This is a genomic window from Gilliamella sp. N-G2 (assembly GCF_002142215.1).
In the GTDB taxonomy this organism is placed as follows: Bacteria; Pseudomonadota; Gammaproteobacteria; order Enterobacterales; family Orbaceae; genus Gilliamella.
The window spans coordinates 1-57,671 of sequence record NZ_NAST01000006.1; the positions used below are offsets into that span (position 1 = coordinate 1).

Annotated in this window: 55 protein-coding genes and 1 riboswitch (1 of these 56 running past the window's edge); of the genes, 16 read left to right on the plus strand and 39 right to left on the minus strand. The window is 33.8% G+C overall.

Features of this window, described 5'->3' with window-relative positions:
• Nucleotides 1-139 precede the first annotated feature (139 nt).
• Both rpsI and rplM read right to left on the minus strand, forming a co-directional pair.
• The gene (gene rpsI / locus B6C99_RS04200) at nt 140-532 is read right to left on the minus strand and encodes a 30S ribosomal protein S9 (protein ID WP_034901366.1); all 393 of its coding nucleotides are present in this window, start codon (nt 530-532) and stop codon (nt 140-142) included.
• Nucleotides 533-543: 11 nt separating this feature from the next.
• Complete coding sequence (rplM, locus tag B6C99_RS04205) at nt 544-972, minus strand: 50S ribosomal protein L13 (RefSeq protein ID WP_034901369.1); 429 nt, start codon at nt 970-972, stop codon at nt 544-546.
• 275 nt (nt 973-1,247) lie between these two features.
• Between rplM and B6C99_RS04210 the strand changes: the two genes are divergently transcribed.
• Entirely contained in the window at nt 1,248-1,868 is a 621-nt protein-coding gene (locus B6C99_RS04210; protein ID WP_086358688.1) for a YrbL family protein, read from the plus strand.
• Here B6C99_RS04210 and pmrB read toward each other — a convergent pair.
• The 10 genes from pmrB to B6C99_RS04260 all read right to left on the minus strand — a co-directional run bounded on the left by pmrB (nt 1,840) and on the right by B6C99_RS04260 (nt 11,196).
• Nucleotides 1,840-2,937 (minus strand): two-component system sensor histidine kinase PmrB, encoded by a 1,098-nt coding sequence (gene pmrB, locus B6C99_RS04215; protein WP_086358689.1) that lies wholly within the window; start codon nt 2,935-2,937, stop codon nt 1,840-1,842. The two genes, B6C99_RS04210 and pmrB, sit on opposite strands and share 29 nt — an antisense overlap.
• Before the next feature lie 32 nt (nt 2,938-2,969).
• Nucleotides 2,970-3,632 carry a two-component system response regulator PmrA gene (gene pmrA / locus B6C99_RS04220; RefSeq protein ID WP_034901372.1) on the minus strand — a complete coding sequence of 221 codons (663 nt, stop codon included), beginning with the start codon at nt 3,630-3,632 and terminating at the stop codon, nt 2,970-2,972.
• A gap of 89 nt (nt 3,633-3,721) precedes the next feature.
• Nucleotides 3,722-4,258, minus strand: coding sequence for a phosphatase PAP2 family protein (locus B6C99_RS13645; RefSeq protein WP_065614289.1), 537 nt, complete (start codon nt 4,256-4,258; stop codon nt 3,722-3,724).
• A 122-nt stretch (nt 4,259-4,380) separates the two neighbouring features.
• Nucleotides 4,381-5,067: an amino acid ABC transporter permease gene (locus tag B6C99_RS04230; RefSeq protein WP_086358690.1), complete on the minus strand. Its 687-nt coding sequence runs from the start codon at nt 5,065-5,067 to the stop codon at nt 4,381-4,383.
• Between the two features lie 6 nt (nt 5,068-5,073).
• Entirely contained in the window at nt 5,074-5,799 is a 726-nt protein-coding gene (locus tag B6C99_RS04235) for an amino acid ABC transporter permease (protein WP_086358691.1), read from the minus strand.
• A 5-nt stretch (nt 5,800-5,804) separates the two neighbouring features.
• Nucleotides 5,805-6,632 (minus strand): ABC transporter substrate-binding protein, encoded by an 828-nt coding sequence (locus tag B6C99_RS04240; protein ID WP_086358692.1) that lies wholly within the window; start codon nt 6,630-6,632, stop codon nt 5,805-5,807.
• Between the two features lie 176 nt (nt 6,633-6,808).
• Entirely contained in the window at nt 6,809-8,089 is a 1,281-nt protein-coding gene (locus B6C99_RS04245; RefSeq protein WP_143413911.1) for an MFS transporter, read from the minus strand.
• A gap of 32 nt (nt 8,090-8,121) precedes the next feature.
• The gene (locus tag B6C99_RS04250) at nt 8,122-9,072 is read right to left on the minus strand and encodes a phosphoglycerate dehydrogenase (protein ID WP_086358693.1); all 951 of its coding nucleotides are present in this window, start codon (nt 9,070-9,072) and stop codon (nt 8,122-8,124) included.
• A gap of 82 nt (nt 9,073-9,154) precedes the next feature.
• Nucleotides 9,155-10,033, minus strand: coding sequence for a dihydrodipicolinate synthase family protein (locus B6C99_RS04255; RefSeq protein WP_086358694.1), 879 nt, complete (start codon nt 10,031-10,033; stop codon nt 9,155-9,157).
• A gap of 26 nt (nt 10,034-10,059) precedes the next feature.
• Entirely contained in the window at nt 10,060-11,196 is a 1,137-nt protein-coding gene (locus tag B6C99_RS04260; RefSeq protein ID WP_086358695.1) for an iron-containing alcohol dehydrogenase, read from the minus strand.
• 227 nt (nt 11,197-11,423) lie between these two features.
• Between B6C99_RS04260 and B6C99_RS04265 the strand changes: the two genes are divergently transcribed.
• From B6C99_RS04265 to B6C99_RS04275, 3 genes are read left to right on the plus strand one after another with little or no spacing between them, the layout of a single operon-like run.
• Nucleotides 11,424-12,686 (plus strand): four-carbon acid sugar kinase family protein, encoded by a 1,263-nt coding sequence (locus B6C99_RS04265; protein WP_086358696.1) that lies wholly within the window; start codon nt 11,424-11,426, stop codon nt 12,684-12,686.
• Between the two features lie 12 nt (nt 12,687-12,698).
• Nucleotides 12,699-13,679 (plus strand): 4-hydroxythreonine-4-phosphate dehydrogenase PdxA, encoded by a 981-nt coding sequence (gene pdxA, locus B6C99_RS04270; protein ID WP_065577998.1) that lies wholly within the window; start codon nt 12,699-12,701, stop codon nt 13,677-13,679.
• A gap of 45 nt (nt 13,680-13,724) precedes the next feature.
• Nucleotides 13,725-14,486 (plus strand): DeoR/GlpR family DNA-binding transcription regulator, encoded by a 762-nt coding sequence (locus B6C99_RS04275; RefSeq protein WP_086357046.1) that lies wholly within the window; start codon nt 13,725-13,727, stop codon nt 14,484-14,486.
• Between the two features lie 67 nt (nt 14,487-14,553).
• Here B6C99_RS04275 and ndk read toward each other — a convergent pair whose 3' ends face one another.
• The 8 genes from ndk to coaA all read right to left on the minus strand — a co-directional run bounded on the left by ndk (nt 14,554) and on the right by coaA (nt 26,281).
• On the minus strand, nt 14,554-14,976 hold the full coding sequence (gene ndk / locus B6C99_RS04280; protein WP_086358697.1) for a nucleoside-diphosphate kinase: 423 nt from the start codon (nt 14,974-14,976) through the stop codon (nt 14,554-14,556).
• 15 nt (nt 14,977-14,991) lie between these two features.
• On the minus strand, nt 14,992-17,289 hold the full coding sequence (gene pbpC / locus B6C99_RS04285; protein ID WP_086358698.1) for a penicillin-binding protein 1C: 2,298 nt from the start codon (nt 17,287-17,289) through the stop codon (nt 14,992-14,994).
• A gap of 97 nt (nt 17,290-17,386) precedes the next feature.
• Nucleotides 17,387-22,525 (minus strand): alpha-2-macroglobulin, encoded by a 5,139-nt coding sequence (locus tag B6C99_RS04290; protein WP_086358699.1) that lies wholly within the window; start codon nt 22,523-22,525, stop codon nt 17,387-17,389.
• Nucleotides 22,526-22,773: 248 nt separating this feature from the next.
• A complete protein-coding gene (locus B6C99_RS04295) occupies nt 22,774-23,445 on the minus strand; it encodes a 7-cyano-7-deazaguanine/7-aminomethyl-7-deazaguanine transporter (RefSeq protein WP_086358700.1) in 672 nt (223 codons plus the stop codon).
• Between the two features lie 44 nt (nt 23,446-23,489).
• A complete protein-coding gene (gene queC / locus B6C99_RS04300) occupies nt 23,490-24,146 on the minus strand; it encodes a 7-cyano-7-deazaguanine synthase QueC (protein WP_086358701.1) in 657 nt (218 codons plus the stop codon).
• Between the two features lie 50 nt (nt 24,147-24,196).
• A complete protein-coding gene (queF, locus tag B6C99_RS04305; RefSeq protein ID WP_086358702.1) occupies nt 24,197-24,670 on the minus strand; it encodes a preQ(1) synthase in 474 nt (157 codons plus the stop codon).
• 2 nt (nt 24,671-24,672) lie between these two features.
• Nucleotides 24,673-24,717, minus strand: a riboswitch (PreQ1 riboswitch).
• A gap of 155 nt (nt 24,718-24,872) precedes the next feature.
• Nucleotides 24,873-25,328: a DUF1090 domain-containing protein gene (locus B6C99_RS04310; protein ID WP_086358703.1), complete on the minus strand. Its 456-nt coding sequence runs from the start codon at nt 25,326-25,328 to the stop codon at nt 24,873-24,875.
• Between the two features lie 17 nt (nt 25,329-25,345).
• Entirely contained in the window at nt 25,346-26,281 is a 936-nt protein-coding gene (gene coaA, locus B6C99_RS04315) for a type I pantothenate kinase (RefSeq protein ID WP_086358704.1), read from the minus strand.
• 168 nt (nt 26,282-26,449) lie between these two features.
• Between coaA and yihI the strand changes: the two genes are divergently transcribed.
• Nucleotides 26,450-26,944: a Der GTPase-activating protein YihI gene (gene yihI, locus B6C99_RS04320; protein ID WP_086358705.1), complete on the plus strand. Its 495-nt coding sequence runs from the start codon at nt 26,450-26,452 to the stop codon at nt 26,942-26,944.
• Nucleotides 26,945-27,184: 240 nt separating this feature from the next.
• On the plus strand, nt 27,185-28,555 hold the full coding sequence (gene hemN, locus B6C99_RS04325; RefSeq protein WP_086358776.1) for an oxygen-independent coproporphyrinogen III oxidase: 1,371 nt from the start codon (nt 27,185-27,187) through the stop codon (nt 28,553-28,555).
• Between the two features lie 41 nt (nt 28,556-28,596).
• Here hemN and rsmC read toward each other — a convergent pair whose 3' ends face one another.
• Nucleotides 28,597-29,637 (minus strand): 16S rRNA (guanine(1207)-N(2))-methyltransferase RsmC, encoded by a 1,041-nt coding sequence (gene rsmC / locus B6C99_RS04330; RefSeq protein WP_086358706.1) that lies wholly within the window; start codon nt 29,635-29,637, stop codon nt 28,597-28,599.
• A gap of 86 nt (nt 29,638-29,723) precedes the next feature.
• Between rsmC and B6C99_RS04335 the strand changes: the two genes are divergently transcribed.
• The 6 genes from B6C99_RS04335 (at nt 29,724) to cyaY (ending at nt 33,007) form a co-directional block, all read left to right on the plus strand.
• Nucleotides 29,724-30,125 (plus strand): DNA polymerase III subunit psi, encoded by a 402-nt coding sequence (locus B6C99_RS04335; RefSeq protein ID WP_086358707.1) that lies wholly within the window; start codon nt 29,724-29,726, stop codon nt 30,123-30,125.
• Nucleotides 30,100-30,561: a ribosomal protein S18-alanine N-acetyltransferase gene (gene rimI / locus B6C99_RS04340; RefSeq protein WP_086358708.1), complete on the plus strand. Its 462-nt coding sequence runs from the start codon at nt 30,100-30,102 to the stop codon at nt 30,559-30,561. The genes B6C99_RS04335 and rimI overlap by 26 nt, the downstream gene beginning before the upstream one ends.
• A 21-nt stretch (nt 30,562-30,582) precedes the next feature.
• A complete protein-coding gene (locus B6C99_RS04345) occupies nt 30,583-31,209 on the plus strand; it encodes a thiamine diphosphokinase (RefSeq protein ID WP_158092438.1) in 627 nt (208 codons plus the stop codon).
• Nucleotides 31,210-31,285: 76 nt separating this feature from the next.
• A complete protein-coding gene (locus B6C99_RS04350; RefSeq protein ID WP_086358710.1) occupies nt 31,286-32,083 on the plus strand; it encodes a hypothetical protein in 798 nt (265 codons plus the stop codon).
• Nucleotides 32,084-32,599 carry a surface-adhesin E family protein gene (locus tag B6C99_RS04355; protein WP_086358711.1) on the plus strand — a complete coding sequence of 172 codons (516 nt, stop codon included), beginning with the start codon at nt 32,084-32,086 and terminating at the stop codon, nt 32,597-32,599. It begins immediately after the preceding gene.
• 102 nt (nt 32,600-32,701) lie between these two features.
• Nucleotides 32,702-33,007, plus strand: coding sequence for an iron donor protein CyaY (cyaY, locus tag B6C99_RS04360; RefSeq protein WP_086358712.1), 306 nt, complete (start codon nt 32,702-32,704; stop codon nt 33,005-33,007).
• Nucleotides 33,008-33,080: 73 nt separating this feature from the next.
• On the opposite strand, the gene uvrD is transcribed toward cyaY, so the two are convergent.
• The 12 genes from uvrD to B6C99_RS04420 form a co-directional block, all read right to left on the minus strand.
• Entirely contained in the window at nt 33,081-35,309 is a 2,229-nt protein-coding gene (uvrD, locus tag B6C99_RS04365) for a DNA helicase II (RefSeq protein ID WP_086358713.1), read from the minus strand.
• Nucleotides 35,310-35,485: 176 nt separating this feature from the next.
• A complete protein-coding gene (gene yigB, locus B6C99_RS04370) occupies nt 35,486-36,199 on the minus strand; it encodes a 5-amino-6-(5-phospho-D-ribitylamino)uracil phosphatase YigB (RefSeq protein ID WP_086358714.1) in 714 nt (237 codons plus the stop codon).
• Complete coding sequence (gene xerC, locus B6C99_RS04375) at nt 36,199-37,122, minus strand: tyrosine recombinase XerC (protein WP_086358715.1); 924 nt, start codon at nt 37,120-37,122, stop codon at nt 36,199-36,201. Before xerC ends, yigB begins: the two co-directional genes overlap by 1 nt.
• A gap of 9 nt (nt 37,123-37,131) precedes the next feature.
• Nucleotides 37,132-37,866, minus strand: coding sequence for a DUF484 family protein (locus tag B6C99_RS04380; protein ID WP_086357034.1), 735 nt, complete (start codon nt 37,864-37,866; stop codon nt 37,132-37,134).
• Nucleotides 37,867-37,923: 57 nt separating this feature from the next.
• Nucleotides 37,924-38,748: a diaminopimelate epimerase gene (gene dapF, locus B6C99_RS04385; RefSeq protein ID WP_086358716.1), complete on the minus strand. Its 825-nt coding sequence runs from the start codon at nt 38,746-38,748 to the stop codon at nt 37,924-37,926.
• A gap of 112 nt (nt 38,749-38,860) precedes the next feature.
• The gene (lysA, locus tag B6C99_RS04390; RefSeq protein WP_086358717.1) at nt 38,861-40,114 is read right to left on the minus strand and encodes a diaminopimelate decarboxylase; all 1,254 of its coding nucleotides are present in this window, start codon (nt 40,112-40,114) and stop codon (nt 38,861-38,863) included.
• A 12-nt stretch (nt 40,115-40,126) separates the two neighbouring features.
• Nucleotides 40,127-40,267 carry a lipoprotein gene (locus B6C99_RS04395; RefSeq protein ID WP_086358718.1) on the minus strand — a complete coding sequence of 47 codons (141 nt, stop codon included), beginning with the start codon at nt 40,265-40,267 and terminating at the stop codon, nt 40,127-40,129.
• Between the two features lie 390 nt (nt 40,268-40,657).
• Complete coding sequence (locus B6C99_RS04400; RefSeq protein ID WP_086358719.1) at nt 40,658-41,548, minus strand: L-ribulose-5-phosphate 3-epimerase; 891 nt, start codon at nt 41,546-41,548, stop codon at nt 40,658-40,660.
• 67 nt (nt 41,549-41,615) lie between these two features.
• A complete protein-coding gene (locus B6C99_RS04405; RefSeq protein ID WP_034901424.1) occupies nt 41,616-42,260 on the minus strand; it encodes a 3-keto-L-gulonate-6-phosphate decarboxylase UlaD in 645 nt (214 codons plus the stop codon).
• A 14-nt stretch (nt 42,261-42,274) separates the two neighbouring features.
• On the minus strand, nt 42,275-42,973 hold the full coding sequence (locus B6C99_RS04410) for an L-ribulose-5-phosphate 4-epimerase (protein ID WP_086358777.1): 699 nt from the start codon (nt 42,971-42,973) through the stop codon (nt 42,275-42,277).
• Between the two features lie 3 nt (nt 42,974-42,976).
• On the minus strand, nt 42,977-43,450 hold the full coding sequence (locus B6C99_RS04415; RefSeq protein ID WP_086358720.1) for a PTS sugar transporter subunit IIA: 474 nt from the start codon (nt 43,448-43,450) through the stop codon (nt 42,977-42,979).
• A gap of 25 nt (nt 43,451-43,475) precedes the next feature.
• Complete coding sequence (locus B6C99_RS04420) at nt 43,476-45,239, minus strand: PTS ascorbate-specific subunit IIBC (protein WP_086358721.1); 1,764 nt, start codon at nt 45,237-45,239, stop codon at nt 43,476-43,478.
• A gap of 436 nt (nt 45,240-45,675) precedes the next feature.
• On the opposite strand from B6C99_RS04420, the gene ulaR reads away from it, so the two are divergent.
• Both ulaR and ulaG read left to right on the plus strand, forming a co-directional pair.
• Nucleotides 45,676-46,437: an HTH-type transcriptional regulator UlaR gene (ulaR, locus tag B6C99_RS04425; protein WP_086358722.1), complete on the plus strand. Its 762-nt coding sequence runs from the start codon at nt 45,676-45,678 to the stop codon at nt 46,435-46,437.
• A gap of 26 nt (nt 46,438-46,463) precedes the next feature.
• A complete protein-coding gene (gene ulaG / locus B6C99_RS04430) occupies nt 46,464-47,531 on the plus strand; it encodes an L-ascorbate 6-phosphate lactonase (RefSeq protein ID WP_086358723.1) in 1,068 nt (355 codons plus the stop codon).
• Nucleotides 47,532-47,639: 108 nt separating this feature from the next.
• Here the strand turns inward: ulaG and recG are convergent, their stop codons facing one another.
• From recG to pmbA, 6 genes are all read right to left on the minus strand, one after another.
• Nucleotides 47,640-49,733, minus strand: coding sequence for an ATP-dependent DNA helicase RecG (gene recG, locus B6C99_RS04435; RefSeq protein ID WP_086358724.1), 2,094 nt, complete (start codon nt 49,731-49,733; stop codon nt 47,640-47,642).
• Nucleotides 49,734-49,738: 5 nt separating this feature from the next.
• Complete coding sequence (spoT, locus tag B6C99_RS04440; RefSeq protein ID WP_086358725.1) at nt 49,739-51,847, minus strand: bifunctional GTP diphosphokinase/guanosine-3',5'-bis pyrophosphate 3'-pyrophosphohydrolase; 2,109 nt, start codon at nt 51,845-51,847, stop codon at nt 49,739-49,741.
• 19 nt (nt 51,848-51,866) lie between these two features.
• The gene (gene rpoZ, locus B6C99_RS04445; RefSeq protein ID WP_086358726.1) at nt 51,867-52,157 is read right to left on the minus strand and encodes a DNA-directed RNA polymerase subunit omega; all 291 of its coding nucleotides are present in this window, start codon (nt 52,155-52,157) and stop codon (nt 51,867-51,869) included.
• A gap of 134 nt (nt 52,158-52,291) precedes the next feature.
• The gene (locus tag B6C99_RS04450; RefSeq protein WP_086358727.1) at nt 52,292-53,512 is read right to left on the minus strand and encodes a CinA family nicotinamide mononucleotide deamidase-related protein; all 1,221 of its coding nucleotides are present in this window, start codon (nt 53,510-53,512) and stop codon (nt 52,292-52,294) included.
• A 37-nt stretch (nt 53,513-53,549) separates the two neighbouring features.
• Nucleotides 53,550-55,286 (minus strand): SulP family inorganic anion transporter, encoded by a 1,737-nt coding sequence (locus B6C99_RS04455; RefSeq protein ID WP_086358728.1) that lies wholly within the window; start codon nt 55,284-55,286, stop codon nt 53,550-53,552.
• Nucleotides 55,287-55,292: 6 nt separating this feature from the next.
• On the minus strand, nt 55,293-56,645 hold the full coding sequence (pmbA, locus tag B6C99_RS04460; protein WP_086358729.1) for a metalloprotease PmbA: 1,353 nt from the start codon (nt 56,643-56,645) through the stop codon (nt 55,293-55,295).
• Between the two features lie 77 nt (nt 56,646-56,722).
• On the opposite strand from pmbA, the gene yjgA reads away from it, so the two are divergent.
• The gene (gene yjgA / locus B6C99_RS04465; protein ID WP_086358730.1) at nt 56,723-57,259 is read left to right on the plus strand and encodes a ribosome biogenesis factor YjgA; all 537 of its coding nucleotides are present in this window, start codon (nt 56,723-56,725) and stop codon (nt 57,257-57,259) included.
• A 69-nt stretch (nt 57,260-57,328) separates the two neighbouring features.
• Nucleotides 57,329-57,671, plus strand: partial view of an inorganic diphosphatase gene (gene ppa, locus B6C99_RS04470; protein ID WP_086358731.1) — the 5' portion only. The gene runs 188 nt beyond the window's last position; 343 of the gene's 531 nt are visible here — the first part of the coding sequence; it begins with the start codon at nt 57,329-57,331; the stop codon falls past the right edge of the window.

Here is a 57,671-nt window from a genome sequence, read left to right on the forward strand (position 1 = left end):
GATTTATAATATATTATATTGAATAATAATAAATTATTTTTAATTTAGGTGATTATTATCTAAATTTATATCGTAATAAATAAAACTGAAAAAAAACCCAGCTTGTGCTGGGTTTTGAAACAAATTTGTAACGTAGCAATTAACGTTTGCTGAATTGTGGACGACGACGAGCTTTGCGTAGCCCCACTTTTTTACGTTCAACTTGACGTGCATCACGAGTAACAAAGCCCGCTTGACGTAATGAAGAGCGTAAAGTTTCATCATATTCCATTAATGCACGAGTAATACCGTGACGAATCGCACCAGCTTGACCTGAAATACCACCACCTTTAACAGTGATGTAAAGATCAAGTTTGTCAGTCATTTCAACTAACTCAAGTGGTTGCATAACAACCATACGAGCTGTATCACGACCAAAATATTGCTCTAATGAACGTTTATTAATAACGATATTTCCACTACCTGGTTTGATAAACACTCGAGCAGCGGAACTTTTGCGGCGACCTGTACCGTAATATTGATTATCAGCCATCTTCTATCCCCTTAAATATCTAATACTTGCGGTTGTTGTGCCGCATGATTGTGCTCACTACCTGCATAAACTTTTAGTTTACGGTACATTGCACGACCAAGAGGACCTTTCGGTAACATGCCTTTTACAGCAATTTCGATGACTTGTTCAGGATGACGTTCAATCATTTCTTTAAAAGTCGCTTCTTTAAGTCCACCGATGTAACCAGTATGACGATAATAGATCTTATCAGTGCGTTTTTTGCCTGTTACAGCAACTTTTTCTGCATTGATAACGATAATATAGTCACCTGTATCAACATGTGGTGTATATTCTGCTTTGTGTTTACCACGCAAACGGCTTGCGATTTCAGTAGCTAAACGACCTAACGTTTTACCTGCTGCATCAACAACATACCAGTCGCGTTTAACTGTTTCTGGTTTAGCTGAAAAAGTACTCATTCGTATTTATCCAAATTTTAATTAATCTCACGTTAATAAATCATTTGATTTATTTACACTTTTTGATTGCTACTATTAACTAACTAACCCCTTCGAGTTGCTATACTAATTTTGACAATCGAAAACAGCGTTGGGAAGAACACTGTTGTAACGTGGGTGGCAATATTATACAGAAATATTATAAAAGCGCTAGAACTTATAATAAAAAAACCATAGCGATAAAAAAAACTAACTGCTACACTTTCAGTTAACCTTTAATTACACAATATCAATTGATGAAAAATTTAATTCAACTTACCGAAAAAGATTATATAAGCAAAGGATTACATAGAAAATGCTATCATCATCCAGATGATCCAAATAAATGTATCAAAGTGAATTATAATGATGGTGCCGAAGAGGAAACAAACCGTGAAATTGCTTATTATAAACATCTTATAAAACGCAAAATATCGTGGGATGTTTTGGCAAAATATTATGGCCCAGTAACAACTAATTTTGGACAAGGACATGTTTTTGAATTAATTCGGGACTATGATGGGAAAATTGCTAAACCGTTAGAAAAATATCTCTACGACGAACAATTAACTGAGCAATATTATAGTGCGTTAGTTGTATCACTTAAAGCACTAAAAACAGCGTTATTAAAAGATCGCATTATTACCATGACAATCAAAAGTAAAAATATTTTATTTCAGCATTTGTCATCTGAAAAAAATCGCTTAATCATTATTGATAATATAGGTAATTCGACCTTTATTCCAATTGCTAATTATGTCGGATTTTTTGCTAAAGCAAAAATAGAACGCACTTGGCAACGTTTTTTATCATCGCTCATTAAAGAAAATCAACATAACAGTTTAATAACTAAGTTAATTGATGAAGTGAATCATTAAGTCTAACTTCGGCGATGGTACCGGTTTGGTGGCACTGCCGATTTCTTAATGTAAATTGCCCATGATGTAATTTAGTAATGCGATTAACTATACTTAAGCCAAGTCCTATTCCATTATGTTTACGATCCATTCGGAAAAAGGCTTGGGTTAAATTTTCAGTCTTTGATTCATCAATACCACAACCTTCATCTTGAACAGCAATAATAATATCTTGAATGTCTTTATAAAAACATATCGTAATTTTACTTTTAGTCGGACTATATCGATAACTGTTTTCAACCAGATTGCGAATCAGTAAACGAATCAGAGTAGCATCGCCACTAAAAGTAATCTTATTAGTAATTTGCCATTCAATCGTTTGTTGTTTCTGTTCTGTTAATTCAGTTAACTCATCAAAAAGCGGTATTTGAATATCATCATAAAAATTAATTTTTTGATACTGACCTAACGTAAATTTTTGACTAGCCCTAGCAAGCATTAAAAGTTGTTCTACGGTATTGACTAAACGATCTATACGTTCAATTAATTCACGACAATCAATTTTATTTTTTGCTTCAAGTAATTCTAAATGCAGACGAATACCAGCCAATGGTGTTCGCATTTCATGAGCAACATCGGCAGTGAATAGACGTTCTTGCGAAAGAGTATTATTGAGTCTTTCAAATAAATTATTTAATACCAATGTAATCGATTTGATTTCACGCATATTACTAATTGGCTTTATCGGCTTAAGATTATCCGCGGTTCTTTGATTTAGATCCTTTTCCAGAATCTCTAAAGGTTTAGTAATCCATTTAATAGCTTTATAAGCTAAAAATAATGTCACAGCCATCATAGAAAAAGCTGAACAAAACAGAGCAAAAATAGCCTCTAACTCCTCGTGCTCAACTACTTCGTCGATTTTATTTTTACTTAATGTTAGATTAACTAGAACATCAATTTGCTCTTTACTTTCATGCCATAACCAAAATACCGTAATAATTTGGCAAATTAACATAATAGCGCCTAAAGTAAAAAAAAGATTCCAACGAATACTATGACGTATCTTGGTCAAGGATTTTTCAATCATAAATTTATCATTCACTAAATTTAGAATAATAGCTAATTATCAATATTGAGTTGATAACCATATCCACGTACAGTTTTGATTAAATGTTTACCTAATTTATTTCGTAACGCATGAATATAAACCTCAAGCACATTTGAACTAGGATCACTTTGCCAATCATATAAATCATTTTGCAATAAATTACGATGTACTTTTTCTCCAGCTTTTAACATCAATCTAGACAATAAAATAAACTCTTTAGGTGTTAATATAACTTCTTGTCCATTTAATGTCGCTGTTTGTCGTTTAATATCAATGCTAATCGGACCATAATTAATAACATTATCAGCTGTTCCTTGATTTCGACGAATCAATGCCCTGACTCTTGCTAGTAATTCAGTTAAAGCAAAAGGCTTAATTAAATAATCATCAGCACCAAGATCTAAACCTTCTACTCTATCTTCAATAGTATCGCGGGCAGTTAAAATAAGAACAGGAACCTCAATTTGTTTTTTACGCCAACGAGTGAGTAAATCTAAACCATCGCAATCTGGCAGTCCCAAATCAAGAATAATTAAACTGAATTGCGAAAACTCTATATGTTCTTCCGCTTGCTTACCATTAGATGCCACTTCACAAACATAGCCATCAGACGTTATACCATCGTATAACCCTTTTTGTAATAAACTATCGTCTTCGACTATAAGTATTTTCATTATAGTTCAACCTTAAGTAGATTTGAAAAATACCCTAACTAGCATAGTTAACTAGTATATGCCTAACCTTGAACAACTTAAATTTTTAATCATTTATAAATTTTGTAATATAGAAACCAAAATTTTTTAATTAAATAAACTGATATAAAACTTAATAACATGCCAACTAGAATATCTAGTGGCCAATGAACCCCTAAGTAGATACGACTCCAACAAACAAGCAAAGCAACTACAGTAGATAAATAAGCAAACGATTTAAATTGCTTTTTATAATTTAAATAAATAGAAAAACAGATAGTCCAAATAAAAACAGCATGCTGACTCGGTAACGAACTCGTTTTATCATGAGTTAAAAAATTAGTACCAACATTAAGTACAAATGGCCGTGGCGAATAAAATAGATGCCTTATAATAAAAGTAACAGTTAGCACCAATGCTAAACTTATTAAAATTTTTATCACCAATGTTCTATATACTGGTTTGTATATACAGTATATTCCTAATAAGCCAATAGGTAGTAATATTAAGTAATTAGCACAAAACACAGCAAAAAGAATAAACAACTTCGAAGCGTGTTCTTGAGCATTGATTAATAAAAAAAGATGAGTGTTCATATTAAGTAACATATCAAAACCAATATTGATAATATTTACTTATAATTTAGCAAACAAAGCTTAAAAGAACCTTAATAACCTTTTTGACTTTTTTAGAGATGTTTTGCTCAATACTATTAAAACAAACCATCTAGCTATTTTTTGCGAGAAAATAAATGATATTTTGGTAATACTGATACGGTAAAATCAAGTGTGGCACAAATAATAAAATAAACCATAATAACAAACAAAAAAATCTCTGTAGTATAAACCATACTACGATTATTAATTTGGGTAGCAATAAAGGTAAACTCTGCAACACCAACGATATAAGCTAGAGAGGTATCTTTAATTAATGATACCCACTGATTAACAAAGGAAGGTAACATCATTTTTAATGCTTGTGGCAAGATAATAAAAATAATGACTTGGGTTTTCGTGAAACCTAATGAAAAAGCTGCTTGCCATTGTTCTTTGCCAATAGCTACCATTCCTGCATGAACAGAATGACCAATGTATGCACCACCAATTAATGATAAAGCAAAAATCACAGTAGTGATAGCTGGCACATCAATATTTAATAAAACTGGCAATAAAAAATAAGTCCAAAATATGAGCATAATAACGGGAATCGCTCTTAAAAAACCTAATACAATAACTAAAAGTTTACGTAAAATTCCGTCACAAACCGTTAAACCGACTCCCGCGAAAATACCCAAAATGGTCGAAAAAACAATAGCAGCAAAACTCATTAACAATGTTAATACTATGCCACCAGGGAAATTACCAAAAATAAGATAATCGAGATTATGCCAAATAATTTCAAAACCCTTAAAATCCATAACGTATTAGACCTTGCCTATTTGTAAATATTTTGATTGATAAATATTGCCTAGGGTACCCACAATAACAATAGCTAAAATATATAAAAAAGTTGCTACTGCAAAATCCTGAAATGTTTTTAACGATTCGGTTTCTACTTGACGAGAAACATAAGATAGTTCTAACACACCTATTGCCATGGTTAGCGATGAGTTTTTGATAATATTCATATATTGACCGATCAATGGAGGAAACGCGATACGAAAGCTTTGCGGTAAAATAATAAATCGCATACTCTGCCAACGAGTGAGACCTAACGCTAATGAGGCTTGTTCTTGTCCATTACTCACCCCCATAATACCAGCCCGGAATTCTTCAGCAATAAAAGCACTGGAATAACATGTTAAACCAATTAAACCAATAATAAATTCAAAAGATGGCATTTTTAGAGTGAACAAAAACAGTTGAATTTCTGGTTCATCAAATAACCATAATTTAAACTCAATCGGTAACAAATTACCAATACCAAAATACCAGAAAAAAAGTTGCGGTAGTAATGGCGAATAACGAAAAATGGCGTTATATCCAATAACAACGCCTTTGATAATTTTAATATGACTTTGCTGAGCAATAACTAATAAAAATCCTAATGTGGTAGAAAAGATAATTGTTAAAAAAGAGATAGCCATAGTGACTAAAAAACCATCCCACAACCACCACAAATAACGTGGTTCTAGTAATTGCTCATACATATAATTTATTGACCTTTACCTATTTTGAAATCGCCACGAGGCATCGCAGAATTTGTATCTGGACCAAACCAACGGTTATAAATAGTCAATGCTTCACCATCATTTTCAAGTTTTAATAATATTTGATTAACTTTTTCTTTTAAACGAGTTTCACCTTTTGGAATACCAACAGCTTGATATTCTTCAGTAATACTAAATGGTGAAATTTCAAAAACAGCACGTTGTTCTTCTGGGACATTTGCAAGTAAACCAATTAACTTAGCATCATCTTGAGTAATAGCTTGTACCACTCCATTACGTAATGCGGCAAAAGCAAAAGGCGTATCATCATAAGAAATCACTTTAGCGGTTGGGAACTTTTCACGTAACGTAATTTCCATTACAGTCCCTTTATCAGCCCCTATACGAAGATTTTTAAGATCATCAGCTGTTTTTAACAATCCTTTTTTAGCCACAAACTTCTGACCAGTGGCAAAATAAGGCAAACTAAAATCAACTGTTTTAGCTCGTTCATCAGTAACCGTAAAGTTGGCAACGATCAAATCCGCTTTTTGCGAGGTAAGTAATGGAATACGATTAGCTGGATTAGTTGGAACAAGTTCCACTTTTACATTTAATGCTTTAGCTATTTCATTAGCATAATCAACATCTAGCCCGGCAATTTTATTGGTTTTTTCATCAATAAATCCAAACGGAGGATTACTATCAAATACAGCAATCTTGATCTCACCTCGTTTTTCAATATCGTCTAAACGATCTGCATAAGCAGTGTTCACGCCTAATAGTGTGCTAATTAAAGCTACAGCTGTTAACGATTTAGTTAGAAATTTCATGACACATCCTCAATAAGGTAATTTGGTTTTCACATAAAAAGTCTAACAATAAATAGTCTTTAGGATAAATAACAAATATTTACATCTATATAACTATTGGTTATATAGATTCTCAAATTTATATTAAAAAAGCCCCAAGAAGGGGCAATAGACATCTAAATAAATGAAAGGCAAAATTATGAATCTATAGGTTTTACTTTACCTAATAAGAAAATATAGTTAAACATTCCTAATATGAGTAGGCCGGCTGAAAAAATTAGTGCCCATGTAAAAGAACCTGTTGCTGCAACAAGAGCTCCCGTAATAATTGGACCAAATGCTCCACCAAAATTTGAAATAGTATTTTGTAAACCGGCAACAGTAGAAACCATATTTTTAGGCGCCACATCGCCAGGTAAAGACCAAACTTGTGAAGCAGCTACAGCTGTACCTGATCTAGCTATACACAACAATACCACAGTCAGAACAACAGAATCTGTTAATGGAGCAAAACCAACACATAAAGCCATACACATACCAATCAATAAAATTGATTTACGAGTAAAAGATAATGAAAACTTTTTACTACTATGCATACGATCCGAAATCCATCCAGCTGTCATTTCAGCGGCCATACCACAAAGCAATGGAAGTGTAGCAACAAATCCCATTTTAATTAATCCCATACCTTTTTCTTGTACTAAATAAGTTGGTAACCAAGTGATAAAGAAATATGAAGTATAGTTAATAGTAAAGAATCCTAAACACATTGCCCAAATTGGTTTGTATCTAAGTAATTGATACCACTTCATCGCAGCACCTTGCTCAATGCCGTGTTTTTGAGCTTGACCTTCACGAATATAATTGATTTCAGCTTGATTAATCATTCGATGTTTTTCTGGTGAATCTGAATAATAAATCATCCAAAATAAAGCCCAAATAATACCGATACTACCAAAAATACAAAATGTAATTCTCCAATCAAATAAGTACATTAACCAAACAATTAGTGGCATAGCTACCGCACCACCAAATTTTGATGCACTATCAAATAACGCTGACACAAATGAACGTTCTTTATCTGGAAACCATCTAGATGCGATACCTGCGTTACTTGGATATGCAGCAGCTTCTCCAGCACCTAAAATAAAACGCATACATAACAATGATTTAAATCCCGTAGCAATACCCATACACATAGTTGCTACAGACCACCAACCTACAGCCCATCCTAATGTTTTCTTTTGTCCTACTTTGTCCGCTAGCCAACCAGCAGGAATTTGTAAAAGAGCATAGGTCCAGAAAAATGCTGACATAATCCATCCCATTTCACTTGGTGTTAAACTAAACTCCTTAATTAAATGGGGACTTGCAGCTGCTATAATTGCTCTATCTAAATAATTTACTGCAATCGCAGCCCACATTAACCCAGCAATAATCCAACGAATATTTGATTTTTTTTGTGGTACTAAATCCATAATAGACCTCACTATATTTTTAAAATATAGACTTAAAGCTCATTAACTATATTTACTGGTCTTTGACCATGAACAATAGAATTAATAATATTTTCGACACAACTTTTCCCTATTTCACTTACTGCACCATCGGTATAACCGGCTATATGAGCGGTTCCAATAAAGTTTTCGAGTGAAAATAATGGGTGTGTAATTAAAGGTTCTTGAACGAATACATCGGATGCTGCGCCTGCAATAATATTTTCAGACAATGCAGTATAGAGATCATCCTCATTAACAATTCCGCCACGAGATAAATTTAAGAGAAAAGCACTTGATTTCATTTTGCGAATAAGTGAAAGATTAAATAAATTATTGGTGGATTCGATTAAAGGCATATGAATTGAAATAAAATCACTTTGTTGTACAAGCTCATCTAAACTGACATATTTAACACCATTTTCCTTGGCGAAATTTTCATCAGGATAAGGATCATAAGCTAATATATTCATATTAAATCCCTTGGCCCTTAACGCTACTTGCTTGCCAATATTACCTAATCCCAAAATACCTATTGTCTTTCCATAAGCATCGGTAGCAAATATTCTAGGCCACTCACCTTTTACTGTTTTACTCACTGCTTGAGGTAATTGACGAGCGGCACCAAGTAGAAGAGTGAAAGTAAAATCAGCAACAGCATGTTTATTTGCATTGGGAACATTAACTGCCCAAATATTTCTTCTTTTAGTAGCTTGTAAATCGATATTGTCAACACCAACCCCATGTTTACAAACAATTTTTAAGTTAGGCGCCAATGATAGTAGCTCTTCATCAATTTGTGTGAACGCAACAATCATTGCTACTGTATCTTTTAAATGAGGTTTTAACTCTTCCAAAGTAACATCTGCAGGAAAAGCCAAAAATTCAAAGCCATTTTTTTTAAGATTATCTATCGGCGTAGAATCATACTTGGCAAATGAAGGCGATGTAGAAATAACTTTCATACTAAATATCCTTATTAATACTTCAATACTTGAAAGTAAAAGCTGTTATTTCTCTAAAAATGACAGCTTTTAATTGCAAAGATTACAATTTGCTAACAATCTCTTTGATAGCGTTAATGTGTTCATCCGTAAACTCAATCGGATAGCGACTTACACCAACTTCTTCTCCCATTAGTGTTAACGCTTTTTTCACTGCTGCCGGAGAGAATACAGTTGCATATAAATTTTTCCTTAAATCACCTACAGCATCCTGAGCTGCTTTAGATTTATCAAGGTCACCTGCTTTAAAGTTTTTCCAGATAGCATTGATATAACCCGGTGCAACATTAGCAAGCCCCGAAATTGAACCAACTGCACCACCAACAAATCCTTGATATATCAATGAATCAGGACCGGTTAATACATCAAAGTTATCTAAGCTTTTTGCTACATCAAGAAAGGCTTGCAAACTTTCGGCACTTCCTGCACTGTCCTTGATACCAGCAATATTAGGATGTTCAGCAAGTTTGGCGGCGGTTTCAGGTAAAATAGTGTTACCTGTTCTTGCAGGAATGTTATATAGATAAACAGGAACAGTTAGTGCATCAGCAATTGTTGAATAATGATAGATTAGCTCTTCTTGTTTCAATGGGATGAAATATGGCGCAATTACTGATACCGCATCAACACCTAATTTTGCTATTTCTTTGCCAAGTTTTATTGTTTCTCGTGTTGAAATTTCACCAATGTGAGCCATTACTGGTGATCGTCCAGATATTTCATCTACACAAACTTCGGTAACTTTGATCTTTTCTTGCTGTGTTAAAACAAAAAATTCACCATTAGTACCATTACAAAAAACACTATTACCATTATTTAATTGGCGTTGAACCTGTTTGCGCATTCTTTTTGGGCAAAAATCACCATTTTCATCAAACGTTGTGACAATGGCGGTTAAAATTCCTTCAATTTTCTTACTCATATGTTTACTCCTTTAGGATAGGTTTCTTAGAACAGAGATTGATAAATAGCTAGAACATCTTGTTTGGAGACTTGTTTAGGAACGTTATTCATGAGGCGTTTTACGTCTAAAGCAGATTCAACAAGATATGGTAAATGTTCTGGCGAAATATTAAGTTCTTGTAATTTTGTAGGTAGGGCTAAACGCTTTACTAATTCTTTAAAATAACTGACCAGTGCATGCGATTTTTCTTCATCAGTTAAATTTAGGTTTGCATCTGGTAATAAGTCATAAGCTTGAGCAAATTTTTCAACCACCGCATCACGTACAAACTCCATGCAAGGAACAAGTAAAATGGCATTTGCCACACCATGAGGAATATGATATTTACCGCCTAGAGGATATGACATAGCGTGAACTAGATGTGTACCAGAATGAGCAATCGCAGCACCACCATAGTATGAAGCCCAAAGCATATTCAGTTTTGCTTCTAAATCAGTTTTGTCATTTACTGATCTCTCAAGAAACTTAAATAATTTATCCATACCAATTAAGGCATAATTATCACCAACAGGATTGGCTATACTAGCTGTAAAGCATTCAATTAAATGACACAAAGCATCAATACCTGTAGAGGCAGCAATATGATTTGGCATAGAAATAGTTAATTCTGGAATCAAACACACATAATCAGGCAACATAACTGGTGAAATGATGCCTTGTTTAGTAGATTTCTCAGGAATAGCCAAAATAGCATTTGGAGTTGCTTCTGAACCTGTTCCAGCTGTAGTTGGGATAAGGATAGAAGTACATCTTTTAATTGGTTTCACACCTAACAATAATTGTTCAAGAGTCAATTGATTCTCTTTAGCACATAACACTGAAATTAATTTAGCAACATCAAGAACACTGCCTCCACCGACACCAACAATTAGATCAGCATTAGCTATTTTCATTCGGTTTAATAAATTTGTGACATCATGATGACTAGGTTCTGGCGGAATATCATCAATGAGAGTGAAATGAGGAACTGTATCTACAATTGTTTTTATTAATTTAGTTACCACTGGTAAATTAATAATATTTTTATCCGTCATAAATATGATATGACGATGTTGTTTAAATAGAAAATTAAGATCATTTAATACACCTTGTCCACTTAAGACAGTACTGTTAATGTGCATAGTTAACTCCAATCGATTGCAATATAAATGAGTATTAAAAATCATATTGATTTAATTTAATCATTTAATGTTATTTTAAGTTTGCGTATTGATCAATTTTAATATTATAAAACTATGATCCAGATCACATTATGATTAAAATGATTTATTTTAATCATTTTAATTGTTTTTTTGATTAAATAATCGGTATAATCCTAAAAATAGTTTTTTTTGAGTAAAATTAATCAATGATAAAATTAATAATTGCAGACGATTTCACCGGTTCTAATGACGCTGGTGTACAACTTGTTAACAAAGGGTTTATTGTAAATGTCGTTTTTGATTGGCGATCTAAACAGCCTTTAAAAACTCATCTTAATGATAAGAAAATTACGGTTGTTAATACTGAAAGTAGAGCAATCGAATATCACGAAGCCCAAGATAGAATTAAACAAGTTATTTCAAATAATCCACACTTACGACCTATTTATAAAAAAATTGATTCAACTCTACGTGGTAATATAGGTGGGGAAATAGAAACATTACTAGCGACGACTCAAGTTAAATTTGCTTTAGTTATACCTGCTTTTCCTAATATGAATCGTATAACTAAGAATGGGAAATGCTATGTTAACGGTATTGAATTAATCGATACCGAATTTGCTACTGATCCTAAAACACCTATTTGTTCATCTCATATTAAAACAATTATAAAACAGCAAACAGATTACCCATGTGAAGAAATCAATCTAAATCAAGTAAGAACGCATCAAGTAACAAAACTTATTGAAAACTTTGTAACTCAAGGAACTAAGATCATCGTCATCGATGCAGAAACAAATCATGACTTAGAAACAATTATTGAGGAAATTCAGGGATTACTAGATAACATTTTGCTAGTTGGCTCGGCAGGATTGGTTGATTTTCTTTCGCCATCTATAACAGAAAAAACACCAAAAATTGAAAGAGTAAGCATAAAGCCAATGTTAGTCATTGCTGGATCAATGAGCGAAATTACTCAACTACAAATAAATTATACCATTCGAAATGATAACAAATGGAATATCGTTGATCTAAAAATATCGGATTTATTACCAGAACTATCAGCAACTACATTAGTAACATATAAGAATAAAATTCAAGAAATACTTAACGATAATCAACATTGTATTGTCAGAACCAGTACCAATAAACAAGAACGAGAAAAAATCGATTTATACTGCCAACAATATCAATTATCAAGAACCGAATTAGGTGAAAAAATCTGTAGTGGTTTAGGATTATTAGTTAAAAACTTAAAGTTTAGTAATTTATTTTTAACTGGTGGTGATGTAGCTATTTCCGTTGCTAAATCATTAGGAGCAATAGGCTTTATAATCGAAGGACAAGTTTGTGAAGGTGTTCCTTATGGTAGATTATTAAGCCATGAAAATTTAGATTATCGTGTATTTACTAAAGCTGGTGGATTTGGAACAAAGGATATTTTTTTAAAATCATTAAGATTTATTTAAAGGAGATAAATTGTGTCAAAAATCATAGCGATAACTATGGGAGATCCAGCAGGAATCGGGCCGGAAATTATTGTCAAAGCACTACAATCAGATATTGTAAAAAATATAAATTCGGTTGTAATTGGTTCGGCTGATTTATTAAAAAAACAATTAAAAATGGGATTATTTAAGAACATTAATCTTAATATAATCAATAGCGTTAGCGAAGCTGATTTCTCAAAAAATGTGATTAATATAATTGATATAAAATTGGAAGATATCGATTCATTGCAACCAGGAAAAATTCAACCACAAGCGGGAGATCTAGCTTATCGATGTGTAAAAAAAGCAACAGAATTAGCTCTTGCGGGCGAAGTTACGGCAATTGCAACAGCACCACTAAACAAAGAGGCACTACACTCAGCCGGACACATGTATCCAGGACATACTGAATTATTAGCTAAACTCACTAATAGTAAAGATGTCGCAATGGTACTTTATACTGATTCACTAAAAGTGATTCATGTTACCACACACGTTTCACTACGAAACTTTTTGGATAAATTAAGTAGTGATAGAATTGAAAAAGTAATTAAAATTGCTGATGACTTTCTTAAAAAAGTAGGAATTTCTGATCCCAAAATTGCTGTAGCTGGTGTTAACCCCCATGCAGGAGAACATGGCCTATTTGGTGATGAAGAAATAAAATTTGTTACACCTGCTATTGAAAAAATGCGGCTTTGTGGCATTGATGCTATTGGTCCATGTGCACCTGATACAGTATTTTTACAAGCCCATCAAGGTAAATTTGATATGGTTGTCGCAATGTACCATGACCAAGGTCATATCCCACTTAAATTATTAGGCTTTTATGATGGGGTAAATATCGCAGCCGGACTACCATTTATTAGAACATCAGCCGATCATGGCACCGCATTTGATATTGCATGGCAAGGTATTGCAAAAGCCGATAGTATGATAGAATCAATCCGATTAGCGGAACTGTTATCATAGTGAACAATATTAATAAACATAGCAAAATAAAAAGGAGAATTTTCAGTGGGTAAATACAATCGACTTGATCAAATCATGGATTATCTTAAGATTCATAACTTAGTCACAGTCGAAGAGTTAGTTATAGCTACTGAAGCCTCTCCTGCCACAATTCGTCGTGATTTAATTAAATTAGATCAACAAGGAGTAATTAGTCGAACTCATGGGGGGGTTACTCTAAATCGTTTTATTCCTAGTCAACCAACTACATCTGAAAAAATTCATAAAAATTTTAATGAAAAACAACTTATTGCAGATGTTGCAGCCGAACTAATAAAAGCTGGAGACTCAATAGCGCTTGATGCCGGGACAACAACTTTGGAAATTGCTAAAAGAATTACCCAAATGCCTGTCAGAGTTATTACATCAGATTTGCATATTGCTCTTTTTTTATCTGAGTTTAAACAGATTGAAGTGACCATCATTGGCGGTAAAATTGATGATAGTAGTCAATCATGCATCGGTGAACATGGACGTTCATTGTTACTACAAATTAATCCTGATATTGCATTTGTAAGTTGTAATTCATGGAGTTTAAGTAAAGGCGTAACTGCACCAACTGAAGACAAAGCATTAATTAAAGCAGGATTTGCTCAAAAGGCGGATAAAGTAGTACTTGTCGCAGATAGCAGTAAATACAATTCTTATTCTTTATTTACCTCTATACCACTCAATCGTTTTACCGATATTATTACCGATAACCATTTAGATACTGAAACAGTACAAAATCTTCAAAGCCAACCATTTAAGTTACATATTGCCAGTTAATATATTTCACAGATAAATCAATAAAAAATAAAATTCATTTATCTGTGATATTTGCCTTATTCTACAATTATCCAACTATTTCACTATCTACAAAAAAATAGGCAATTTCTCTTTCGGCGGATGAAATAGAGTCTGAACCATGTACTGCATTTTCTGTGGTGTTATCGGCAAAATCAGCTCTTAATGTTCCTTGTTCAGCGTTACTTAAATCGGTAGGTCCCATTAATTGGCGATATTGGTAGATGGCATCTTCACCTTCAAGCACTTGTACAACTATTGGACCTGAAATCATAAAATTAACTAATTTATCAAAAAAAGGCTTATTTTGATGTTCAGTATAAAAGCCTTCAGCTTGAGACTTTGTCAGCTTAATCATTTTCATAGCAATGATTTTGAGTTTTGCTTTTGATATTCGAGTTTCAATCTCACCTATGACTTGTTTGTTAACTGCATTGGGCTTAATGATTGATAATGTGCGTTGTATAGCCATATGAGAATTCCTTTATTAATCTGATGTAAAAGTTAATCGAACAATTTGACCACTTTCATCTAATAATAATAAACGATGTATCCCCTTTTTGGTCACTGTTAAAGCAATTTTTTCATTATTATGGGAATTAGCTACTAAATCCCCATCTAAAAACCACCATTTTTCACCATAACCACCTTCTGGAATTAGATCAACAGTCACTTGATTAAATCCTGGTAAAGCTCTAATCAGTTGTTTATCACGTAGCCCAACAATATTGAGAGAAGAAAAGATATCCTTACCCATTACAGGACATGTTTTATCGATAGGCGGTAATATTGATTTCCTTCGTTCTTTAGTTAGTAACCAATTTTCTAATGAAACAGGCCATAATGCTACCTGTTTTTTTTGTGCACCTAAACAATCAGCTGCGACACGTTCACCTCGTTCATTTACCCAAATAGTTATCCAACCAGAACGGTAAATGTTGTTTTTCAATTCGCTATAAGTACTTAATGTTGGTGGTACCATTTTATCCAATACCCATGCTGTTTTTTGCCGATGACAATTTGCATCCGATTCTGGAAGAGGTTGTCCTAATGGCCAGCAGATTTTCATAGAAGAAACTGATTTAGGCATTTCATTATCAATAATAGGTCGATTCAAACGAGTTTCTCTGTTTAATAATATTGAATTCACTTGCTGTAAAATTGGCATTGCTGACATTGAACCATATTGTCCAGGAACAGGAGTACCGTCTGGTCGCCCTACCCAAACACCGATTAAGTACCTTGGATTGATTCCAATTGCCCAAGCATCCCGATAACCATAACTGGTACCAGTTTTATATGCTAATAAATTACTATTAATTAGCATTTGTCTTGTTATCCAAGCGCTACCATCAGAAATAAGTGGTTTATTTATTAAAGGTTCTTTTTGAGTAAATCGTAACGGACTCACCTCACCATGCCGAGCAAAGGCACTGTAAGCACTAACAAGATTATCCATTCTTAATGAAGCTCCACCTAATATATAAGAAATATTTGGTTCGTTAGCTATAGAAGATAAAGTCAAACCAATACCGGCCAGTTTGGCTGTGAATCGCTTTGGACCATATAACTCAATTAATTGAACTGCGGGTAAGTTTAGTGATTTACTTAATGCCTCTGATGCACTAACTGGACCATAAAAACCTTCATCGAAATTAGTAGGTCGATAATCAGAGGAAATACGAGGAACATCTTGCAATAAAGATTCAGAATGAATCATACCCTCATCAATAGCAAAGGCATAAATAAACGGTTTTAAAGTAGAACCAGGAGAACGTAATGCACTAATCATATCAATCTGTCCAAAACGTTCTTTATCATTAAAATCAGCCGAGCCTACATAGCCTTTTACAGTCATATCAGTATGATCAACGACTAAAATAGCCAATGATGTTTTGGGTGGCAACTGCTTTTTACGGTTAATTGCTAAATCTTCCAAATTGTATTGAATTGATGCATCAATAGTGGAATGAATAATATCATCATTAGGATATTGCTGTTTTAATCGATAAGCTAATAAAGGGGCTAACTGAGGGGCTTTCCGTGGATATACCCAAACCTCGTCACGACGTACTTGTTCAATCAAGTCTTTTGACCACACTTGATATTCAACCAATCTATCAAGTACTTTATCTCGGGCTTGCTTAGCTCTTTCAGGAAATCGATCTGGTCGCAATCGACTTGGTGCTTGGGGCAAGACGGCTAATAAAATTGCTTCACTTCTTGTTAATTCTTTCGGTTGTTTACCAAAATAAGACCAACTTGCAGCACCTATACCTTCGATTGTGCCACCATAAGGTGCGTGATTAATATATAAAGTTAGAATTTCTTTTTTATTATAATGTAATTCTAGTTGAAAAGTGCGAAAGATCTGTTTTAATTTACCAAATAATGTTCGATCATGAGGATATAATAATCGAGCAACTTGCATGGAAATGGTACTGCCACCAGAAACAATTCTATCATTTGATATATTTTGCCAAGCAGCACGCAGTAAAGAAATTGGATTAATACCAATATGATCGAAAAAATAACGATCTTCATAATTTAATAAAGCGTCAAGATAATAGTCAGGGACTTCGTCAAGACTAACTGAATAACGCCAAATACCATTTTTATCAGCAAATCGCCATAATAGCGTTTCATCTTCAGCGATAACAGTCTGTGTAGTTTTATTTTGTGAAACAGATAATGGAAAAAGATAATCAGCAACAAAAAAGCTACCAACAAATAAAACTAGTAATATCAATAAGAATTTAAATAGTTTATAACAGAACTTTTTCATTATCGTTATTATAATATCCAGCTAAATTTATCCAGAAATAAAAAATTCCGCCAAATATATTGGCGGAATAATCGTTTCATAAAATGTACAGGTGAGTTTAATTATCACCTTCTTCATTATTATCTTTTTTACTAGGACTAGATATTGTCATCAAATCAAGTGATTTCCCTATAGCAAACCTGTCTGGTCGATACATTGACTCAACATAAGGATAAGGAATCATGTAATCACCAGTAGTCACTGCTCTAACTAAATAAGCAACGCGTTTACGATATTTATTTTCATTGATATAGGTATTGATATTCACCGCAGCAACATATCTATCATCTCTAAATTCCTGATATTTAATCTCGTTAACATCATCACTTTTTAATAAATCAGCAACCCATGGAATTGTTGATAAATTTACACTGCTATTGGCAAGATTTTGGTTTTCCAGTTCCAAACCTGCAGGTAAGAAATCAACAATCAAGGCATCATGAACAGCTTTTTTAGCTGTTACATCCAAAACGACAACCATCATTGAACCTACTTCTATATTCGATGGTGTTATCTCTTTCCCATGTAAATCATAATAAGTTCGATTAATAGTTAAGAAATCATCTTGCGATGTTGGTGCAGCTGGTGTTTTTGCATAGCCTGTAACAGAAAATTTAATATAAAGTGGCTGATCATAAGCGGAATTATTAATAGATAATCCTTGAGCTAATCCCTCATAATCATAGGAATGTGAAACAATTGAATCAATATCATCAATTTTGCCATTTATTGAAACTTTAAATTGATTACCACTTTTATGTTGTTCTAATGTCCAACCAGCAATAAATAACGCATTTAACTCCTGTGTTGAGAAATAACGTTGATCATTTAATAATTCTGACAAATTATATAGATAACTTGCCTGATTATTCTTAGCCATATTATTTTCTATCAGTAAAGAAAGAATTAATGACTGATCACGAACTGCGCTACCATAATTACCTAACCACCTATCATTATATTTATATGGGGTAGTAAAAACCAACGGCAGTAATTTGTCATAGGTTTCCTGATAACCATTTAATTTTGCAGTAACCGCTAAATGGGCTAAAGGTAATGGAGAATAGATAAATGATGTATCACTGTTCATTATTTTATCGGTTAACTGATTAATTTCATTACGCATTGCAGAAGTGATTTTCTCTTGTTTAGAAAGTATCATTAAGGCATAAGCTTTAACAGACAATTTATTAAATTCAAGCACATCTAAATCACCGTAATAACTAAGATTATTAAATGCCGAAGAATCATAAATATATTGCCCAATACGTGTCATTGCAGCATCAAGCGCTTTATCATTAACCTGATATCCGCGTTCTTTAGCTTGCAATAAAAAGTCTGTTGCATAAACTGTTAGCCAATGTTCTTCTTCACTATAGTTGCTCCATAATCCAAAACTTCCGTTACTACGTTGCATTGATAAAATACGTGAAATACCTGTTTGAACTTTTTCACGGCGCTTTTCATCAGAATCAGTTTTAATACCTAACTGTGCCAATTGTTCACTGTTAGCATATAAAGATGGGAACAAACCACTCGTAGTTTGTTCTAAACAACCATAAGGGTAAGCAAATAAACTTTTAATATATTGTGAAATGTTTAGTGGTGGCTGGTTAGAGACCACTAACTGCCCTTCAACAGTATTTTCGATCAAACCAGTTAAAGCTTGGTCTGATAATTGCCAGCTTTCATTTGCATCCAATGCTGCGACATAAGATCTTGAAGTTGCGGCATAAGCAGGTCTTACACCAATTGTCCAAGAACGACTAATATTAAAATCAGAATTATCTTCAAGCAAAATGCCTTTTACATCTATCTTTATTGTTCCTTTACCATAACCGTAATCGGCAGCAACAGGAATCTTAATAATATCTTTCTGTTTACTATCTAGTTTTACAGTAACTGATTTTGTTTCATTTTGATGAAGCAAACCACTAGTTGATACCTCAACTTGCATGTTTTGCGTACTACCAGTCAAATTATGTAAATCTAACGCTAAAATCGCCTGATCACCACCAGATAAGAATCGAGGTGTTGTTAATTCAGCAATAACAGGAGCAGCAACTTTCATCGTTTTTTCAGCTTTACCAAAACGATTGTTATCCCATGCTTGCGCCATTATTCGTAGTTCACCATTAAAATCAGGCAATGGTAAGTTAATTATCCCTTCGCCTTCATCATTTAACTGAATAGTTTCAAGTTGTTGTGCTACAATTAGGACGTCATTTAATGGTTTTTTACCACCAGCACCCATCGCATCACCACCAAAGCTCATATTAACATTACGACCTGAAGCTTCAATCAATTTACCATAAACATCGTAAATACTGGTATCATAGCGTTTACGACCTAAAAATCCTGTATATGGATCGGGTGTAACAAAATCAGTTATATTTAATACACCGGAATCAACTGCAGAAACCAAAACGGTGACTTTTTTATCCTTTTGAATAAACTGTTTATCCATTTTGATTTTTATTGGTACAGTAGTTTCTGGTTCAACTTGAGCTGGTGCATTGATTGCAACATTTAACTGACGGTCTGTTGTGTCAATTGGTAAATATAATAACCCAATTGCTCGTTTAACTGTTTGTACAGCAGCATCTGTTGATGGACGAACTATCATAGTACTAATATAGATATCATGTCGTCCCCAGTTTTCAATAGGTATATCAACATCTAAACCATTTTCATCAATAGTTATTGATTTTTTCCAAATGGTACCACCATTGCTTTCTAAAGAGATATAACCGGAGCCAGCAACTGGTGCCTGCACATTCACTCTGGCTATATCGCCAACTTTATAAGATGGTTTATCAATAGTTAACTTAACTTGATCTGGCCGTACAGATTTTGTGCCACGAGTATTATCTTCCCAATCATAACCAGCCCAAAAACGGAAACTTGTCATAACGTTAGTTTGAGGATCAACAACTTCAACGCGATAAGAGCCATAATCAGTTGGTTGGAAACTTATTTTTGTTGTACTACCTGCATCAATAGATAATTGATTTTCTGAAACCATATATTCATTAGAATTATAGTTTAATTGCCAACCATCCTCATCTGACCAAGTCCAATAATAATTACGACGTTCGCGAATCAACCGAGCTTTTAGTGAATTTGTAGCTAACTTTTCACCTTCAAGGTTAATGTAAGCAATTTCAAATTCGGCATTATGGTCAATGTCAACGGTAGGACGATCATAATATTCATCCTGATTCCAATCATAATATGGTGAATCTTCAAATAGTGCTCGAATTGCAGGTAATTTATCTGCCGGCCATATGGTTTGTGACGCATAACGTGTAACCGGTCGACCGCCTGAATCAAGTAGACTTGCTTGTAAAACAACTTTAATAGGAGACTCTGTTCCAGACCAATTATCTTTGCTAACCTCAATTTGAGTTAAACCATCATCATTCAACTCAACCTCAAGAGAATCAAGCTCACGATATAGGCTTTCGTCTGTCACTTTTCCAATTTTGAAGTCAGCTAGACCAGTAACTGAATCGACGTTCTTTAAATAGAGATTAGCTTCTAAACTGTTACCTATTGCTGGTTCACCATATAAATACCAACCTTTAACATTAAAGTTAATATCTTCGTTATTAAGAACCGCCCCGCTTGTAGTACTTTTTATTTCCATTGCCATACGTTCAGGCAAAAACTCTTCAACTTTAAAGTTCCAGTAACGATAATCATCATCGCCTAAATTAAAACGAATTGCCCATTTACCTGTTGCGGCATCATAAGGAATATCAAATGTTTCTTGATATAAACCATTTAAATCAGCATTACTTTTTAATTGGTAATTTTTAATCACTCGACTATCAGGAGAAAGAATATCAACAATAATAGGTTGATCTGGTAATGATTGCCCATCAGCATTACGTAATAATGCATTAAAATAGACGGTTTCTTCTGGACGATAGAGGTCACGAGGTCCGAAAACAAACAATTGTTTTTGATAAAAAGGACTACCGGACAAATTGAAATCAGTCAAATTAAGCGCATTACGATCAATATTAACAAACGAAGTTTGCTGGCCATCACTGGCTGTTAATAACGAATAGTCATAATTATTACCTAGGTCAAATTCAGCATAACCATCTTGATCTGTTACTGCTGAAATTGTATGACATTTTTTACTATTTTCATCTTTACGACACATTAATGATAAATCAATATTTGCTAATGGTTTACCATTATCTAAACCATGAGTCATTACTGCTATCTTAGCATTTTTATAACGATGAACTGACACACCAATATTACTAATTGAAAACAAAGTTGCTGGATTCGATTCGTTATAAATACCTGCTTCATTCATCACAGCAATATAAACACCTTCTTGATTAAGTTCAGCAATATTAGCAAGGTTTACTAAAACTGTTTCTTGTGCATTAGGTTTTGGATGAAGATCGAATCTTGATGAATAAACTAAATCAGCATATTTAGTCAATTCTTTTGAACGCCAAATCGAAAGCAAATCAATAAAACCAAAATCATCCACTAATTTAGATAATTTTTCTGGTTTAATTTTAAAAAAGTTAATATCAATTTTATTTACATTCAGCGTTGTGACAGGTAATCCGCTCATAGATTTGCTTGGTAGTAATATACCCGAACTTGCAAAACCTACTGTAGGTTGGCGGTCTTGAGTCGTAATTTCTTTTTGGTAAACAGATTCTAAATGACTGTCGTTGATAGCTGATAATAATTTATCAATGGTTAAAACCAGTTGTCGATCTGGTTGAAGATAACGATGTTTTAGCTCTAAACCATTATCAGATAATTCCCATGCTCCATCAACATTACCTGTTTTTCTATCAACTAATCTGAGTAAATTAGAAAAATTCAACTTAGGATTAAGAGGTACCGAAAAAGTCACTACTAAAGTACTTGAACCATCAATAATAACTTCAGAACTATCAATGACAGTTAATTGTTTACCTTTATACTTTTCAATTAACTCTGGAGTTGGATTGAAGACATTATGAGATTCAGACTCAGATACAACCTTAGCTTCAGTTAAAGTTTCTGTTGCAACAGCATCGGTTTTGCTGTCAATGACATCTGTTGCCACCTCAGTTTTATCAGTTTGTTGTGACTCTATTGTTTTATCTTTCTGATCATCACAAGCGCATAGCATTAAAAATAAACTTAACACCGCTAAGTGTTTTATAAATCTCATTATTTCACCTAATCCCTTATTGTTACAATAAATGTACTGGCTGTTTTTTTAACAATATTATGCACTTTCAAACAAGGTTTGGCAAAACTTCTTTAATCAAATTTTGAAATTTTTTTATAATTAAGTTATGAAGTTAGTTAAATTTTTGAGGAACGGTCTTTTTTGAGAGAGAAAAATAGGCAGTTAGAATTGCCAATGAACTTTAACTGCCAGATAAGTAATAAACGTTACATGAATTTAAAGTCAATTTATTGGGATTTGATAACTAATTTCTTTAAGATAAAGTTTAAAATAATTCCATATAATGGTAAAAAGAATAGACCACAGATTATAATTTTAAAACTATAATCGATAGTGGCGATTTCGACCCAATGCGTAGCCATAAATTCATCGTTTGTTTTATAAAAGGCGATCGCAAAAAAGACAATGGTATCAATACCATTGCCTAATATTGCCGATGCTGAAGGCGCTACCCACCATGCTCTATTTTTACGTAGATAATTAAACACCGTAATATCCATCAATTGACCTACTAAGTAAGCGGCAAAACTCGCTAAAGCGATGCGAAAAACAAAGCTATTAAACTCGGCTAACGCAGAAAATCCCATCCAGTGGGTTTCAAAAAACAATACTGAGATAGAATAAGAAAATAGTAAAGCGGGAATCATCACCACAAAAATAATCTTTCTCGCTAAACTCGCGCCAAAGACCCGAATAGTTAAATCAGTAGTCAAGAAGATAAATGGAAAGGTAAACGCTCCCCAAGTGGTATGGAAACCAAAAATATCAAAAGGGATTTGTACCAGGTAATTGCTTGAAGCAATAACCAAAATATGAAAAAACGAAAGCCAACCAAGAGCTTTCATTTGTTGTGCGTAAGTAAATTGGCAAGTTTGTTCTGAATTAGTGTTCAGATACATAAATTTTTCCTTTTTTAATGGCGTAAGTGAACCCAGTGTTACAATTAATTTGAATGATTAAGATACTCATTTAAACCTTTTTCGCGAAGAATACAGCTAGGACATTGGCCACATCCACCATCTACACCATAATAACAAGTATGCGTATGCTTTCGGACATAAGCCAAACAGCCAAGTTTATCGGCAATTTCCCATGTTTGGGCTTTGGTTAGATACATCAGTGGCGTGATTAGATTAAAGTTGTAATCCATAGCCAGATTCATCGATACATTCATTGATTTGATAAAGATATCTCGACAATCAGGATAACCACTAAAATCGGTTTCACAGACACCAATAATAACATTAGGTATACCTTGTTGCTTGGCATAACAACCTGCTAGAAGTAAGAACAGCATATTACGACCGTCTACAAAAGTATTCGGGTAATCCCCTTCTTTGGCCGCTTTGATTTCTTGCGAGTCATCAATCAAAGCATTATTAGTGGTCTGTTTAATCACCGAAGTATCGATCACCGTTTGTTTAACGCCAAGATCTTCAGCAATCCATTTAGCTTTTTCAAGTTCAATAACATGCCGTTGCCCATATTGAAAACTAATGGTTTCCACATTTTCGCGTCCATAATCAGCAATGGCTTGCAGTAAACAGGTGGTAGAGTCTTGCCCACCAGAAAATATCACTAGTGCTTTACGATTTTGCATGTTTCTTTATTCCAATTTAACTATTTCGTAATACTGTTGGGTTGAAAAGATTAACGATTATCAACTTTTTCAGGATAAAGATCGTGATTAGCTAAACGATTCATCGCTATTTGCTGCCAATTGGTGCCAGCTTTACCATAATTGGCATATGGATCAATTGAGATTCCACCGCGCGGCGTGAATTTGCCCCAAACTTCAATATATTTAGGATCCATTAACTTAATTAGATCTTTCATAATAATGTTGATGCAATCTTCATGATAATCACCATGATTACGGAAACTGAATAGATATAGCTTGAGTGATTTACTTTCTACCATTTTTATATTTGGCACATACGAAATATAAATAGTCGCAAAATCGGGTTGGCCAGTAATTGGACAAAGACTGGTAAATTCAGGACAATTAAATTTTACAAAATAATCGTTTCCTGGATGTTTATTATCAAATGTTTCTAAAATTTCTGGACAATAGTCAGTAGGATAGCGAACGGATTGATCGCCAAGTAGTGTTATATTACTCATTTTTTTCCTTAGTTTTTTAGCGTGGGAGGTTCACGAACCACGTAATTAGGCGCCCACCATACTCTTTTTAAATAAAAAAGTCCAGTTTAAGCAACGTTGCGTGTCTTAACAAAAAGCACCATTAATCCTAGATCAAAGGTGCTTATTTATTGAGAACTTAGATAAAAAATGTGAGGAAAGCACTTTTTAAGTCAAATATAACTTATTTGCTGGTCAATTGCTTGTAATAATCAGCAAGTTTATCTTTAGCATCAGCTAATTCTTTTTCGGCATCATTTAATTTCGCTTTTAATGCATCGATTGTATCTTGATGAGCATTAACTTTATCTTTTGCATACTCTTTAGTTTTTTCAGCTAATTCTTTGGTTTTATCTGTAACATCTTTAGTTTTTTCAACTATTAATCTTTTATATTTTTGTTCTAAAGTTTCATCAGTACAATTGGTATTAACTTCTTGCAACGCTTTTTCAAGACCATTCACTTCATTACTATTATTTGCTTTTTTAGCTTGTTCTATTTTCGTTTCAATTGCTTGCTTTTTAGCATCGCAATTTAATCCTTGGTTTTCGTCATTGCTTGATGCATAACTATTTACCGAAAATGCAGTAACTAAAGTGATAATGCTTAATTTACTTAATAACCTTATTGCTGATTTCATATTGATTCCCCTTAAGTTTATTTTCTTAATTGAACACAATCTACTTTATGATCTTTACCTTTGGTTAAAATTAAACTTGCTCGTTCCCGTGTTGGTAGGATATTTTCAATCAAATTTAATTCATTGATATCTCGCCAAAGGCGGTTAGCAATATTCACGGCCTCTTCCTCTGGAAGCATTGAATAGTGGTTAAAGTAAGAGTTAGGATCACTAAATGCCCCAGCTCTAAATTTTAAAAATCGGTTAACATACCAATCGTGTAATAGCGGTAATTGTGCGTCGACATAGATCGAAAAATCGACATAATCAGAAACAAATACACGATTATTAGCTTGAGTATAGTTTATGGTGCCTTGTAAAACATTTAATCCTTCAAGAATTAAAATATCTGGACTATCAACAACAATATGTTCATCTTCAACAATATCGTAAACTAAATGAGAATAAACCGGTGCTTTAACTTCTGACTGCCCTGATTTTACATCAGCAACAAAATTAATCAATTTTTTGATATCATAAGATTGAGGAAATCCTTTCTTATTCATGATACCACGTTCTTCAAGATAACGATTCGGATATAAAAAACCGTCGGTCGTCACTAACGCAACTTTACGATGCTCTGGCCAACGAGTTAATAATGCTTGTAAGACACGGGCTGTAGTGCTTTTACCTACAGCAACACTACCAGCAATACCGATAACATAAGGTATTTTTTGGCTTTTACCTAGAAATTTTGATAAGACTGCCTGACGGCTAAAACTGTTATTAATATAATAATTGAGTAATCGAGATAAAGGCAAGTAAATTTCACTTACTTCATCCATTGATAAGTCTTCATTAATTCCTTGTAGTGAAGTTAGCTCCTCGGCTGTTAAAGTCATCGGTACCGCATTACGCAAGCCTGCCCACTCTTGTCGGGTAAATTGCATATAGGGGCTCAAATGATTTTTCATGTTTTATTCTCTATTGCTCAGTAATTAAAAAATTATTTGGCTCAGATTATACTAAATCTATTTTTTTACAATCATAAATTCGCATTACCTTCTGCTCATAGCTATATTAACCAGTTACTGGTAAAATAGGTTTAATGCATTAATAACTAGATATCAAATTGAGATTGTATGTTAAAAAATAAATCGAAACTAAAACCTAAAAAAAACCGTCAAGAGATTAATGAAGAGTCACGCGAACTCAAGCGCAAACGTAAACATAAAGGTTTACCTAGTGGTTCTCGTTTTAATGGAACAGATAACAATCAAAATAAAAAATCCACCAATACAATTAAAGATCCTCGCATTGGCAGCAAAAAAGCAATTTCATTGCTACAAACCAATGATTCATCGATAAAGAATAAAGTTAATCAACCGCCAAAAATTAAATTAACACCACAACAAGAGTTAGAACAACTTGAAAATGATACTAAACTAGATCATTTACTTGATTTGGTTGAGCAAGGCAAAACATTGACTGATCCTCAACAATCTTATCTCGATAATAAATTAGATCGCATTGATCAACTGATGAAACAGTTAGGTATTGAAGATGACGATTTTGAAGACGATGAGGAGTTAGACGAGGCTAAAGAAGATATCGTCGGCCTACTTAAGCGTAAGTAAGTTAATTTGATTCAATATCAATGCCAAATCAATAATTTTATACAAATCACCATAAAGAGCCATCTATCATGCCAATATTTATTATGCTAGGTTTGTACTTGGGATTATTTATTTGCACATTATTATATTTGAAAAAAATAAATCGACTTAAAATTAAAACGCAATTAAAGATCAAACAGCCTAATACAGCAAAACGTTATGGAAGTGGCAATGTCAAAAGTAGAATTAAAAAATAATAATATGCTTCAATCGCAACTCTGGGATCAAGAGTTAATTGAAAAATATAACTATTCAGGTCCAAGATATACCTCTTATCCAACAGCACTTGAATTTAACGAACAGTTTACTGAGCAAGACTTTATTTCAGCCGCTTCTTGTTATCCTCATAGACCATTATCACTTTATATTCATATTCCGTTTTGTCACAAACTCTGTTATTTCTGCGGATGTAATAAACTGGTAACCCGGCAAACTCATAAAGTTACCCGATATCTTGATATATTAGATATTGAAATAACCAAACGAGCTGAATTGTTCAAAGATCGAATTGTCACTCAAATGCATTGGGGGGGTGGTACACCAACTTTTTTGACTGACGATGAAATAAGCCGATTAATTACCTCTATAAAGCAACACTTTAACTTTGCTCAAGATGCCGAGCTATCCATTGAAATTGATCCCAGAGAAATCAGCCCACAAACTATCGATCATCTTGCCAAACTTGGCTTTAATCGGTTAAGTATGGGGATTCAAGATTTCAATCATGAAATTCAAAACCTTATTAATCGTGAGCAAGATGAGAATTTGATCCGCTCATTAATTGCCCAAGCACGAAAAAATCATTTTCGATCGATTAGTCTTGATTTAATTTATGGATTACCTAAGCAAACCGTTGAAAGTTTTACCGAGACATTAAATAAAGTTATTGATATTTCTCCTGATAGATTAAGTGTGTTTAATTATGCACACTTACCTAGCCGTTTTGCTGCTCAACGTAAAATTAAAGACCATGATCTACCCAGTGCTAACCAAAAACTAAAGATCTTACAAACCAGTATCGAAAAATTAACCCAAGCTGGTTATCAATTTATCGGCATGGATCACTTTGCCAAACCAACCGATGAGTTAGCTATAGCTCAACAGCAAAATCAGCTGCATCGTAACTTTCAAGGTTACACCACTAAAGGCGATGCGGATTTAGTGGGGCTTGGAGTATCAGCAATTAGCATGCTGGGTGATAGTTATGCGCAAAATCAGAAAGATCTAAAATCATATCAAACTTTGGTTGAACAAAAAGGTCATGGTCTATGGAAAGGCTTTACCTTAAACCAAGATGATAAAATACGCAGAGATGTGATTAAGCAGCTAATTTGTCATTTCCATCTTGATAAAAAAACGATTGAACAACTTTATCACATTAAATTTGATGACTATTTTGCTGACGATTTAAAACTACTTGCACCATTAGCCCAAGATGGACTAGTAATCGTTAATCAAGATAGCATCGTTGTTCAACCTAAAGGTCATTTGCTAATACGCAATATTTGTATGTGCTTTGATATCTATATGCGTCGCTTAGTCCGACAACATCAGTTTTCACGCGTGATTTGATTGATTTAACTCACGCATGAATATTTGATTATCTTTAATGATTAATGACTGGCTAGATAGACTTTAAATTTGGTTGTTTGCGCAATAACGTCAACCTGTTTAAAGGTCTCATCCAAAATCGATTGATAAGGCAAAAATGAATTTGCCACAATACAAAAATAGCCATTTAATTTTAAGTACTTTTTAGCTTCTTTAATCAGTTTGTTCACTGCCGTGTAACTGGTCTCCTTACCATCGTGAAAAGGAGGATTAGAGATAATTAAGTGATACTTGTCATTGATATCTGAAAATACATCACTAGCAATAACTTTTCCTGCAATGTGATTGCCAGCTAAAGTAGCTTTACTAGATTCTAACGCGGCGCTATTAACATCGGTTAATGTTAAGTTTAGATCTTGATATAACTTACCTAAAACTGTCGATAAAATACCTGAGCCACAACCTACATCGAGAACGTTGCCTTTAATAATATCACTCTGCTCCATCAATGCATTCAATAATAATTCACTTCCTGCATCCAAACCTTTTTGGCTAAATACACCTGGCAAGCTCTTAATTTCGATAGCTTGGTTTTCAATCGTTAAATGATAACTTAACCACCACTCTTTTAAATCAAAAGCCAAACGGCTATCTGCACGAAAATGATATAAACCACACCGTCTGGCACTATCTATTTTTTGGATGGTGCCAAAATCCGCTAATAACCCTTCAACACTTTTTACCCCAGTACGATTTTCACCTATTATAAAAATATCACTCTCTTTGGGCATATTGTTTAATAAAAACGATAATTGAAATTGTGCTTCACTCTTAGTCTTAGGCCAATAATAAATGAGGGTATTTATATCACTATAAAAAGATGTATCAGGATAGAGCGAAAATATAGTGCTATTCATTCGTTTACTATTTTTAAAGTTTAAAAAAGTATGATATTGGGAACAATGAATCTTAACAAGATTTGCTGAAATGACCGCAGGATAATTATCTTGAATATCACCAGCAATAAGGATATTTTTATCATCAAAAAATGACTGATGACGTTCAAGTACTTGGCTAGCTGGAGTAAAAACAGATGTTGCCATAATGCCTCAATGAAAAACCTTTATAAATTGAAGCGAAGATTATACAATTAACTTCCTTTAATCCCTAGTAAAACCGTAATCTGACAATGACACAAACTGATTGGTATCTTAAACAGTGTAATATTACTCAATATGTTTTACGCAATACAACCGTTTTTCAGGGTGAACTTGCGACTCATATAGACGATAAAATTCGTTTAATTGTTGTTGCTAAACAAAAACCAACACAAAAAATATATTACGATATTTTAAAAGCCATTCGTTTAACAGAAGAACAAGTGTTATTTCTTACCCCTTCGCAATTAATTATTTCGGCGGATGAAGTAAAAATAGTGACATGGTTTATAGATGTGCTTAGCAATGAACCATGGCAAAATAGTTTAACCATTAATACCTGTGATTTAGATTCGCTAGCTAAAGATCCATACCAAAAACGTAAACTTTGGCAGCTGTTATGTGAATATGAAAACAATTTCCATCCTGAATGAACATGATTTAACGGAAGCATATGAGTTAGAACTCATATGCCACCCTATCCATTGGTCCAAAGAAACTTTTTTTTCAAATCAAGGTGAACGTTATATCAATCTTAAAATAACTGTTGGTAATAAGCTAGTCGGCTTTTGTATTTGCCAACAAGTTGCCGACGAAGCAACTTTATTTAATATTGCAATACATCCTGCATACAGACAACAGGGATTAGCTAAAGCATTATTAAATCATTTAATTGATAACTTAATAGCCATTAACTCACCGCAGGCTATTTCAACTTTATGGTTGGAAGTTAGAAAATCTAACACGCCAGCAATTGAGTTATATCATTCAATGGGTTTTAACCAAATAACAGTGAGAAAAAATTATTATCCAACAGTTGATGGTCATCAAGAGGATGCAATTATTATGGCATATACATTAATGTTATAAATTAATTTAATGGAAATAATCATGCAAAAAACAGCACTACTATTTGTCAATGGTGAACCACCAAAAGATATTCCGAGTAATATAAAAGATTATACTTATATTGCCTGTACTGATGGTGCCTATCATAGTTATTTATTTACATCAGCCATTGAACCTGATTTCATTATCGGTGATTTAGATAGCATCGACTCTACTAGGGCGATACCGTTAAAAACACAAATTATTCATACTCCAGATCAATCTAAACCTGATTTTGAAAAAGCATTACTATTTTTAAATAGTAAAGGTGTTACATCATTTTCAATATATGGTGCATCAGGAGGAGCCAGTGATCATTTCTTAGGTAACTTATCTATAGCAATGCAATACTATCACCAATTTAACATGATGTTTTATGACAATTATTGCCATTTTTTCTTCGCTGATCATCATCAGATCATCCACCACGTGAAAAATCGTATAATTTCGTTAATGCCATTGTCTACAGTAACTAGTTTGACTATAACAGGCTTTAAATACCCTTTAACTAACCAAACACTAGTTCTTGGTGGCTACATTAGTTTGCGTAACAAAGCTATAGATGATAGAGTAGAAATCTCTTTTAAAAACGGCGATTTACTAATTTTGGTCCAAAATAATTTCAATTAGATTGACATAAATATTTACATTACTTTACAATACTATTACAAACAATTAGCGTGATTTTGATGAAAGGAACCGCTCTATGATAATAAAAAAACTTACTGTGCTTGTTTGTTCTTCTCTCGTTTCTTGCATGGTTTTCGCGCAAAATAATGAAGTAAACATTACAGACAAGGTAGTAGATAGTTTTCTTACTTGTGATAATCATTTTTTTGAAAAATTAGCTGAAAATAAACAATTAATTAGTCAGTATGTTGATTTAATAACAACCGATAATGTCACTTATATTCCTGTAGAATCAATTCATCAACAAAATAAAGATAAAGTTAATTTCAAAAAACCTATTAAATACCATGGATTAACGATAACTGGTTATCAAAACATCTATATTTCAACAAATTTATCTGGACAATATTATTATTGGGGATTTATTTTTGATAATAGCCAAGATGAAATTATCAACACACTTAATAAGTTAAAATGGTTGAAATATAATGAAACCGTATATATTGCTAATTCCAAAATTTATGATCTCAATGCTAAACAATCTAATTGGCAGGATAATCCTTATTCAATCGATAATGTAGTACCCAAACTAGGTACCATTGAAAAATCACTTTATTTAGAGAATGTTTCTAATAAACAAAATCGTGTACTTTGCTCAATTCAAGGAGATGTAAAGAAAGATATTCTTTATAAAGATCGTCCGGATATGAAACCACTTGATGAACAAATGGATAAAGAGCGTCAAGAAAAGATCAAAGCCTATAAATTAAAAAAACAAAAAGAAAAAGAACAAAAAGAAGCTCAAGAAAAACAATCTCATACTCAACAAGATAAACCAATTGAAAATAGCGAAAAAGAGGGAGATAAAATTTAAATGAAAAAATTATGTTTATGTTTAATGCTCTTTTCTTTTATTACTATCACTCATGCAGAAGAAAAGAAAGCCTTTACTCAAGATGAATTAGCAGCTCAAGCTAAAGAAGTTGAGGTAATGCTAAGTAATCCTAAAATAGGTGAACAATTTATACCCCTATCTAAAACTGACGAGGATAACACCATTGGTTATACTTACCTTGATAAAAAATCCATAAAATCACATCCTTATAACGATAAAATTCGAATTTTTAAAGAAGTTACCAATTACATTCCAGCATTAGTTCAAAATATTGATAATGTAAAAACACCATATCACACAATAGTTGTTAATCACTATGCTAATTGTGATAAAAAAGAAATTGCTAAAGGTAAAATTGAACTTATCGAGAACTATTTTGCCGAAGGTAAATTAGTAAATACTATTGATATTCCAAATCGCTGGACGAGAGCAGATAAAGGCGATGAAAAGCATAAATTACTCGTTATTGCTTGTTCGTTACCATTAAATAATTAATTCGATTTTCATTTGTTTTTACTCTTGCCACCTAGCGGTGGCGGAGTATTTTTTTTTATGTTAATATCAATTTATTAACTGTATAATTTTAATCACATCAATATGAATATCACGCAATTCCATGCCTTAACCGATCAACTTTTTTACCAAATCGAATTATACCTAGATAAATACGCTGACGAACACGATATAGACTTAGATTATGAAACTAATGGCAACGTTATTACCATTAGTTTTCCAAACAATAGTAAAATTATTGTTAATACTCAAGAACCACTTTTTCAAGTTTGGTTAGCAACACAAAAACAAGGCTATCATTTTGATTTAATTAATGAAAAATGGATATGTAATCGAACAGATCAACCATTTGAAGAGATATTTGCTTCGTCAGTGCAAGAGCAATCTTAGCAATAATTATAATGTTCAATAAAGGATACTAAGCTAAAACTTAGTATCCTTTGATTGTTTAGTATTTTATTATTTACATTAAGGTAAGATTTGCCAGCTTCACAACTAACCATTTAACCCCTTCATTAACAAAAGCAATTTGCACTCGTCTATGCTCACCTTCGCCATCTAAATTAACAATGGTACCTTCACCAAAACGATTATGCTTAACTTTCCTACCTAATGTGTATCCATCGCTTTCTTTTTTCTTCTTAATATATGAATTTTTACGATCTTGATAGAATTGCTCATCTTTAGTGAAAGTATCATCATCATTATTAAATGATGTTAAATTAGCTCGATAACTGATTTCTTGTAAATTTTCAACTGGTAATTCAGCTAAAAAACGTGATGGCAAATTACGCTCATCACGCCCATAAAGTCGCCTTAATTCAGACAAAGAAAGCGTTAAAAACTTACGTGCTCGGGTAATACCGACATAGGCTAAGCGTCTTTCTTCTTCCATTTTGTCTCGTTCTTGAGAGGAACGTTGTGCAGGAAAAATACCCTCTTCCAATCCAACAATAAAAACATTGTCAAATTCTAATCCTTTCGCTGAATGTAAAGTCATTAATTGCACCGAGTCCTGTTGATTTGCTACGTCACGGCTTTCAAGAGAGGTAAATGCTAAAAATGATTCTAAAACAGTTAAGGTTTTGCCTGTTTCATTGTCTTGAATTACATTATCTTGGTTAACTCTAAAAAATTGCTCTGCAGATGAAACAAGCTCCTCTAGATTATCCAATCGTGCTTGTCCTTTGATGCCTGGTTCTTGTTCATACATTTGCAATACGCCAGATAATTTAATAATTGCATCTAGTTGTTTATAAAATGGTAATTCATTAACTTCGACATGAATAGATTCCATTAATTCTAAAAAACGACTAATACCTGAGCGTTGCCTTTCAGTTAAAGCATTTTTTTGGATCAGCATTAAACATGCATTCCATAACGAAATATTATTCTGCTTAGCACATAATCTAACTTTGTCTAAAGTAACATTACCAATTCCACGAGTTGGAGTATTTATCGTAGTTTCAAATGCCATATCATTATCATGGTCATGCAATAATCGTAGATAGGCTAAAGCTAATTTAACCTCTTGCCTTTCATAGAATCTTATCGAACCATAAATTTGGTAAGGTACGCCAGCTTGTAATAAGGTATCTTCAAAAATACGTGATTGCACATTATTACGATATAAAATGGCACAGCTAGCATAATTATGACCATCGTCATGATATTTTTTGATTTGGCCTACAACAAATCTTGCTTCATCAATATCGTTGAAACCGATATATAGTGAAATTTTTTCTCCGTCACCACTGTCGGTCCATAAATTTTTACCTAACCGATTTTGATTGTTAGCAATCAATTTATTTGCAGTATCTAAAATAATGCCTGTCGATCGATAATTTTGCTCTAGGCGAATAATTTCAGTTTCTGGATAATCATTGATAAACATTTGTAAATTATCGGCATTAGCTCCACGCCAACTATAAATTGACTGATCATCATCACCAACAATCATTACATTTGCGGTGTCTCCAGCTAATTTTTTCACCAGCCAATATTGGATTTTGTTAGTATCTTGAAATTCATCTATTAATATATTTGAAAAACGATGGCGACAATAATTTAAAACATTGTCATTACTACAAAGCAACTCATATGCTCTCAAAATTAATTCTGAGAAATCAACATAACCAACTCTGTCGCAAATTGCTTGATAATCACGATAAATTGTTTGCCACATTATTTGTTTCGGATCTTCTGGTTTTAGATTATCTGCTCTAAGCCCTTTTTCTTTTTGTGCGGAAATAAAATTAGCACACTCTTTCGGTGACCATTGCTTTTCATCAATTTTCAGTTCACGAAAAATTCGTTTAATAAGACGGATCTGATCTTCACTATCAATAAGTTGAAAATTTTCGGGTAATTTAGCTTGTTGAGAAAACATACGCAATAAACGGTGGGTTAAACCATGAAAAGTTCCTACCCACATACCATTTAGGTATCCTTCACCGACTAAAGCTTGTATTCGCTCTTGCATTTCAGCTGCCGCTTTATTGGTAAAGGTGACAGCAAAAATAGAGTTAGGGGAATAATTTTTTTCAACACACAACCAAGCAATTCTATGAACTAATACACGTGTTTTACCACTTCCCGCACCAGCAAGAACAATAGTATATTGACTATCAGTTATAACAGCATTTTTTTGTTCTGCGTTTAAGTCGGTTAATAACGACTGTTTATTTTCCATGATGTGTTAACCCATCGCAATTATAGCAACCATTAATTAGTATTAATGTTGTAAATTTTTTAAATTTTTTCATTGTATTTATAATTATTGTAAGTAGGAGGATAAAAGAATAAAGACAGCTATTAAATGCAAATTACATTTAACTTCACTGTCTTTTTATACATATATGAACTAAATTATAACAGATTATCTAATTCTGGCAATTGCGTTATTTCAATATGCGGTAAACATCTAGCATCTGAGAGATGATAAATATCCTGTCCAAAAATATTAATCCAACAAGCTAAAAAACCATTATTAATCGCACCATTGACATCTGTCTCCAAATTATCACCAACATGCAAAATATAATTATTAGGAATAGCTAATTTTTGTGCGGCTAAAGCAAAAATTTCGGGAAATGGTTTTGAACGACCGTCAGGACCACCTCTTAGCGAAAATTGAAAATAATCGCCTAAACCTATTCTATTTACATCAACATTACCATTAGTAATTACCCCTAATGGATACTTATTGGCTAATTTAGTTAATAACATATGTGTTGATTTAGGGACAACCATTTTATGACGCCAAAAATTAAAACAATCAATAGCTTCATCAATAATCTTGCTATATTGAGATAAAGATATATTCGTTTTATTTAATAACGATTTAATTGTCTCAACTCGCCAATCAATAACATCATGATATATTTGTGGATTTATAGTGAGCACCAACTTTTTTTCTTGATAGTACAAATCTAATGTCAAATAATGTAATGGCTCATATTGTTGTAAATTTTTTATCACTTCCTCTTCAGCTTTATCAACAATCATACTATTGTCATATAAAGTGTCGTCGAGATCGAATGTGATTGCTTTAATGCAGTTAATTGAACGATAAAAATGCATTATTTTCTTCCTCTTTTAGCTCTCGGATGAGCCGAATCATAAACTTCTGATAAATGTGAAAAATCCAAATGGGTATAAACTTGAGTAGTAGATAAATCAGCATGACCTAGTAATTCTTGTACTGCTCGTAAATCACCGCTTGATTCAAGCATATGAGTAGCAAATGAATGACGTAGTTTATGCGGATGAATATGTGAACTTAATCCTTGTTTTATTCCCCATTGTGCAAAGCGTTTTTCAACATTTCGTGGTGAAATTCGCTTACCCAGTTTAGAGATAAAAACAGCATCATCTTGCGGTTTTAAATCATTTCGCATAGTTAACCATTGCTCAATCCATCTAATTGACTCTCGGCCTAAAGGCAATTTCCGCTCTTTATTACCCTTTCCAGTTACTCGGACTTCACCTTCAGTTAAATTTAATTCCCGACAATTGAGACTTACTAATTCAGAAAGGCGTAATCCTGAACCATACATCACCTCCAACATTGCTCTATCACGTACAGAAAGCGGATCACTATACTCAATATCAAGTAGTTGATTGATCTCATCGATATCAATATTTTTTGGAAGATGTTGACCCAATTTAGGGTTTAATACACCACGGGCTGGATTGGCTGAGATCTGATCGTTTTTAACCATCCAATCAAAAAAACTGCGTAATGCAGATAATCTTAATGATAAACTACGAGCTTGTAGGCCGGTTTGTCGACTGCGACTAATAAGTAACCTCACAGCAGATGAATCAATATCCTGCCATTTAGTAATATCTAAGCCTTCAGTTAAATCAATAAGCGCATAAAGTTGACGACGATAGTTAATTTGAGTATTTATACTAAGTTGTTTTTCAGATTTCAAATAATTTAAAAAATGCTCAACAGGCTCGGTTAAAAAAGAAGAGTAATTAGGATTAATTTTAACCATCATATTTCCTTACTTTTTTCGCATAATCCATTTTTCAATAAGAATTGGCAATATTTCACTGATCTTTTCTAACAACAAGGTTCCTTGTCCAGTCTGATAATGCTGAGGATCTGCACTCGTAAACATTAATAAACCAAGATCACCAAATTGCCCCAATAGTGATAAAGCTACAGAGCCAACATAACCATGTTTAGGTAATAAAAAATCTAATTCAGTTGTATTTAATGACCCCAAATAAAATTGGCTATACTGTAAATGTCTTACACGAATAAAATCAAACTGCGAGGAGTTTAAAGCTAAATAATGATAATTTGATGGTGCACTAAGTAACCATTTATCATCAAATAAATATAAATAGGCACCACTAAGTCCTAAATCTTTGGCCCAAATTTTTAAAGAATCTAATAATTCGTTTATATCTTTTGCTTTTATTAATTGAAATTGCAATTTTATTAACTGATTAAAGAGTAATTCGTTAGCACTTGCGTGCTCCATCAGTAATGTGATTTCCGACTCAAGTTGACTAATTTTATTACGTTGCCTTGCCATATGCCATTCAGGTAGTGAAATCATACCTCGCACAGGGTGTGGTACGCGCATGCGTTCAATATGAGTCGCATTTCGAATAAAAAAATCTGGGTTATCAATAATATATTGGCTAACCATTTCATCATTTAATTTAACAAATGATTTTTTTCGTCGCGGCTGTTTTAACTTCAATGTTTGTGTTTTTTTTACGACCATAATTTATTTCATTGTCTTTATGTAATCAGTTAATAAAATTCATAAAGTTTAGCGTAATTAAATAGCAATATAACCATCATATACATGTGTAGCTGGTCCAGTCATATAAAGCGGCGACTGATTACCTTTCCAATCTATTATTAATTTTCCTCCGGGTAGATTAACATTCACCCGCTGGTTCAATAATCCTTGATTAATGCCAACAGCAACAGCGGCGCAAGCTCCTGTTCCACAAGCTTGAGTTTCACCCACGCCTCTTTCATAAACACGCAAATTAATATTATCTCGATCAATAATATGCATAAAACCAATATTCGCTTTTTCAGGAAAGCGTTCGTGTTGCTCTAATAGCGGACCTAAAGTTAATACTTGAGCAGTTAGCACATCTTCAACTTGAATTACACAATGCGGGTTCCCCATTGAAGCGACACCACATAAAACTGTTTGTTCTTGTGCTCGAATAATATAAGTTTTTTCTTCTTTAATTGCTTTGAAAGGAATTTTATTAGGCTCAAAAATTGGTGTTCCCATATTAACCCGAACGGTTTCATCATCATTTACCGTCAAAACAATATTACCTTTCATAGTACTGACTTTTAACACTCTTTTTTTAGTCAATCCTTTCAATCTTACAAAACGGGCAAAGCAACGAGCACCATTACCACATTGCTCAACCTCGGAACCATCAGCATTAAATATACGATAATGAAAATCACTTTCAGGAGAATAAGGCGGCTCAACAATTAGTAACTGATCAAACCCAATTCCTGTATATCGATCTGATATACGTTTGATCATTTCACTTGAAAGATGAACATTTTGCGTTACTGCATCAATAACCATAAAATCATTACCCAGTCCATGCATTTTTGAAAAGTTCATCTCTAGTTACCTTTTATTGTAAATCGTCAGTATTTATTACTTTTTCATCATATTTGTTTGATTAGATGGATTTATCAAACAAAATAAACATAATTATTAGCTTAATAATGAATTATAATACTAATTCACCCCGCCATAAATCATCAAAAGTTTCACGTTCTCGAATCAATTTATGCTGATTACCATTTTCAAGCATGACTTCTGCTGGTCGAGGATGACTATTATAATTAGATGCCATACTAAAGCCATAAGCACCTGCACTACAAATAACTAACAGATCATCTTGTTCAACTGAAAGTTCACGTTGATAAGCTAATACATCACTAGATTCGCAAATTGGCCCAACAACATTATAAATCTTTTTGGTATTTGAATCTGTTGATTCTTTAACAGATAGGACTTGCATCCACGCTTGATAAAGTGCTGGTCGAATCAGATCATTCATTCCGGCATCAACAATCGCAAAATGATTGCCATCTTGATGCTTAGTATATTCAACTTTAGTAATTAGTAATCCAGCATTGGCAACGATTGATCTACCTGGTTCGAAAACAATTTCAAGTTCAGGATAATTTTTTAACTTTTCAATTAGTTTTGATACCAGTAATGTCGCTGATGGTGGCTGTTCATCATCATAACAAACACCTAACCCTCCACCCAAATCAATATGCTCAAGATGAATATTTTCTGCTGCTAGTTGGTCAACTAATGCCAATATACGATCAGCTGCGTCAAGAAAAGGCGACAACTCAGTTAATTGAGAGCCAATATGACAATCAATACCGACTATTTTAATATTATTTAATGATGCTACTTTACGATAAGTATCTAAAGCTAATTGATAACTTATACCAAATTTGTTTTCACGTAATCCAGTTGAAATATACGGATGTGTTTTTGCATCTACATCAGGATTAATCCGTAAAGAAATGTTAGCTATTTTCCCTAATTGATGAGCAATATCATTAATACGATATAATTCAGGTTCTGATTCAACATTAAAACATTTAATTCCTACTTCAAGTGCACGTCTAATCTCAACAACAGATTTTGCAACTCCTGAAAATACAATTTTTTTAGGATCAGCACCAGCTTTTAAAGCTCTCTCTAATTCACCTTGTGAAACAATATCAAAACCGGCACCAAGTTTAGCTAATAAGTTTAAAACAGATAAATTGCTATTCGCTTTTGCAGCATAACAAATCAAATGCTTCTTATTTTTTAAAGATTCTTGATAAGAAAGAAATTGCTTAGTTATATGATCAGCAGAATAAACATATAAAGGAGTACCATATTGATTAGCTAAATCGCAAATAGCAACGTTATCCGCCAATAAATAGCCATTTTGGTAATGTAAAAAATCCATCATATTATTCCTTTAAGCTAATTTATTTGTATCATTAGATTCAATAATTGCATTTGACTGTTCTGCTGGATGATAAAGAGGTCCTTTTAAACCACAGCCTAATAAGGTGAAAATAACTAAAAAAAGAGAAAAGAGTTTTAGAGCGGATTTCATAAAATATTCGCAATTTAATCAGATTTATAATGCAGACTATATTACACGATAGCTATATTCGTGCAAAGATCAAATCATTAAGTTTTCTAAGCAAGATACAAAAAAATTTGAATAATTTTATACTATTGATAATAAAAAGTTATATAAAAATTGAATATAAATTACAACGCTTACATCATAGTATCGCTGAAATTTAGTTCAATTAATCATAATTATTTTATTATTGAGAATCAGAGAGTCTAAAAATAAAATTATAATAGCAACTAATAAATCTAAAGTTACCATAATTGGATTAACTATATATCTTCAAATGATTTATAAAGTATATCAATGCTCCATTTTTAGAATTCATAAAAGATGGAACATTGATAATTTATGATTAGATAAAAATTAACTAAAGAGGACAAATTCGGCATTTTCGGCTATGGTTTTGAGTCGTTTTTGAGCTGTTATAATGTTTTCTCTCCATTTATGATCTTTTGCCCACATTTCAATAACAAGCGGAGCAGTATAATTTATCTGTTTTAGTATTTTAAATATAGCAAGAAAATCAACCTCCCCTTCGCCAATAGTTAAATCTCTAAACTGACCAGAATAATTAGCTTTAACCTTATAAGTATCTTTTAGATGTATTTGAACAATGTGCTCTCGACTTAACATAAGCTCTGTACAGACATCATAATTCCAACCAGAAATATTCCCTACATCTGGATAAGCCATAAAATAAGGAGAATTGACCTCTTTTTTTAGAATTTCAAACTTACTGAGTGAATTGAGATAACTAGTATCCATGATTTCAACGGCAAGCATTATCCCCATTTTTTCAGCTTGTTTCGCTGACCACTGCATTCCCGCAATAAATCGCTGGTGAGTCTGTAAATTGGCTGGTTCATAATAAACATCATATCCTGCTAATTGAATTACCCTTATTCCTAGTTTATAGGCGAGCATCAGTGCTTTATTCATAATAACTTTGGCTTGCTGACGTATACTTTTATCTGCAGATCCAAATGGAAATTTACGATGAGCACTTAAACACATAGAATGCAATGGTAGTCCATATTGTTCACATAATCGCTTTAATCGATAAATCTCATCATCTGACCAATTAAGTCTTGCTCTTCGCTGTTCTGATTCATCAATTGATATCTCGATAAAATTAAATCCTAATGTTTTCGCTTCGTGCAGCTTTTCTTGCCAAGTAAGTTCATTAGGTAATGCCTTTTCATAAATACCAATATAATTAGATTGATTGGTCGGATTAATTGCAAATTTTGCCATAATAAAACCTAATAATATTTATTTGAACATCAAATATGCAGTCATTTTACTGACTGCATCGCATCTATTACCAATATTTAGCTATTTGCTCTCTTAAAGCTTGAGCAGTTTGTTTACCATTTTCACTAGCAAGAGCTCGACCAGCAATAAAGGCTTTGGTTTTAATTCCTGCAAATAGGTGAATATCCTCAGGGATAATTCCGCCCGTTATGGAAAGTTCAAGACCTAAATCTGACAATTGTCGCATTCTAACCAAATCATCCTCTCCCCATCCAATACCAGCTAATTCAGCATCACGAGAACGATGATAAATAGCCTGTTTAATCCCCAATTTTCGCCATGCTTTGGCATCTTCTAGTGTCCAATGACCATATAATTCGATCTGAATTTCGCCATTAAATTCGTCAGCCACTTTTTTACATGCTTCAATGGTAGCGATATGGGCTGCAGCCGAAACCGTTAACCAGTTAGCCCCAGCTGAGAAAGCCATTTTAGCTAATATCGCTCCACCATCAGTCGTTTTTAAATCACAGACTAATATATGATTAGGATATAATTTTCTTAGATTTTTAACGCTTTCTATTCCTGCACCAAAGGCGAGAATAGTGCCAACTTCAATAATATCAACAAATCCTGAAACATTTTTTGCCACCTCCAATGCTGAGGTTAGTTCTGTTTGATCTAAAGCAATTTGTAATTTTGGTGTTGTCATGTTGGTTTCCTTATCTAATTTGATTTTTGGCCATAATAAGCATTAGCGCCATGTTTGCGAAAATAGTGCTTATCGGATAATGTTTGTTGAATTTTGATGGTTTGATTAAGTTGTCGAGTTGAAATTGCCATCATTGCGACTTCTTCAAGTACCACAGCATTGTGCACCGCATTTAAGGCATTTTTACCCCAACAAAATGGTGCATGACCAGAAACAATAACCCCAGGCATTGCAATAGGATCAATACCGCGATGTTTAAATTCCTCGATAATAACTAATCCAGTATTTTTTTCGTAATCTGTCGCAATTTCACTATCAGTTAGTCGCCGGGTACAAGGTACATCACCATAAAAATAGTCAGCATGAGTGGTACCTAATGCAGGAATATCCAATTCTGCCTGTGCCCAAACGGTTGCATAACGAGAATGGGTATGCACAATTCCGCCAATATTTGCAAAGGCTTTATAGAGTTCGAGATGAGTTGCGGTATCACTAGAGGGATTTAGTTTGCCTTCGACAATTTCGCCGGTTAATGAAACCACAACAATATCATCTATGGTCATATCACAGTACTCAACCCCTGATGGTTTGATGGCCATGACTCCCTTTGCACGATCCACTTCTGATACATTTCCCCATGTAAAGGTGACTAAATTATATTGTGGTAGCAATAAATTAGCCTGTAGTACGCGTTGTTTTAATGCTTGAAACATCATTTAGCCTCCATTTAGCGCGCGATCGATAACCGCATAAACATCTTCTTTGCTGTTACAACGTCTTAATTTATCCAGATCAACACCTGTCTCACTATTTTCATCATCTAAAATTTGAGTCACTTCCATTAATCCTTCCATATGCTGATCAGAAGTACTGCCGGCGAGGGTAACTAGTACATCAACAGGATCGATCTCTCCCTCAAAATAAACAGGTTTTTTCAAAGTTACTAATGCAAAAGCCGTACGGTTTACGCCATCTTCTGGTCTCGCATGTGGCATAGCCAAATTAGGGGCAATAATGATATAAGGCCCCATGGTTTTAACGCATTGAATGATGGCATCATAATAACGAGGCTCAATCGCTTTAGACGCAACCAGCATATCTGTTCCTAACTTAACAGCTTCTTGCCAACTTTTAGCTTCTGCTTTGAGTAAAATAGAGTTATTTTCAATTAATGATTCTTTGAAAGCCATTGTTGAACTCCTTTAAATATTCTGCCTATTTACCATTCACTTTATTGATAAGCTCAATAAGTTCATCGCCGAAAGTTTGAGGATTTAACATGTTTTGGACACCTAATGCATGTTGTCCTTCATTAACCTCGATTTCATGAATCAAATGTTTAGAAGCAACGATAATGTCGACATTAGGTAGTTTTGATTTGTAATCCGTGACTGCGCATGAATCCATGACATTTGCGATACCTTTTTTATCTAAATAATTGGCAATTTTCATCTTCATCATCATTGATGATCCCTGACCACTACCACAAACAGCAAGAATACGAATCGGTTGACCTTCACTAATTGCCACTTCGTCCATTTTTTCAACTACTGCTTCATTAACATCATCATGAATATCATTGGTTGGTTGTTGTTTTTGTAAGGCTTCTTCGGCTCGTAGTGATTTAGCCGCAAAGAACATATAGACCAGAGATAACGCAATCAAGACATAGATAAATAGATGAGAGAAAGATAAACCTTGTAAAATCGGTGGGAATAAAATTGCCCAATCAGCCATTCCCATCCAGGAATCAATTGGCGTACCATTTTGGGCGAAGATATTAATTACCCAAGCAGAGCCTAGAACCTCAACCATTCCCATAACGAAACAGAGTTTCATTACCGCTTTCCATCCACCATAATGATTGGCAAATACGCCAATAGTGGCATTAGAGAAAAACATAGGAATAAAACCAGGAATAATCATGATTGGTGATTTAAATACCAGTAATAACGCTATTGCTAAAAATTGACCTAATGCCCCCCAAATAAAACCAAATACCATGGCGTTAGGTGAAAAAGCATAGATAGCCGCACAATCGATAGCCAATACCGCATTTGGTATTAATTTTTCAGAAATGCCCTTAAATGCTTCAGATAACTCCGCCACAAACATTCTTACACCACCAACAATAACTTGGATGGCTACGGCAAATTTAAGTCCGGTTTCGAAAATGTAGATAGTCCAGTGGGTCGACCCCGCCATTGTTTGTAAATTATCCAAACCAAATGAAAGAAGGATGATACCAAAAAAGAACGTCATCACAATCGTTGTGGCGGCAATACTATCATGGAAAATATGTAACCATTTTGGTAATTTTAAATTATCTACTGAATCATTTTTATCACCCAATTTTGGCGCTAATTTTACTGCAATCCATGAACCAAGCTGCTGTTGGTGGCCAATTGAAAAACCCGCACCACCAGTTACCGCTTCAGTCGGTTTAAACATCATATTTGAAAAAATTCCCCAATATAATGCCGTAATTATTGCTGAGTAAGTAATAGTTTCCCACATGCTATAACCAAATAGGAAGTAGAAAAGTGAAATTAAACCAACTTGTTGAAACATAATATGGCCAGTTAACATAATCGTTCTAATACCAGTTAAACGACGAAAAATAACAAGTAGGATATTAATAGCTAATGCCAATAAAACAGCATAACCAACCCATGAATACTGTTCACCCATCCCTTTTTCAACAGCAACCATTGAGGCATAAGTATCGATAATTGATCCAGTTATACCATGATATTCAGAAAGTTTAGCAATAACAGGTTTAAATGTTGAAACTAATACGCCTGAACCAACTTGTAACAGCATGAAGCCGACAATGGTTTTGATAGTGCCTTTTAAGATAGTTGTAATATCTTTTCTTAAAAGACAATAACCTAGCAATGTAACTAAGCCAAGCAATAACGGTGCCTTCGTCATAACTTGACTATAAAAGATATAAAATATGTTATAAATTACTTCCATATGTCCCTCTCATTGATTGTTAACAACTTTAGATAGCATCAGTGCTATAACATGGAGACATCAACCCCACTTATATGTCATTTGTATAATTATTCATCTCGCAAAACGAATTGATGGAACTTTTGCTCATTTATCGTTATCCAAATCGAAGAAATGAATAACTACTGCTATATTCTACAATCACAAATAATCACACAATGATTGTTTGTGATTATTTTGATCGAGATCACTTTTCTTACACTATTATCTAAACAAATGTGATTTCTGTCACATTTTGATAAAAAACCACAAGTAAAAACCAAAAATATAATTATTATTATCAATACATTGTAGTGAAAAATTAAGATTATTGATTTAAACGATTGACAAATTACTAAACGAAAATTAATATCATTTTCAATCATAAAAAATCATATTTACTTAATAAGAGGCAATAATGAACGAAATATCACGGCATAATGAAATTGTAGCGATGGTTAATGATCGAGGAATGGTAAGAGTAACCGAATTAGTCTCCTATTTTTCAATATCACCAGCCACGGCTCGTCGAGATATTACTAAACTCGATCAAGATGGAAGAGTAAAAAAAGTTCGTAATGGAATTATACGAATTGAAGTCGAAAAACCCATTTGGGCGCCGATAGGCAATAACAATACTGATCATTATCATGAAAAAGCACGCATTGCGATTAGAGCAGCCAAATTATGTGGAAGTGATGAAAATATCGTGATTAATTGTGGTTCTACAGCATTTTTGTTAGGTCGTGAACTGTGTGGTAAGAATGTTTCAATCATCACCAACTATTTTCCATTAGCGTGCTACTTGATTGAACATGATCATGAGAACGTCATCATCATGGGAGGATTATATAACAAAACACAAAATATTATTCTCAACCCAATCGCTAACATAACTGATTCTTATGCAGGTAAATGGATGTTTACCAGTGGTAAAACTTTAACGCCTAATGGACTATATAAAAATGAAATATTAGGTGCGGTAGCAGAACAACAAATACTTGAGAAAATAGAGAAATTAGTCGTTGTTGTTGATAGTTCTAAGATAAATACCAAAGCAAATTCTGGCATGCTTTTTTGTCCGATTACTAAAATTGATATTTTAATAACTGGCAAACAGGCAAATAAGGAAGTGATTGAAAGCATAAAGGAACAAGGCACAGAAGTGATTTTAGTTTAATAATTAAATTGTAAAAGGAACAAAGTATGAGTAAAGTAAACGAAATTACCAGAGAATCTTGGATATTGAATACCTTTCCTGAATGGGGAACGTGGCTTAATGAAGAAATAGAAACAACAGAGGTCAAACCTAATACGTTTACCATGTGGTGGCTTGCTTGTACTGGGATTTGGTTAAAATCAGCAGGTAATACTAATATCTCTGTCGATTTTTGGTGTGGTACAGGTAAAAAAACTCACGCCAATCCATTGATGAATAAACAACATCAAATGATGCGAATGGGTGGCGTGCGTGAATTACAACCAAATCTTAGAACCAGCCCATTTGTTCTAGATCCTTTTGCAATCAAAGAGATTGATGCTGTTATGGCAACCCATGATCATGCTGATCATATTGATGTCAATGTTGCGGCGGCAGTCATTCAAAACTGCTCACCAAAAGTAAAATTTATTGGCCCTAAAGCCTGTGTTGAATTATGGAAAAGCTGGGGAGTTCCTGAAGATCGCTGTATCGTTGCTAAAGTAGGCGAAACTATCCAAGTTGGTGATATTACCATTCGCGTTTTAGACTCTTTTGATAGAACTTCATTAGTTACTTTACCGAAAGGTGTTTCATCCACCGATAAATCCATTTTAGATGGAATGGATGATCGTGCGGTTAACTATTTATTCGAAACTTCTGGCGGATCACTTTATCATTCTGGAGATTCTCACTACTCTAATTATTATGCCAAACATGGTAATGATCATAAAATTGACGTTGCTTTGTTATCTTATGGAGAGAATCCGCGCGGCGTAACCGATAAAATGACTTCATCAGACATTTTACGGGCTGCGGAATCGTTAAATACTAAAGTAGTGATTCCATTCCACCACGATATATGGGCGAATTTCCAAAGTGACCCGCGTGAAATTGAAGTTCTTTGGCAAATGAAAAAGGATCGTCTGGAGTATCAATTTACGCCATTCTTCTGGCAAGTTGGTGGTAAATATACTTATCCAACCGATAAAAAGAAAATGCACTATCAACACTATCGTGGATTTAGAGATATCTTTACCGATGAACCTGAACTCCCATACCGTTCATTCTTATAAAGTAAAAAGATAAAGTAAGCGGACTTTGAATAATCTTAAAGTCCGTTTTTTGGTTGTAATGCAATCCATTATTTGATCTTCAGCCAAATTAAGCAATTAGTTATACAGCTAGGCATTTATATATTTCTGTCTTTCTGGCAACCAACATTCAATAAGTTGTTGCGCAGACTCTGGATAATCTTGTTGAATATAATATGAGGCTTGTTGAACATCGCTAATTAAATGTTGATCACGAATTAAATCAACCACTTTAAAGTTGGCGACACCCATTTGTTTGGTGCCTAGAATTTCGCCGCTTCCTCTAATTTCAAGGTCTTTTTGCGCGATAACAAAACCATCACTACTTTCGCGCATCACTTTCATCCGTTGTTGTGCGACTTTGCTCAATGGCGCTTGATACATTAAGACGCAATATGAAATTGCACTACCCCGACCAACGCGTCCTCGTAATTGATGTAATTGCGAAAGCCCTAATCGTTCAGCATTCTCAATAATCATTAAACTTGCGTTTGGCACATCAACCCCGACTTCAATAACGGTTGTTGCAACTAGAAGTTGTGTTTCACCTGATTTAAACGCTTTCATGACGGCTTGTTTTTCGTCCGATTTCATTTTGCCATGAACTAAAGCGATCTTTAGATGAGGCAATAACAGTCGTAGCTCTTCAACCAACATTTCAGCAGCTTGCGCATCTAGTGTTTCAGACTCTTCAACTAATGTACAAACCCAATAAACCTGACGATTATTAAGACAAGCATTATTCACTTTTTCAATAATCTCATCGCGACGTGAATTAGGTATAACAATAGTTGTTACTGGGGTTCGTCCGGGAGGTAATTCATCAATAATTGATACATCTAAATCAGCATAAACCGTCATTGCTAAGGTTCTTGGAATTGGCGTTGCCGTCATGATTAATTGATGCGGATGAAATTCATCTTTAACACCTTTTTCCCAAAGACTTAATCGTTGATTTACCCCAAACCGATGTTGTTCATCAATAATAACTAATCCTAAATGGCTAAACTTAACTTTATCAACGAACACCGCATGAGTACCGATTAACATTGAAATTTCACCCAATTCGATATCATTATAGCGTAGTCGTTTATTTTTAGTGGTTAAACGACCTGTGATTAGCTCAACCTTAATCCCTAGTGGCTCAAACCATTGGCAAAAATTATGAAAATGTTGTTCTGCTAATATTTCAGTTGGTGCCATTAAGACGACTTGTTGCTTATTTTCAATAGCATTTAAAGCGGCTAACGCGGCAACTAAGGTTTTACCCGACCCTACATCGCCTTGGACTAATCGCATCATTGGCACTGATTTTGCCATATCTTGATAAATATCCTGCACCACTCTTTTTTGCGCCTTGGTCGGTTCAAATGGTAATGCCGCAAGAAAAGGCTGAATATAATTTTGAGTAATATGCATTGGGTAAGAATGTTGTCTTTGATTATCACATTTAATTAGCAACATACTTAAATGATAAGCAAGCAACTCTTCTAAAATAAATCGTTTTATTGCCAGATGCTCGCCAGCAATTAACTGCTCAACATCGGTAGATAATGAAGGATTATGAACAATGTCTAATGATTCAATGACAGGCAAATATCTAGAACTCAATGTAGCTGGTAAAATTTCATCGGGGGGATTGCGTTTTAACAATATTAATGCCGATTGTATTGCCTTACGAATGACATTTTGAGTTAATCCATGGGTAGTAGAATAAATTGGTGTAAATCGCTCTTCATTGGCATCAGCAAAAGCGCTATGCGCTTCTTTTTGGGTTTGAATTTTAAATTGTGGATGAATAATTTCCGGATAATGACTGCCACTTTTTATCTCACCGTAAGCACTCACCCATTTACCAAGAGCTAGGGAAGCCTTCATCCCCATATTGAAATGAAGAAAACGTAAAATTGCGATACCCGAATCATCCTGAATATGACACAACAACATTTTACGTTTGGTAATGATAATTTCACTTTTAATGATACAACCTTGAATAGTGGTTGTTTCGCCAATTGCTACCTCACCAATAGCTGAAGATGTAGAACGGTCTTCATAACGAAGCGGAAAATGTAATAACAGATCTTGAACAGATTTAATGCCAAGAGAAAAGAATTTTCTTTCTAAACTAGGCCCAATTCCTGCTAATTTTGCAAGCGGTATTTGGTTTAGCAAACGATTGGCCATAAGAACTAATTAATATTACGAATTACACTCACTACATCTTGTTGTAGTGATAATTTTCTTATTAACTCATTGAGTTGTTGTGTATTTTTAACTTCAATCTGCAAAATAATGGTATAAATTTGTCTATCTTTTTCTTCGGTATTCAACCATTGAATATGGGCTTTCTCATCATTGATGATAGAAAGAACATGTCCTAAAGAACCTTGATTGTTGATAATATCTATCCAGATTTCTGCAACAAAAAACTGCTCAATATTAGGAGCCCATTTAAGTGGAATATATTTTTCTGGGTTATTTTGGTAACCACTGATGTTGCGACAAGATTCATGATGTACAGATAAACCTTTTTCCGGACTAACATGACCTATAATTGGATCATTAGGAATAGGGTGACAACATTTTGAAAAAGTAACTAATACGCCTTCACTTCCTGTTATAACTAATGTTTTATTTGCTTCAGATTGATTTGATAAAAGTGCTTTATGTTCAAGACTTTTGACAATAAAATGGCTCATAACATTGCCTAGTCCTATTTCAGCTAAAACATCATCAAACGAAGTCAACTTAGTCAGCTCAACAATACGAGCTTTTTGTTTATCAGTTAGTGACTCAATTCCACTTGATTTAATTAAAGCCAGATTAAGTAATTTACGTCCTAAGAAAATGGCATCTTCTCGTTTCAAAGCTTTTAATGCTTGTCGAATACGTGATCTGGCTTTTGCACTTACTACAAAATTTAACCAACTTGCATTAGGACGACTTTCAGGAGAAGTAATAATTTCAACAGTTTGACCATTACTTAAAGGTTGAGAAAGCGGATAAGGTTTACGATCAACTAACGCACCAATACATTGGGAACCGATATCAGAATGCACCGCATAAGCTAAATCAACCGCTGTTGAACCTTCAGGTAATTGTACAATTCGACCTTTTGGTGTAAAAACATAAATCTCTTTTGGAAAAAGATCAGATTTAACATTTTCAATAAATTCGAATGAATTACCAACACTTTGTTGCAGTTCTAACAAACTCTGCATCCATCGTTGGGTTTTAATTTGAGTAGTGGTATTGTTTAACTCATCATTCTCATTATAAATCCAATGTGCAGCAACTCCCATTTCTGCCATTTGATCCATATCTTCAGTTCGAATTTGTACTTCTACCGGTGTACCATGAGGACCAATTAATGAAGAATGTAATGATTGATAACCATTGGCTTTAGGAATAGCAATATAATCTTTGAAACGATTGAGTCGAGGTTTATACAAATTATGCACTAAACCAAGTGCCCGATAGCAAGTATCAACATCTTCAACTACAATCCGGAAAACATAAATATCCATAATCGAACGGAAATGCTGTTCACGAAGTTGCATCTTTTGATAAATAGCATAAATATTCTTTTCAAGTGCTTCCACTTGAGCATCAATTTTCGCTTCAGCTAAACGCCCACTAATCTCAGATAAAATTTGTTGGATAAGTTCTTTTCTTGTGCCTCGAGCAATTTTGACCACTTTTTCAAGAACTTTAGCTCGATTAGGGTGCATCGCAGTAAAACCAAGTATTTCAAGTTCTGTTTTAATATGATGAATACCTAAACGATGAGCTAGAGGTGCATAAATTTCTAAGGTTTCTTTAGCAATACGACGACGCTTATCAGGTCTTAAAGCACCAAGCGTACGCATGTTATGAGTTCTATCAGCTAACTTAATTAGAATCACTCGTACATCTTCGGTCATGGCTAAAACCATTTTGCGAAAATTTTCAGCTTGAGCTTCTTGTCGATTTCTAAATTTTAACTTATCAAGTTTTGAGACACCTTCAACTAACACTGCAACATGTTTACCAAACTTTTGAGTGATGTCTTGAAAGGTGACCGGAGTATCTTCGATGGTGTCATGTAACAGTGCCGCGGTAACGGTTTCATAATCTAACCGCATTTCGGCTAAAATGGTTGCTACCGCAACCGGATGAGTAATATAAGGTTCACCGCTGGAACGGAATTGTCCATCATGTGCTTGCTTCGCAAAGAAATAGGCATCTTGAATAAATTCAACTTGTTTCGCTGGAAGATAAGATGCAACAACCTCTTTTAAGCTTTCAAAATATTGCATGGACAATCCTCTGCAATGTTTATTCGTATGAAGGAGTGTTTTCTAAAAGTACCGATTCATGAAGAGCATTACGCACTTCAGATTCTTCATCTTGACGAGCTTGAAATTCAGCTGTATCGAGAATTTGTTTATTTACAAGACCATTCTCAATTTCGCGTAAAGCAACTACAGTTTCTTTATCATGTTCTTCAGGAATTAATGGTGTTTTATTTTCAACTTGTAATTGGCGAGCGCGTCTTGCTGCAACTAAAACGAGATCAAAGCGATTACCAATTTTTTCTACTGCATCTTGGACAGTTACACGAGCCATTTTTACCTCTAATATATTAACTTATAAGCTTCAATTGAAAGATCCGTTATTCTACTTAATTTTGTAGGGAATTGTCCATAACTAATATAAGTAACAAGTTAAAAACCTTTGTTAAATTATTCGAAAAGATAAAACTATACAATTAGCTCTAACCAAACATTAGGCCCGACGATAGGCATATTTAAAAGATAACGTCGTAAACCATCCAACGCAATTGCAGCCAAAACTTGTTGCTGAGTTCTTTTACTTTGACTTCGGCCAATATACTTTAAGTTGAAATGCAATACTTTTTTTAATGTTGCAATAATTAAAGTAAATTGACTATTCTTTTCTTGAAAATTGATAATACCGATTGCAATATTAGCACCTTGTTCTTTTAATAATTTTGTGAAATAACTGCTCGGGTCATCCAATAATAAAGATACAATCTCTGATTTGATGACAGGAGCATCAGCTTCGAGCAATTGATAACTAATCATCCCCGCTGATTGTTGTTCAATAATAACGATAGATTGATTAGTATCGTGCAATAATTTTGATACCACATGAGCCAATCCTGATTCATCTAATTCATTTAATACACCTTCATAAAGCAAATTAGCATTAACAATCGATTTAATTTGTTGCCATAGCTTATCCATTTCACTTCTTTGGCTTTCTGGACCCGTTGCTTTTAATTCAATAATAGGCATTGCTGCACGATAACCAATCGTGATATTTTCTGGAATCTTAAGTGTGGCGTCAATTTCTTGTGCTAAATCGCTTTCAGTTCGGCCCATTGTTGTTAATCGATAACAAAGTTTGCTTTCAGTCAGCGGATAGTTTAACTTGATCTCGGGGAGAATCTCATTTTTAATCATTTGTTTAAATTCAGAAGGCACACCTGGAGTAAAAAATAATAAACAATTATTCAGCTTCATTTTAAAACCGCATGCGGTACCAATAGGATTATCAATTAACGTCGCACTTTGAGGTAACATGGCTTGTTTAATATTACTTGCAGGCATCGTTCTACCACGATTAAGAAAATAACGCTCAAGTGACTTAAGCCATTCTTCGTGTAAAACTAACGATTCATTATTGGCCAGTGCAGCTGCTTGAGCACTAAGATCATCACTAGTCGGCCCTAATCCACCATTGACAATTAAAATATCATTTTGCAAACTACGCTCTTTTAAAGTTTCAATCAGCATTGATAAATTATCCCCTATTGTATGACGAGAGGTAATAGTAATACCTTCTTGAAACAGAAAATCAGATAACCATGCAGCATTAGTATCAATAATTTGACCATATAAAACTTCATCACCGGTACTAATCATTTCAATTTTAATACGATCTTTGATGTTACTCATAATTACCCTTAGTTAATTAAAAATGATTATTCAATATTTAGTTAATAACTTCTTCATCCACTTTATTGTCCATATGCTCCTTACTTTGCACTAATCGCACAGCAAAATAGAGGTCATAAGCAAATTCAATATAATCACTATCTAATTTAAGATTCATCTGTTTAAACCAATTTTTTAGTGTTTTGCGTCGACCAGCCAAAATTAGCACGACATTTCTAACTTTTAATGAATTTACCAATTCATCAATCCCCGTCAACACACTAACATCTTTATAAGTAAAACAAGGTATCGCATCAACAATAACATAATTAATCGGATCAGCAGAATCATCAATATAATTGATGATTCTACGCTTAAAATAAGCAATATTAAAATAAGTAAGTGGCGAATTAAATCGATAAATCATAGTATTACTCAATGGGTTAACATCAGAACCAATTGAATGAATTCGACCACTATCATCGACACCTAATAGCTGATCATTCGGTCTAAAAACACGACGCAAAAATAAAAATAATCCTAATAAAACCGCTAGCGCCATCCCCGGAATGATACCAATAATTAAAACCGAAATAAGTGTAGTTAAACTTAAATAAAATGCATCGCGATCAAATTTAAAAAACCGAATAATTGTTTGAAAATTAATAAGTGATAACGAAGAATAAATTAAAATCACGCCTAATACACAGGTAGGTATGTATTGTAATGGAGATAAAAAGAACAACACCACAAAGCCAATTAAAACAGCTGCTATGATTGACACTAACTGAGTTTTACCTCCATTAGCATCATTAACAGCTGTTCGAGATGAGGTACCACTAACAACAAATCCTTGAGATAACCCAGCAACTATGTTGGCCATACCCAATGCTTTAAATTCCACATCGGCATTGGTTTCATAATTATTTTTAGAAGCAAAACTTCGTACCGTTATCATCATACTAACAAAACAGATAACGGCAATATTAAGAGAAGGAACGACTAAATTTCGCATTAAGCCTTTATCAAAATCTAACCATGACTCTGCTGGAATGAAATCACTGGTCACACTACCAATAATCCGTACGTTATATTGTTCAAAATTAAACAGCCATGAAAAAAAAGTCATAATAATGACCGCAAACAGTGGTGCTGGATAACGTGGTTTAAATTTTTTTAAAGCCACCAATGTCACTAAAGTAAAAAATGACACTAACGCAGTTAATACATGAATCTGCGATATCTTTAAAGGGAAATAAACAATGCGCTCAATCAAATAAGAGTAGTCATACTTAAATCCCAATGTTTTGGCTAGCTGATCAACCATAATCGTAATTGAAATACCATTTAAAAGACCAATTAAAATTGGTTGGCTTAATAAATCAGCTAAAGCTCCTAGGTGAAGTTTTCCGGCAATTAGACACCAAATACCAATCATAATGGTTAATAATACAACTAATTGCCAACGTAAAACGGGATCATTAGCGGCTAAAGGGAAAACTACAGCGGCTACAACTGCGCAAGTTGCTGTATCTGGCCCAACGATTAATTGCTTAGAAGAACCAAATAGTGCATACACAATCAGTGGCAAGATCGTCGAATATAAGCCAGCAATTGCTCCTACACCGGTGAGTTCAGCATATGCTATTGAAACAGGTAACGATACCGCTGCTACTGACAATCCAGCTTTAATATCAAAATTGAGATATTCTCGTTTATAATGCAATAAACTCATCAGCCCAGGCATCCAAAAAATGATTTTTTGGAATAATGCGCTATTAGTAAACTTTCCCATGTTTAATTACTTTCCTGCTATACTCATTTTTTCAATCAATATTGAACCACATTGTATATTACTTCTTGTTTCAATATCATTACCTATCGCTACAATATTTTGATACATTTCTTTAAGATTACCGGCAACGGTAATTTCATTAATTGGATATTGGATTTTACCATTTTCAACCCAAAAACCCGTAGCTCCACGCGAATAATCACCGGTCACATTGTTAACACCTTGTCCCATTAATGACGTAATAACAACACCTTTATCTAGTTTTCTTAACATTGCAGTGAAATCAGCATCAGTTTGGCTTGGTGAGACTAACCAATTATGTGTACCACCTGCATGTCCGGTAGATTTCAAACCTAATTTTTTGGCTGAATAATTACTTAATAAATAAGTTTGCAAAATACCTTGTTCAATAATATTGCGCTTAACAGTTCTCGTCCCTTCACTGTCGAATGGTGAAGACCCTACTCCTCTTAAAATATATGGGTCTTCCAAAATTGTCAGCCAAGCGGGAAAAATTGCTTTTCCTACACTATCCAACAAAAAAGAAGACTTTCGGTAAATCGAACCACCACTAATTGCGGCAACTAAATGCCTTATTAAACCAACTGCTACTTCAGAACAAAAAAGGACAGGTACTTGCATGGTTGGAATTTGTTTAGCACCTAAATGTGCAACAGCTTTCTCAGTGGCGAGTTTTCCTACCCAAGCTGGTGATTGCATCTCATTAACGTCTCGAGATGAAGTATAGGCATAATTACGCTCCATTTGCCCATTTTGCTCAGCAATAACCGAGCAAGAAAGCGAATGTGAACTGGCGCAGTAGCCTTGTAACATTCCTAAACTATTACCATAAACATATACACCATAACGACTATTAAAATAACCACCATCACAGCTTATTAATGAAGATTCTGCAAGCGCTGTTAGTTCCGTCTGTTTTGCTTGTTCTATTGCATTATCAACATTTAAATCACTTGGATGAAAAAGATCTAAATCAGGAATATCAAATGCCATTAACTCACGATCGCCTAAACCAGAACATGGGTCAGGTGAAGTATATTGCATAATATTGATAGCCATATCCACTGTTTGGCTGATCGCCTGTGGCGACAAGTCACTGGTAGACGCGCTGCCTTTACGTTGATTTTGATAGACGGTTATACCTAATGCACCATCACTATTAAATTCAACATTTTCAGTATCCCCTTCTCTAGTACTGACACTAATACCAGTAGATTGATTAATCGACACCTCTACTGAATCGACCCGAGCTTGTGCTTGTTTGATAGCATCGGCAACAATAGCGGATAGATGTTGTTGTTGGCTTATCGCATCTTTTTTAATTTGTTCAATACTCATTTTATTATTTTCTACAATTCTGCTAGTGATACGTTATAATATGCCAGAATTTAATTTTAGTTAACAAAAGAAATAGCATGAATAACAATCAAGAGCCAAATCTAGAACCCGACTTCAATATAAATCAAGAAGATGATGAAATTATTTACGTTAGTAAAAGTGAAATCAAAAGAGATGCCGAGGTGCTTAAAAAATTAGGTGTCGAACTTGTCAATTTAAGCAAAAATGAAATAAGTAAAATCCCACTTGATGAAGACTTATTATATGCTATTGAATTAGCTCAAAAAATAAAAAAAGAAGGCTATCGTAGACAAATTCAATACATAGGTAAATTACTTAGAAATCGTGATATTGAACCGATTACACAGGCATTGGATAAACTCAAAAATCGTCATAATCAGCAAGTTTCCATGTTTCACCGATTAGAGAAACTACGTGATGAATTGATCGAAACTGGCGATGCTGAATCAATTATGGAGTTATTTCCTACCGCAGATAGACAGCAATTACGCACACTTGCGCGTTCAGCTAAAAAAGAACTAGCTGCAAATAAACCGCCAAAAACAGCCAGACAAATTTTTCAATATTTAAAAGAATTGAGCGAAACAGAGTAAGTTTTTATAATGTTCGCTTTATATTTATGATTAAACACTACTAACTAATAAAAGATAGAGGATACAAAAATGGGACTATTAAACGTACCAGCCGGTAAAGAATTACCTGATGACATCTATGTTGTGATTGAAATCCCAGCGAATGCTGACCCAATTAAATATGAAGTCGATAAAGATACAGGTGCAGTATTTGTTGATAGATTTATGGCAACTGCAATGTTTTATCCATGTAATTACGGTTATATTAATCACACTTTATCACTTGATGGAGATCCAGTTGACGTATTAGTTCCAACTCCATACCCATTACAACCAGGTTCTGTAATTCGTTGTCGTCCAGTTGGCGTATTAAAAATGACCGACGAAGCTGGTTCTGATGCAAAATTAGTAGCGGTTCCTCATACTAAACTGT

Excerpts from the sequence above, each read along its gene's own strand:
- rpsI (WP_034901366.1), bottom strand. The coding sequence starts at position 532 with ATGGCTGATAATCAATATTACGGTACAGGTCGCCGCAAAAGTTCCGCT.
- rplM (WP_034901369.1), bottom strand. The coding sequence starts at position 972 with ATGAGTACTTTTTCAGCTAAACCAGAAACAGTTAAACGCGACTGGTAT.
- B6C99_RS04210 (WP_086358688.1), top strand. The coding sequence starts at position 1,248 with ATGAAAAATTTAATTCAACTTACCGAAAAAGATTATATAAGCAAAGGA.
- pmrB (WP_086358689.1), bottom strand. The coding sequence starts at position 2,937 with ATGATTGAAAAATCCTTGACCAAGATACGTCATAGTATTCGTTGGAAT.
- pmrA (WP_034901372.1), bottom strand. The coding sequence starts at position 3,632 with ATGAAAATACTTATAGTCGAAGACGATAGTTTATTACAAAAAGGGTTA.
- B6C99_RS13645 (WP_065614289.1), bottom strand. The coding sequence starts at position 4,258 with ATGTTACTTAATATGAACACTCATCTTTTTTTATTAATCAATGCTCAA.
- B6C99_RS04230 (WP_086358690.1), bottom strand. The coding sequence starts at position 5,067 with ATGGATTTTAAGGGTTTTGAAATTATTTGGCATAATCTCGATTATCTT.
- B6C99_RS04235 (WP_086358691.1), bottom strand. The coding sequence starts at position 5,799 with ATGTATGAGCAATTACTAGAACCACGTTATTTGTGGTGGTTGTGGGAT.
- B6C99_RS04240 (WP_086358692.1), bottom strand. The coding sequence starts at position 6,632 with ATGAAATTTCTAACTAAATCGTTAACAGCTGTAGCTTTAATTAGCACA.
- B6C99_RS04245 (WP_143413911.1), bottom strand. The coding sequence starts at position 8,089 with ATGGATTTAGTACCACAAAAAAAATCAAATATTCGTTGGATTATTGCT.
- B6C99_RS04250 (WP_086358693.1), bottom strand. The coding sequence starts at position 9,072 with ATGAAAGTTATTTCTACATCGCCTTCATTTGCCAAGTATGATTCTACG.
- B6C99_RS04255 (WP_086358694.1), bottom strand. The coding sequence starts at position 10,033 with ATGAGTAAGAAAATTGAAGGAATTTTAACCGCCATTGTCACAACGTTT.
- B6C99_RS04260 (WP_086358695.1), bottom strand. The coding sequence starts at position 11,196 with ATGCACATTAACAGTACTGTCTTAAGTGGACAAGGTGTATTAAATGAT.
- B6C99_RS04265 (WP_086358696.1), top strand. The coding sequence starts at position 11,424 with ATGATAAAATTAATAATTGCAGACGATTTCACCGGTTCTAATGACGCT.
- ndk (WP_086358697.1), bottom strand. The coding sequence starts at position 14,976 with ATGGCTATACAACGCACATTATCAATCATTAAGCCCAATGCAGTTAAC.
- pbpC (WP_086358698.1), bottom strand. The coding sequence starts at position 17,289 with ATGAAAAAGTTCTGTTATAAACTATTTAAATTCTTATTGATATTACTA.
- B6C99_RS04290 (WP_086358699.1), bottom strand. The coding sequence starts at position 22,525 with ATGAGATTTATAAAACACTTAGCGGTGTTAAGTTTATTTTTAATGCTA.
- B6C99_RS04295 (WP_086358700.1), bottom strand. The coding sequence starts at position 23,445 with ATGTATCTGAACACTAATTCAGAACAAACTTGCCAATTTACTTACGCA.
- queC (WP_086358701.1), bottom strand. The coding sequence starts at position 24,146 with ATGCAAAATCGTAAAGCACTAGTGATATTTTCTGGTGGGCAAGACTCT.
- queF (WP_086358702.1), bottom strand. The coding sequence starts at position 24,670 with ATGAGTAATATAACACTACTTGGCGATCAATCCGTTCGCTATCCTACT.
- B6C99_RS04310 (WP_086358703.1), bottom strand. The coding sequence starts at position 25,328 with ATGAAATCAGCAATAAGGTTATTAAGTAAATTAAGCATTATCACTTTA.
- coaA (WP_086358704.1), bottom strand. The coding sequence starts at position 26,281 with ATGAAAAATCATTTGAGCCCCTATATGCAATTTACCCGACAAGAGTGG.
- yihI (WP_086358705.1), top strand. The coding sequence starts at position 26,450 with ATGTTAAAAAATAAATCGAAACTAAAACCTAAAAAAAACCGTCAAGAG.
- hemN (WP_086358776.1), top strand. The coding sequence starts at position 27,185 with ATGCTTCAATCGCAACTCTGGGATCAAGAGTTAATTGAAAAATATAAC.
- rsmC (WP_086358706.1), bottom strand. The coding sequence starts at position 29,637 with ATGGCAACATCTGTTTTTACTCCAGCTAGCCAAGTACTTGAACGTCAT.
- B6C99_RS04335 (WP_086358707.1), top strand. The coding sequence starts at position 29,724 with ATGACACAAACTGATTGGTATCTTAAACAGTGTAATATTACTCAATAT.
- rimI (WP_086358708.1), top strand. The coding sequence starts at position 30,100 with ATGAAAACAATTTCCATCCTGAATGAACATGATTTAACGGAAGCATAT.
- B6C99_RS04345 (WP_158092438.1), top strand. The coding sequence starts at position 30,583 with ATGCAAAAAACAGCACTACTATTTGTCAATGGTGAACCACCAAAAGAT.
- B6C99_RS04350 (WP_086358710.1), top strand. The coding sequence starts at position 31,286 with ATGATAATAAAAAAACTTACTGTGCTTGTTTGTTCTTCTCTCGTTTCT.
- B6C99_RS04355 (WP_086358711.1), top strand. The coding sequence starts at position 32,084 with ATGAAAAAATTATGTTTATGTTTAATGCTCTTTTCTTTTATTACTATC.
- cyaY (WP_086358712.1), top strand. The coding sequence starts at position 32,702 with ATGAATATCACGCAATTCCATGCCTTAACCGATCAACTTTTTTACCAA.
- uvrD (WP_086358713.1), bottom strand. The coding sequence starts at position 35,309 with ATGGAAAATAAACAGTCGTTATTAACCGACTTAAACGCAGAACAAAAA.
- yigB (WP_086358714.1), bottom strand. The coding sequence starts at position 36,199 with ATGCATTTTTATCGTTCAATTAACTGCATTAAAGCAATCACATTCGAT.
- xerC (WP_086358715.1), bottom strand. The coding sequence starts at position 37,122 with ATGGTTAAAATTAATCCTAATTACTCTTCTTTTTTAACCGAGCCTGTT.
- B6C99_RS04380 (WP_086357034.1), bottom strand. The coding sequence starts at position 37,866 with ATGGTCGTAAAAAAAACACAAACATTGAAGTTAAAACAGCCGCGACGA.
- dapF (WP_086358716.1), bottom strand. The coding sequence starts at position 38,748 with ATGAACTTTTCAAAAATGCATGGACTGGGTAATGATTTTATGGTTATT.
- lysA (WP_086358717.1), bottom strand. The coding sequence starts at position 40,114 with ATGGATTTTTTACATTACCAAAATGGCTATTTATTGGCGGATAACGTT.
- B6C99_RS04395 (WP_086358718.1), bottom strand. The coding sequence starts at position 40,267 with ATGAAATCCGCTCTAAAACTCTTTTCTCTTTTTTTAGTTATTTTCACC.
- B6C99_RS04400 (WP_086358719.1), bottom strand. The coding sequence starts at position 41,548 with ATGGCAAAATTTGCAATTAATCCGACCAATCAATCTAATTATATTGGT.
- B6C99_RS04405 (WP_034901424.1), bottom strand. The coding sequence starts at position 42,260 with ATGACAACACCAAAATTACAAATTGCTTTAGATCAAACAGAACTAACC.
- B6C99_RS04410 (WP_086358777.1), bottom strand. The coding sequence starts at position 42,973 with ATGTTTCAAGCATTAAAACAACGCGTACTACAGGCTAATTTATTGCTA.
- B6C99_RS04415 (WP_086358720.1), bottom strand. The coding sequence starts at position 43,450 with ATGGCTTTCAAAGAATCATTAATTGAAAATAACTCTATTTTACTCAAA.
- B6C99_RS04420 (WP_086358721.1), bottom strand. The coding sequence starts at position 45,239 with ATGGAAGTAATTTATAACATATTTTATATCTTTTATAGTCAAGTTATG.
- ulaR (WP_086358722.1), top strand. The coding sequence starts at position 45,676 with ATGAACGAAATATCACGGCATAATGAAATTGTAGCGATGGTTAATGAT.
- ulaG (WP_086358723.1), top strand. The coding sequence starts at position 46,464 with ATGAGTAAAGTAAACGAAATTACCAGAGAATCTTGGATATTGAATACC.
- recG (WP_086358724.1), bottom strand. The coding sequence starts at position 49,733 with ATGGCCAATCGTTTGCTAAACCAAATACCGCTTGCAAAATTAGCAGGA.
- spoT (WP_086358725.1), bottom strand. The coding sequence starts at position 51,847 with ATGCAATATTTTGAAAGCTTAAAAGAGGTTGTTGCATCTTATCTTCCA.
- rpoZ (WP_086358726.1), bottom strand. The coding sequence starts at position 52,157 with ATGGCTCGTGTAACTGTCCAAGATGCAGTAGAAAAAATTGGTAATCGC.
- B6C99_RS04450 (WP_086358727.1), bottom strand. The coding sequence starts at position 53,512 with ATGAGTAACATCAAAGATCGTATTAAAATTGAAATGATTAGTACCGGT.
- B6C99_RS04455 (WP_086358728.1), bottom strand. The coding sequence starts at position 55,286 with ATGGGAAAGTTTACTAATAGCGCATTATTCCAAAAAATCATTTTTTGG.
- pmbA (WP_086358729.1), bottom strand. The coding sequence starts at position 56,645 with ATGAGTATTGAACAAATTAAAAAAGATGCGATAAGCCAACAACAACAT.
- yjgA (WP_086358730.1), top strand. The coding sequence starts at position 56,723 with ATGAATAACAATCAAGAGCCAAATCTAGAACCCGACTTCAATATAAAT.